The 57,671-nt window shown below is 68.5% G+C and carries 46 protein-coding genes and 3 tRNA genes (1 of these 49 running past the window's edge); 26 read left to right on the forward strand and 23 right to left on the reverse strand.

The window, feature by feature from the left end:
- Positions 1-42 precede the first annotated feature (42 nt).
- The 13 genes from dnaA to ACQP06_RS00065 all read left to right on the forward strand — a co-directional run bounded on the left by dnaA (position 43) and on the right by ACQP06_RS00065 (position 15,929).
- Entirely contained in the window at positions 43-2,130 is a 2,088-nt protein-coding gene (dnaA, locus tag ACQP06_RS00005) for a chromosomal replication initiator protein DnaA (RefSeq protein WP_433673533.1), read from the forward strand.
- Positions 2,131-2,910: 780 nt separating this feature from the next.
- Positions 2,911-4,080 carry a DNA polymerase III subunit beta gene (gene dnaN / locus ACQP06_RS00010; RefSeq protein ID WP_357274908.1) on the forward strand — a complete coding sequence of 390 codons (1,170 nt, stop codon included), beginning with the start codon at positions 2,911-2,913 and terminating at the stop codon, positions 4,078-4,080.
- 94 nt (positions 4,081-4,174) lie between these two features.
- Positions 4,175-5,347 carry a DNA replication/repair protein RecF gene (gene recF, locus ACQP06_RS00015; protein ID WP_433669530.1) on the forward strand — a complete coding sequence of 391 codons (1,173 nt, stop codon included), beginning with the start codon at positions 4,175-4,177 and terminating at the stop codon, positions 5,345-5,347.
- A gap of 114 nt (positions 5,348-5,461) precedes the next feature.
- On the forward strand, positions 5,462-6,058 hold the full coding sequence (locus tag ACQP06_RS00020) for a DUF721 family protein (protein ID WP_433669532.1): 597 nt from the start codon (positions 5,462-5,464) through the stop codon (positions 6,056-6,058).
- 422 nt (positions 6,059-6,480) lie between these two features.
- Positions 6,481-8,523: a DNA topoisomerase (ATP-hydrolyzing) subunit B gene (gene gyrB, locus ACQP06_RS00025; RefSeq protein WP_387304781.1), complete on the forward strand. Its 2,043-nt coding sequence runs from the start codon at positions 6,481-6,483 to the stop codon at positions 8,521-8,523.
- 79 nt (positions 8,524-8,602) lie between these two features.
- Positions 8,603-11,116, forward strand: coding sequence for a DNA gyrase subunit A (gyrA, locus tag ACQP06_RS00030; RefSeq protein WP_433669534.1), 2,514 nt, complete (start codon positions 8,603-8,605; stop codon positions 11,114-11,116).
- A gap of 89 nt (positions 11,117-11,205) precedes the next feature.
- Positions 11,206-12,132 (forward strand): DUF3566 domain-containing protein, encoded by a 927-nt coding sequence (locus tag ACQP06_RS00035; RefSeq protein ID WP_433669535.1) that lies wholly within the window; start codon positions 11,206-11,208, stop codon positions 12,130-12,132.
- 138 nt (positions 12,133-12,270) lie between these two features.
- A tRNA-Ile gene (locus tag ACQP06_RS00040) sits at positions 12,271-12,344 on the forward strand.
- 30 nt (positions 12,345-12,374) lie between these two features.
- A tRNA-Ala gene (locus ACQP06_RS00045) sits at positions 12,375-12,447 on the forward strand.
- 61 nt (positions 12,448-12,508) lie between these two features.
- The gene (locus tag ACQP06_RS00050; RefSeq protein ID WP_357088480.1) at positions 12,509-12,616 is read left to right on the forward strand and encodes a DLW-39 family protein; all 108 of its coding nucleotides are present in this window, start codon (positions 12,509-12,511) and stop codon (positions 12,614-12,616) included.
- A gap of 71 nt (positions 12,617-12,687) precedes the next feature.
- Positions 12,688-13,713, forward strand: coding sequence for an adenylate/guanylate cyclase domain-containing protein (locus ACQP06_RS00055; protein WP_433669537.1), 1,026 nt, complete (start codon positions 12,688-12,690; stop codon positions 13,711-13,713).
- Between the two features lie 387 nt (positions 13,714-14,100).
- Positions 14,101-15,090 carry an ATP-binding cassette domain-containing protein gene (locus tag ACQP06_RS00060; protein ID WP_433669538.1) on the forward strand — a complete coding sequence of 330 codons (990 nt, stop codon included), beginning with the start codon at positions 14,101-14,103 and terminating at the stop codon, positions 15,088-15,090.
- Positions 15,087-15,929 (forward strand): ABC transporter permease, encoded by an 843-nt coding sequence (locus ACQP06_RS00065; protein ID WP_433669540.1) that lies wholly within the window; start codon positions 15,087-15,089, stop codon positions 15,927-15,929. Before ACQP06_RS00060 ends, ACQP06_RS00065 begins: the two co-directional genes overlap by 4 nt.
- Positions 15,930-15,954: 25 nt before the next feature.
- Here ACQP06_RS00065 and ACQP06_RS00070 read toward each other — a convergent pair whose 3' ends face one another.
- Genes ACQP06_RS00070 through ACQP06_RS00080 form a run of 3 tightly spaced genes read right to left on the reverse strand, consistent with a single transcriptional unit; the run spans position 15,955 to position 18,312 of the window.
- Positions 15,955-16,134 (reverse strand): hypothetical protein, encoded by a 180-nt coding sequence (locus ACQP06_RS00070; RefSeq protein ID WP_433669542.1) that lies wholly within the window; start codon positions 16,132-16,134, stop codon positions 15,955-15,957.
- A gap of 54 nt (positions 16,135-16,188) precedes the next feature.
- Positions 16,189-18,027: a glutamine--fructose-6-phosphate transaminase (isomerizing) gene (glmS, locus tag ACQP06_RS00075; RefSeq protein WP_357274930.1), complete on the reverse strand. Its 1,839-nt coding sequence runs from the start codon at positions 18,025-18,027 to the stop codon at positions 16,189-16,191.
- Positions 18,028-18,042: 15 nt separating this feature from the next.
- Positions 18,043-18,312 (reverse strand): hypothetical protein, encoded by a 270-nt coding sequence (locus ACQP06_RS00080; protein ID WP_246598244.1) that lies wholly within the window; start codon positions 18,310-18,312, stop codon positions 18,043-18,045.
- Between the two features lie 141 nt (positions 18,313-18,453).
- Here ACQP06_RS00080 and ACQP06_RS00085 point away from each other — a divergent pair, with 141 nt between their 5' ends.
- Both ACQP06_RS00085 and ACQP06_RS00090 read left to right on the forward strand, forming a co-directional pair.
- Positions 18,454-18,981 carry a peptidylprolyl isomerase gene (locus tag ACQP06_RS00085; RefSeq protein ID WP_433669544.1) on the forward strand — a complete coding sequence of 176 codons (528 nt, stop codon included), beginning with the start codon at positions 18,454-18,456 and terminating at the stop codon, positions 18,979-18,981.
- A 37-nt stretch (positions 18,982-19,018) separates the two neighbouring features.
- Positions 19,019-19,888, forward strand: coding sequence for a rhomboid family intramembrane serine protease (locus ACQP06_RS00090; RefSeq protein WP_433669546.1), 870 nt, complete (start codon positions 19,019-19,021; stop codon positions 19,886-19,888).
- Here the strand turns inward: ACQP06_RS00090 and ACQP06_RS00095 are convergent.
- On the reverse strand, positions 19,885-20,328 hold the full coding sequence (locus tag ACQP06_RS00095; RefSeq protein ID WP_433669547.1) for a PH domain-containing protein: 444 nt from the start codon (positions 20,326-20,328) through the stop codon (positions 19,885-19,887). The genes ACQP06_RS00090 and ACQP06_RS00095 overlap by 4 nt on opposite strands.
- Positions 20,329-20,435: 107 nt before the next feature.
- Positions 20,436-20,702: a cell division protein CrgA gene (gene crgA, locus ACQP06_RS00100; protein ID WP_357088463.1), complete on the reverse strand. Its 267-nt coding sequence runs from the start codon at positions 20,700-20,702 to the stop codon at positions 20,436-20,438.
- 149 nt (positions 20,703-20,851) lie between these two features.
- Between crgA and ACQP06_RS00105 the strand changes: the two genes are divergently transcribed.
- The 3 genes from ACQP06_RS00105 to ACQP06_RS00115 all read left to right on the forward strand — a co-directional run bounded on the left by ACQP06_RS00105 (position 20,852) and on the right by ACQP06_RS00115 (position 22,715).
- A complete protein-coding gene (locus ACQP06_RS00105) occupies positions 20,852-21,490 on the forward strand; it encodes an aminodeoxychorismate/anthranilate synthase component II (RefSeq protein WP_433669549.1) in 639 nt (212 codons plus the stop codon).
- 90 nt (positions 21,491-21,580) lie between these two features.
- Positions 21,581-22,264 carry a RibD family protein gene (locus ACQP06_RS00110; RefSeq protein WP_433669550.1) on the forward strand — a complete coding sequence of 228 codons (684 nt, stop codon included), beginning with the start codon at positions 21,581-21,583 and terminating at the stop codon, positions 22,262-22,264.
- Complete coding sequence (locus ACQP06_RS00115; RefSeq protein WP_433669552.1) at positions 22,254-22,715, forward strand: dCMP deaminase; 462 nt, start codon at positions 22,254-22,256, stop codon at positions 22,713-22,715. Before ACQP06_RS00110 ends, ACQP06_RS00115 begins: the two co-directional genes overlap by 11 nt.
- Positions 22,716-22,800: 85 nt before the next feature.
- Here the strand turns inward: ACQP06_RS00115 and pknB are convergent, their stop codons facing one another.
- The 7 genes from pknB to ACQP06_RS00150 form a co-directional block, all read right to left on the reverse strand.
- Positions 22,801-24,705, reverse strand: a complete 1,905-nt coding sequence (gene pknB, locus ACQP06_RS00120) for a Stk1 family PASTA domain-containing Ser/Thr kinase (RefSeq protein WP_433669554.1) — start codon at positions 24,703-24,705, stop codon at positions 22,801-22,803.
- Positions 24,702-26,309 carry a protein kinase domain-containing protein gene (locus ACQP06_RS00125; protein ID WP_433669555.1) on the reverse strand — a complete coding sequence of 536 codons (1,608 nt, stop codon included), beginning with the start codon at positions 26,307-26,309 and terminating at the stop codon, positions 24,702-24,704. Before ACQP06_RS00125 ends, pknB begins: the two co-directional genes overlap by 4 nt.
- A 34-nt stretch (positions 26,310-26,343) precedes the next feature.
- Positions 26,344-27,837, reverse strand: coding sequence for a peptidoglycan D,D-transpeptidase FtsI family protein (locus ACQP06_RS00130; protein ID WP_357088452.1), 1,494 nt, complete (start codon positions 27,835-27,837; stop codon positions 26,344-26,346).
- Positions 27,834-29,300: an FtsW/RodA/SpoVE family cell cycle protein gene (locus tag ACQP06_RS00135; RefSeq protein WP_433669557.1), complete on the reverse strand. Its 1,467-nt coding sequence runs from the start codon at positions 29,298-29,300 to the stop codon at positions 27,834-27,836. The genes ACQP06_RS00130 and ACQP06_RS00135 overlap by 4 nt, the downstream gene beginning before the upstream one ends.
- Positions 29,300-30,814 carry a PP2C family protein-serine/threonine phosphatase gene (locus tag ACQP06_RS00140; RefSeq protein WP_433669559.1) on the reverse strand — a complete coding sequence of 505 codons (1,515 nt, stop codon included), beginning with the start codon at positions 30,812-30,814 and terminating at the stop codon, positions 29,300-29,302. The genes ACQP06_RS00135 and ACQP06_RS00140 overlap by 1 nt, the downstream gene beginning before the upstream one ends.
- Positions 30,811-31,278, reverse strand: a complete 468-nt coding sequence (locus ACQP06_RS00145; protein ID WP_213558686.1) for an FHA domain-containing protein FhaB/FipA — start codon at positions 31,276-31,278, stop codon at positions 30,811-30,813. Before ACQP06_RS00145 ends, ACQP06_RS00140 begins: the two co-directional genes overlap by 4 nt.
- A gap of 208 nt (positions 31,279-31,486) precedes the next feature.
- Positions 31,487-32,911 carry an FhaA domain-containing protein gene (locus ACQP06_RS00150; protein WP_433669561.1) on the reverse strand — a complete coding sequence of 475 codons (1,425 nt, stop codon included), beginning with the start codon at positions 32,909-32,911 and terminating at the stop codon, positions 31,487-31,489.
- Positions 32,912-33,171: 260 nt separating this feature from the next.
- Here ACQP06_RS00150 and ACQP06_RS00155 point away from each other — a divergent pair.
- Positions 33,172-33,257: transfer RNA gene (locus tag ACQP06_RS00155), tRNA-Leu, on the forward strand.
- Positions 33,258-33,965: 708 nt separating this feature from the next.
- On the opposite strand, the gene ACQP06_RS00160 is transcribed toward ACQP06_RS00155, so the two are convergent.
- Positions 33,966-35,027, reverse strand: coding sequence for a stage II sporulation protein M (locus ACQP06_RS00160; protein ID WP_433669563.1), 1,062 nt, complete (start codon positions 35,025-35,027; stop codon positions 33,966-33,968).
- 42 nt (positions 35,028-35,069) lie between these two features.
- Here ACQP06_RS00160 and ACQP06_RS00165 point away from each other — a divergent pair, with 42 nt between their 5' ends.
- Positions 35,070-35,876, forward strand: a complete 807-nt coding sequence (locus ACQP06_RS00165; RefSeq protein WP_433669565.1) for an RDD family protein — start codon at positions 35,070-35,072, stop codon at positions 35,874-35,876.
- Here the strand turns inward: ACQP06_RS00165 and ACQP06_RS00170 are convergent.
- From ACQP06_RS00170 to ACQP06_RS00190, 5 genes are read right to left on the reverse strand one after another with little or no spacing between them, the layout of a single operon-like run.
- Positions 35,854-37,167 (reverse strand): DUF58 domain-containing protein, encoded by a 1,314-nt coding sequence (locus ACQP06_RS00170; RefSeq protein WP_433669566.1) that lies wholly within the window; start codon positions 37,165-37,167, stop codon positions 35,854-35,856. The genes ACQP06_RS00165 and ACQP06_RS00170 overlap by 23 nt on opposite strands.
- Positions 37,168-37,170: 3 nt before the next feature.
- Positions 37,171-38,217 carry an AAA family ATPase gene (locus ACQP06_RS00175; RefSeq protein ID WP_433669568.1) on the reverse strand — a complete coding sequence of 349 codons (1,047 nt, stop codon included), beginning with the start codon at positions 38,215-38,217 and terminating at the stop codon, positions 37,171-37,173.
- Positions 38,193-39,254 (reverse strand): DUF4129 domain-containing protein, encoded by a 1,062-nt coding sequence (locus ACQP06_RS00180; RefSeq protein ID WP_433669570.1) that lies wholly within the window; start codon positions 39,252-39,254, stop codon positions 38,193-38,195. The genes ACQP06_RS00175 and ACQP06_RS00180 overlap by 25 nt, the downstream gene beginning before the upstream one ends.
- Positions 39,251-40,126, reverse strand: coding sequence for a hypothetical protein (locus tag ACQP06_RS00185; protein ID WP_433669571.1), 876 nt, complete (start codon positions 40,124-40,126; stop codon positions 39,251-39,253). The genes ACQP06_RS00180 and ACQP06_RS00185 overlap by 4 nt, the downstream gene beginning before the upstream one ends.
- A gap of 10 nt (positions 40,127-40,136) precedes the next feature.
- Positions 40,137-40,703: a TetR/AcrR family transcriptional regulator gene (locus tag ACQP06_RS00190; protein WP_433669573.1), complete on the reverse strand. Its 567-nt coding sequence runs from the start codon at positions 40,701-40,703 to the stop codon at positions 40,137-40,139.
- Between the two features lie 78 nt (positions 40,704-40,781).
- Here ACQP06_RS00190 and ACQP06_RS00195 point away from each other — a divergent pair, with 78 nt between their 5' ends.
- On the forward strand, positions 40,782-42,353 hold the full coding sequence (locus tag ACQP06_RS00195; RefSeq protein ID WP_433669575.1) for an MFS transporter: 1,572 nt from the start codon (positions 40,782-40,784) through the stop codon (positions 42,351-42,353).
- A 73-nt stretch (positions 42,354-42,426) separates the two neighbouring features.
- Here the strand turns inward: ACQP06_RS00195 and ACQP06_RS00200 are convergent, their stop codons facing one another.
- Positions 42,427-44,286 (reverse strand): DUF4407 domain-containing protein, encoded by a 1,860-nt coding sequence (locus ACQP06_RS00200; protein ID WP_433669576.1) that lies wholly within the window; start codon positions 44,284-44,286, stop codon positions 42,427-42,429.
- Positions 44,287-45,169: 883 nt separating this feature from the next.
- Here ACQP06_RS00200 and gltB point away from each other — a divergent pair.
- The 5 genes from gltB (at position 45,170) to ACQP06_RS00225 (ending at position 54,624) form a co-directional block, all read left to right on the forward strand.
- On the forward strand, positions 45,170-49,819 hold the full coding sequence (gene gltB / locus ACQP06_RS00205; protein WP_433669577.1) for a glutamate synthase large subunit: 4,650 nt from the start codon (positions 45,170-45,172) through the stop codon (positions 49,817-49,819).
- Positions 49,820-49,947: 128 nt separating this feature from the next.
- Positions 49,948-51,417 carry a glutamate synthase subunit beta gene (locus ACQP06_RS00210; protein ID WP_433669579.1) on the forward strand — a complete coding sequence of 490 codons (1,470 nt, stop codon included), beginning with the start codon at positions 49,948-49,950 and terminating at the stop codon, positions 51,415-51,417.
- Between the two features lie 318 nt (positions 51,418-51,735).
- Complete coding sequence (locus tag ACQP06_RS00215; protein WP_357274979.1) at positions 51,736-52,395, forward strand: hypothetical protein; 660 nt, start codon at positions 51,736-51,738, stop codon at positions 52,393-52,395.
- A 42-nt stretch (positions 52,396-52,437) separates the two neighbouring features.
- Complete coding sequence (locus ACQP06_RS00220; protein ID WP_433669581.1) at positions 52,438-53,457, forward strand: alpha/beta hydrolase; 1,020 nt, start codon at positions 52,438-52,440, stop codon at positions 53,455-53,457.
- A 321-nt stretch (positions 53,458-53,778) separates the two neighbouring features.
- Entirely contained in the window at positions 53,779-54,624 is an 846-nt protein-coding gene (locus tag ACQP06_RS00225) for a cutinase family protein (protein ID WP_433669582.1), read from the forward strand.
- Between the two features lie 93 nt (positions 54,625-54,717).
- Here the strand turns inward: ACQP06_RS00225 and ACQP06_RS00230 are convergent, their stop codons facing one another.
- The 4 genes from ACQP06_RS00230 to lysX all read right to left on the reverse strand — a co-directional run.
- Positions 54,718-55,050, reverse strand: a complete 333-nt coding sequence (locus ACQP06_RS00230) for a hypothetical protein (RefSeq protein WP_433669584.1) — start codon at positions 55,048-55,050, stop codon at positions 54,718-54,720.
- A gap of 126 nt (positions 55,051-55,176) precedes the next feature.
- A complete protein-coding gene (locus ACQP06_RS00235; RefSeq protein ID WP_433669585.1) occupies positions 55,177-55,794 on the reverse strand; it encodes a histidine phosphatase family protein in 618 nt (205 codons plus the stop codon).
- 51 nt (positions 55,795-55,845) lie between these two features.
- Entirely contained in the window at positions 55,846-56,043 is a 198-nt protein-coding gene (locus ACQP06_RS00240; protein WP_357088413.1) for a hypothetical protein, read from the reverse strand.
- A 120-nt stretch (positions 56,044-56,163) separates the two neighbouring features.
- Positions 56,164-57,671, reverse strand: the final stretch of a protein-coding gene (gene lysX, locus ACQP06_RS00245; RefSeq protein ID WP_433669588.1) for a bifunctional lysylphosphatidylglycerol synthetase/lysine--tRNA ligase LysX. The gene runs 1,828 nt beyond the window's last position; only the last 1,508 of its 3,336 coding nucleotides appear in the window; the start codon falls outside the window, past its right edge; it ends in the stop codon at positions 56,164-56,166.

Consider the following 57,671-nt stretch of genomic DNA (forward strand, 5'->3'; position numbering starts at 1 on the left):
GTGGACGACGAGCAGAATGTGCTGACGGCTGTCTGGCCGGAGGTGATCGCCGAATTGGCGAGTGGCTCCGCGGATGGGGAGATCCAACCGGTCAGCAAGGCTCACAAGGCGTGGCTGAACACTATCGAACCGATCACCTTCGCGCAGGGGTTCGCCCTGCTCTCGGTGCCCGGCACGATGGCGCAGGTGACGGTCGAACGCGACTTGCGGGAGCTCATCCTGCGCTCTCTCGCCCGCCGCGGACTTCAGGTCGAGGGCCTCGGCGTGCGCATCCGCGCGCAGCAGAATCCGCCCGCCGGACGGTCCGCGAACGCACCCCGGCACGCCCGCATGACCTCCCGCCCGGAGCGTCCCCGCGAGCCCGAGCCGACGCCCCCGGCGTACGCGCCCGAGCCGCCGATGACCGAGCGTCCACAGCCCTCGTACCAGTCCCAGCCGGAGTACGCGCCGCGCTACCTACCTCCCCAGGACTACCCGGGCGAGTACGACGAGCGCGAGGCTTATCCACCTGTGGAATACGGGCAGCCGCCGATGGCGGAGGAGTTGCCGCCCGTCACCGCCGACCGTCCGGCCGCGCCCGAGCGGCCGTTGCCGGGTGGTGAACCGGCCGCCGCGCCCCTGGGCCAGCGGCCCGACCGGCGGCGGGACAACCATCGCGGCGCGCCCATGCCGCCGGGACAGGAGTCCCTGTTCTCCCCGGACCCCGAGGACGAACCGGTCCGGTCCGCCCCGCAGCGCTACACCGAGGAGCCCGCGCAGCGCTACGCGGATGAACCCGCGCCCCAGCGCTACGCCGACGAACCTTCCCCCCAGCGCTACGCGGACGAGCCCGTGCAGCAACGGTATTCCGACGAGCCCGCGCCGCAGCGCTATGCGGACGAGCCCACGCCCCAGCGCTACGCGGACGAGCCCGCCCCGCAGCGTTATGCCGACGAACCGGCGGCCCGCTACGAGGAGCCCGCGCCGCGCTACTCCGACGAACCGGCGGCGCGCCGTCCGGTGGACGAGCCGCACGACGACGAGCCGGTGGTCAATGTCCGCAATTCGTGGCCGACCTACTTCAACCGGCCGCCCGAGCGGGAGCCGGCGCCCGCGCCGTCCTCGGCCAGCCTGAACGCGAAGTACACCTTCGACACCTTCGTCATCGGCGCGTCCAACCGCTTCGCGCACGCCGCCGCGGTGGCCATCGCGGAGGCGCCGGCGCGCGCCTACAACCCGCTGTTCGTTTGGGGCGCTTCGGGTTTGGGCAAGACGCACCTGCTGCACGCGGCGGGCCACTACGCGCAGCGGCTGTTCCCGGGCATGCGGGTGAAGTACGTGTCCACCGAGGAATTCACGAACGACTTCATCAACTCGCTGCGTGACGACCGGAAGGTGGCGTTCAAGCGCCGCTACCGGGAGACCGACATCCTGCTGGTGGACGACATCCAGTTCATCGAGGGCAAGGAAGGCATCCAGGAGGAGTTCTTCCACACCTTCAACACCCTGCACAACGCGAACAAGCAGATCGTGGTGTCCTCCGACCGGCCGCCGAAGCAGCTGGCCACCCTGGAGGAGCGGCTGCGGACGCGGTTCGAGTGGGGTCTGATCACCGATGTGCAGCCGCCGGAGCTGGAGACCCGCATCGCGATCCTGCGTAAGAAGGCGCGCATGGACCGCCTGGACGTGCCGCACGACGTGCTCGAACTGATCGCCAGCCGGGTGGAGCGCAATATCCGGGAGCTGGAGGGCGCGCTGATCCGCGTCACCGCGTTCGCGTCGCTGAACGGGCAGCCGCTGGATCTGTCGCTGGCCGAGGTGGTGCTGCGGGATCTGATGCCCGACACCGCGACGCTGGAGATCACGGCGGCCACGATCATGGCCGTGACCGCGGAGTACTTCAACACCACGCTCGAGGAGCTCACCGGTCCGGGTAAGGCGCGGCCGCTGGCGCAGGCCCGGCAGATCGCCATGTACCTGTGCCGTGAACTCACCGACCTGTCCCTGCCGAAGATCGGCCAGGCCTTCGGTCGCGACCACACCACGGTCATGTACGCGGAGAAGAAGGTGCGCAAGGAGATGACCGAGCGGCGCCGTGTGTACGACCAGGTTCAAGAACTCACAGCCCGAATTAAACAGCGTTCGCGCTGATCCACAGTCCACAGGACCCCACGTCGTCTGACGTGGGGTTCTTTGCTTTCCGGGGTTGTGGATTCCTCGAGGAGTCCTCGAGGAAAGGGTGTGGAGTCCTCGAGGAATCCCACTGTTGTCCACGGGGTTGCGCACAGGTCGCTACTCACAGTGGTGCACAGGTGTTGATCCACAGATCCCACAGGTGAATTCATCCTCGAGGGCTGAGCTGCGCGGATGGGGTTTTCGGCTTGTGGATTCCTCGAGGAGTCCCTGTCAGGTCCTCGAGGAATCCACGGGGTAGTCCCCGGTTCCATCCTCATGTGGGTATCCCGGCCCGTTTCGGGGGAGCAACTCGAGGATCACTCGAGGATGGCTGGGGAGTTTCCGGGTGACTCCACAAGCACCGGCTGTTCATCCTCGAGCCACCCCAACGACATCCCCACGCCGCCGCCCGGTCGGACCTGCGGAAACAGGCGAAGTCCACAGAACTAACAGGACCTACTACTACTTCAGTTCTTCATCTAGAGAAGGTTCTTCTAAAACAGGGTGTGTGGAAACTCGGGTTGGGAGGGCACGGTGCGATGGGCAGCTCCTCCACACCCGATCGGGAGGCAGGGAGGAGAAGGGAGGGGAGCGGTCCGCAGCGGAAGCCTCGGTGGGGTCGGGGCAAAGGCTCGGTGGGTCGGCGTAGGCGGGTCGGTCTCGCGCAGGTACGGTTTGGTGTCGGCCCCGTGTGCGAGACTGCCGATTACCGTTTCGAGATCCGAACGACCCCCAGTGGAGAGGACAGACCGGGCGATGGAGCTTGCAAGCATGAAGTTTCGGGTCGCTCGCGAGGACTTCGCCGAATCCGTAGCCTGGGTGGCCCGCAGCCTGCCGTCGCGGCCTCCGGTGCCCGTGCTCGGTGGCGTACTCCTCGTGGCTGACGAGGACGGCCTGACGGTCTCCGGTTTCGATTACGAGGTCTCCGCGCAGATGCGGGTGGCCGCCGAGGTCGCCGGTCCGGGCCAGGTGCTGGTGTCGGGCCGCCTGCTGGCCGATATCACCAAGGCGCTGTCGAACAAGCCGGTGGACGTGTCGGTGGACGGCACCCGCGTGCTGATCGCCTGTGGCAGCGCCAAGTTCTCGCTGCCGACCATGCCCGTCGAGGACTATCCCCAGCTTCCCGAGCTCCCGCCGCAGACCGGTGAGCTCGCCGTGGATCTGTTCTCCGAGGCCGTCTCCCAGGTGGCCGTGGCCGCCGGCCGTGACGACACCCTCCCCATGCTCACCGGCATCCGTGTGGAGATCGAGGGCCCGAAGGTGGTCCTGGCCGCCACCGACCGTTTCCGGCTCGCTGTGCGCGAACTGGAGTGGCAGCCGGGCCGTGCGGATGTGGAGACCGCGGTCCTGGTCCCGGCTCGCACCCTGTCCGAGTCCGCGAAGACCCTCGGCGCCTCCGATCAGCCGGTGCAGCTGGCGTTCGGCACCGGCACCGACGGCCTGCTGGGCATCGTGAACGGCGGCCGCCGCACCACCACCCGACTGCTCGACGCGGAATTCCCCAAGTTCCGCCAGTTGCTCCCCAAGGAGCACACCTCGCTCGCGACCATCGCGGTGAGCGCGCTGACCGAGGCCATCAAGCGTGTGGCCCTGGTGGCCGAGCGTGGCGCCCAGGTGCGGCTGGAGTTCTCCGAGGAGGGCCTGCTGCTCTCCGCCGGTGGCGACGACGCCGGTCGCGCCGAGGAATGGCTGGTCGCCGATTTCCGCGGTGAGCCGCTGACCATCGCGTTCAACCCCGGCTACCTGCTCGACGGTCTCTCCGCCGCCCATTCGGACCGGGTGACCTTCGGCTTCACCACGCCCAGCCGCCCGGCGGTGTTCCTGCCCGCGCCGGAGGAGGAGCCCGCGCAGCTGGAGTCGGGTGCCTTCGCGGCGCTGGCCGGAAGCTACATCTACCTGTTGATGCCGGTGCGGCTGCCGGGCTGAGCAGGTTTGGCGACCCATCGCTTCGGAGCGAACGACACACCTGTGCACAGTGTTGACAAACCTGTGAAAAACGCGGGGACGGTGGACTGACCGGATGCACGTGCGTGCGCTGTCACTGCGCGATTTCCGGTCCTGGGAGGCCGCCGAACTCGAACTTTCGCCCGGTGGAACGGTTTTCCTGGGGTCCAACGGGAACGGCAAGACCAACCTGATCGAGGCCGTCGGATATTTGTCCACACTCGGCTCACATCGGGTGTCGGCCGATGCTCCGCTCATCCGGATCGGCGCGCAGAAGGCCCGGATCGGCGCGACGGTGGTGAACACCGGCCGCGAGCTGCGGGTGGACATGGAGCTGAATCAGGGCGCGGCCAATCGTGCCCAGATCAATCGCTCCCCGGTGCGGCGGCCGCGGGAGATCCTGGGGATTCTGCAGACGGTGTTGTTCGCTCCCGAGGATCTGTCGCTGGTGCGCGGGGATCCGGGGGAGCGGCGGCGGTTTCTGGACGAGCTGGCCACGGCCCGGCTGCCGCGCCTGGCCGGGGTGCGCGCGGATTACGAGAAGGTGCTGCGGCAGCGGTCGGCCCTGTTGAAAACGGCTGGGCGCAATGCCCGTTCGGGGGCGCGGGGTGCGGAGATGAGCACCCTCGACGTGTGGGACGGGCATCTGGCGGCGCACGGCGCGGTGCTGCTCGCGCATCGGCTGCGACTTGTCCACGACCTTTATCCACATCTTGCACAGGCTTATTCAGATATCGCGCCCGAGTCCCGGCCCGCGTCGATCGGCTATCGCAGTGCGAGTCTGCCGCCGGAGCTCCTGGATTCCGCGCGTTCTCCACAGGACGATGACGAGGAGGCGCTCGAGGCGATCCTGTTGCGGGAGTTGGCCGCCGCGCGTTCCAAGGAGCTGGAGCGCGGGGTGTGCCTGGTCGGTCCGCACCGTGACGAGCTGGATCTGATGCTGGGGTCCGCGCCGGCCAAGGGTTTCGCCAGTCACGGTGAGTCCTGGTCCTTCGCGCTGGCTCTGCGGCTCGGGGCGTTCGAATTGTTGCGGTCCGCCGGAACCGATCCGGTGCTGATCCTCGATGACGTCTTCGCCGAACTGGATCGTCGCCGTCGCAGCGCGCTGGCGCGGGTGGCCGCGGGCGCGGAGCAGGTGTTGATCACCGCGGCGGTGCCGGAGGACGTTCCGCCCGAACTCGACGCCGCGCCGCAGCGCGTGGAGACGACCGGGGAGGCGGATCGGCGGGTCTCCCGGATCGCGGAGTGAGGTTCGCCGAGTGCGTCGGCGGCGGGAATCGCCGAGTCGTCGGTGCCATGCGGCAGAATCACGTGACGAACCGAGGGTGATCATCCGGATTCCCGGGTGTGGAAGGAGTTGTGGATGGCCGAGTCGCCGGAAACCGACGACCACACCCCACGCGCGGGTGCGACCGGACCGGGCGCCGAGCCGGAGTTGCGCGGAGTCGATCTGGCTCGTCGCGCGCTGGAGGAGGCGCGGGCCGCGGCGCGTGCGGCGGGAAAGTCGGTGGGGCAGGGGCGGGCTTCGCCGGCCGCGCCGCGCAAGGGCGGTATCCGGGCACTGCGCGGGGGTCGCAGAAGCTGGTCGGGTGCGGGCCCCGACGATCGGGATCCGCAGGCGTTCGCCGCGCTGGCGATGCAGTTGGCGAAGGGGCGCGGCTGGTCGGCCAAGGTCGCCGAGGGCACGGTGTTCGGCCGCTGGGCGGCCGTGGTGGGGGAGGACATCGCCTCCCATGCCCAGCCGATCTCGCTGGAGAACGGCGTGTTGAGCATTCAGGCCGAGTCCACGGCCTGGGCCACACAGCTGCGCATGTTCCAGTCCCAGATCCTGGCGAAGATCGCGGCGGCGGTCGGGAACGGCGTGGTCAAGCAGCTCAAGATCAATGGCCCGACCGCGCCGAGCTGGCGCAAGGGCGAGCGGCACATCAAGGGCCGCGGCCCGCGCGACACCTACGGGTAGGCCGCTGTCACCGGGGTCCGAGCCACGAATCCCGGCGTCCGCACGCTGGTTTCACGTGGAACGTTCGGAGATCACGACGAACCCTCGCGCAAACGCCCGCGTGTCCCCTGGCGCATCGACCGCTGAGGCTCCCGGAACCGCCCGGACCCATAACGGGTCATATCGCTGGTCGATTTCATGACCGTACGGCCCACTCAGGGGTGTCATAGGTGGGTTCTCTGTCGGTCGTACCAGTAGGATGAGGGAGTAACTAGCGGCGATACCTCCCGGCGCGTTCCGTAGCGCCCGCGCGTGGGCCCCCGTAACTCTCGAGCAGACAGTGTTCCGGAGCTCGGGCAGACAGTGTCTGTGGGCCTCACGCGTGCGACCGCACTGTGCCGGGAGGATCAGCAAGTAAGGAGAGCTACCGACCAGTGGCTGCCATGGACTCCAACGCAGACGGCTCGACCCAGCCCAAGTCAGGCAAGCCGACGTCGTACGGTGCCGACTCCATCACCGTCCTCGAGGGCCTCGAGGCGGTTCGCAAGCGCCCCGGTATGTACATCGGTTCCACCGGTGAGCGCGGCCTGCACCACCTGATCTGGGAGGTCGTCGACAACTCGGTCGACGAGGCGATGGCCGGATACGCCTCGCGGGTCGATGTCACCCTGCTGGCCGACGGCGGCGTCGAGGTGGTCGACGACGGCCGCGGTATCCCGGTCGCGATGCACGCTCAGGGTGTGCCCACCATCGAGGTGGTCATGACCCAGCTGCACGCGGGCGGCAAGTTCGACGGCGAATCCTATGCGGTGTCGGGCGGTCTGCACGGCGTCGGCATCTCGGTGGTGAACGCGCTGTCCACCCGGCTGCAGGCCGATGTGGACACCGACGGGTACCACTGGACCCAGGAGTACAAGGACTCCAAGCCGGGCAAGCTGGTGCAGGGCAGCGCGACCAAGCGCACCGGTACCACCATCAAGTTCTGGCCGGACCCGGACATCTTCGAGACCACCACCTTCAGCTTCGAGACGGTCGCGCGCCGCCTGCAGGAGATGGCGTTCCTGAACAAGGGCCTGACCATCACGCTGACCGATCAGCGGGTGTCCGAGGGTGACGTCACCGACGAGGTGGTCAGCGAGACCGCCGAGGCGCCCAAGCACATCGACGAGAACACCCCGGCCGCCGAGCCGAAGGTGAAGACCCGCACCTACCACTACCCGGGCGGGCTCGAGGACTACGTCAAGCACATCAACCGGACCAAGACGCCGATCCACAACTCGATCGTGGCGTTCACCGGTAAGGGCACCGGCCACGAGGTCGAGGTCGCGATGCAGTGGAACTCGGGTTACTCCGAGTCCGTCCACACCTTCGCCAACACCATCAACACCCATGAGGGCGGTACCCACGAGGAGGGCTTCCGCGCGGCGCTCACCACGGTGGTGAACAAGTACGCGAAGGACAAGAAGCTCCTCAAGGAGAAGGAAGGCAACCTCACCGGTGACGACATCCGTGAGGGTCTCGCCGCCATCGTGAGCGTGAAGATCGCCGACCCGCAGTTCGAGGGCCAGACCAAGACCAAGCTCGGCAACACCGAGGTGAAGTCCTTCGTCCAGCGCACCTGCAACGAGCACATCTCGCACTGGTTCGAGGCGAACCCGGCCGACGCGAAGACGATTGTGCAGAAGGCGGTTTCGTCGGCGCAGGCCCGCGTCGCCGCCCGTAAGGCGCGAGAGCTGGTGCGGCGCAAGTCCGCCACCGATCTGGGTGGCCTGCCGGGCAAGCTGGCCGACTGCCGTTCCAAGGATCCGAGCAAGTCCGAGATCTACATCGTGGAGGGTGACTCCGCCGGCGGCTCGGCCAAGTCCGGCCGTGACTCGATGTACCAGGCGATCCTGCCGCTGCGCGGCAAGATCATCAATGTCGAGAAGGCGCGCATCGACCGCGTGCTGAAGAACACCGAAGTGCAGTCCATCATCACCGCGTTCGGCACCGGTATCCACGACGAGTTCGATATCGCCAAGCTGCGCTATCACAAGATCGTGCTGATGGCCGACGCCGACGTGGACGGCCAGCACATCTCGACCCTGCTGCTCACCCTGCTGTTCCGCTTCATGCGCCCGCTGGTCGAGCACGGTCACGTGTACCTGGCCATGCCGCCGCTGTACAAGCTGAAGTGGCAGCGCTCGGAGCCGGAGTTCGCCTACTCCGACCGTGAGCGCGACGGGCTGCTGGAGCGCGGCCTGGCGGCCGGCAAGAAGATCAACAAGGACGACGGCATCCAGCGCTACAAGGGTCTCGGTGAGATGAACCCGAAGGAGCTGTGGGAGACCACCATGGATCCGAGCGTGCGGGTCCTGCGCCTGGTCACCCTCGATGACGCCGCCGCGGCCGATGAGCTGTTCTCCATCCTGATGGGTGAGGACGTGGAGGCTCGCCGCAGCTTCATCACTCGGAACGCCAAGGACGTCCGGTTCCTCGACGTGTAATTCGCGACGGCAGCGGCCCTTCCGGGTCGCTGCCTGCGCGCCGCGAGGACCCCCCACAACTTCTGACGGAGACCAATTCATGACTGAGACTTCGCTTCCGCCTTCGGGTGGCGACCGCATCGAGCCGGTCGACATCCAGCAGGAGATGCAGAACTCCTACATCGACTACGCGATGAGCGTGATCGTGGGCCGCGCGCTGCCGGAGGTGCGCGACGGTATGAAGCCGGTGCACCGGCGCATCCTGTACGCGATGTACGACAACGGGTATCGGCCCGACCGCGGCTATGTGAAGTCCGCGCGCCCGGTCGCCGACACCATGGGTAACTATCACCCGCACGGTGACACGGCCATCTACGACACCCTGGTGCGTATGGCGCAGCCGTGGGCGCTGCGGTATCCGCTGGTCGACGGTCAGGGCAACTTCGGTTCGCGCGGTAATGACGGCGCGGCCGCCATGCGTTACACCGAGTGCCGCCTGACGCCGCTGGCGATGGAGATGCTGCGCGAGATCGACCACGAGACAGTCGATTTCGTCCCGAACTACGACGGTAAGACGCAGGAGCCGACCGTCCTGCCGAGCCGGGTGCCCGCCCTGCTCATGAACGGTTCCAACGGCATCGCCGTCGGTATGGCGACGAATATCCCGCCGCACAACCTGAACGAGCTGGCCGACGCCATCTACTGGGCGCTGGACAACCACGACGCCGACGAAGAAGCCACGCTCGCCGCGTGCATCGAGCGGGTGAAGGGTCCGGACTTCCCGACCGCGGGCCTGATCGTGGGTACCCAGGGCATCCACGACGCCTACACCACCGGACGCGGTTCGGTCCGCATGCGCGGCGTCGTGGAGATCGAGGAGGACAGCCGCGGTCGCACCACGATCGTCATCACCGAGCTGCCGTACCAGGTCAATACCGACAACTTCATCAATGCCATCGCGGAGCAGGTGAAGGACGGCAAGATCGCGGGTGTCTCCGACATCCACGACGAGTCCTCCGACCGTGTCGGTATGCGCATCGTGGTGACCGTGAAGCGCGACGCCATCGCCAAGGTGGTGCTGAACAACCTCTACAAGCACACCCAGCTGCAGACCTCCTTCGGCTGCAACATGCTGTCGATCGTCGACAAGGTGCCGCGCACGCTGCGTCTGGATCAGATGATCCGGCTGTACGTGAATCACCAGTTGGAAGTCATCATCCGGCGCACCCGCTACCTGCTGCGCAAGGCGGAGGAGCGGGCTCACATCCTGCGCGGTCTGGTGAAGGCGCTGGATCTGCTGGACCAGGTCATCGCCTTGATCCGCCGTTCGGCCGACACCGAGACCGCCCGCACCGGCCTGATGCAGTTGCTGGAGATCGACGAGATCCAGGCGACCGCCATCCTCGACATGCAGCTGCGTCGCCTGTCGGCCCTGGAGCGGCAGAAGATCCTCGACGAGTTGGCCAAGATCGAGGCCGAGATCGCGGATCTGAACGACATTCTGGCCAAGCCGGAGCGGCAGCGCGCCATCGTCCGGGACGAATTGGCGGAGATCGTCGACAAGTACGGCGACGAGCGGCGCACCAAGATCATCGCGGCCGACGGCGACGTGCAGGACGAGGACCTGATCGCCCGCGAGGACGTGGTCGTGACGATCACCGAGACCGGCTACGCCAAGCGCACCAAGACCGACCTCTACCGTTCGCAGAAGCGCGGCGGCAAGGGCGTGCAGGGCGCGGGTCTCAAGCAGGACGACATCGTCAAGCACTTCTTCGTCACCTCGACCCACGACTGGCTGCTGTTCTTCACCAACAAGGGCCGGGTGTACCGGGCCAAGGCGTACGAGCTGCCCGAGGCCAACCGCACCGCGCGCGGCCAGCACGTGGCGAACCTGCTGGCCTTCCAGCCGGACGAGAAGATCGCCCAGGTCATCCAGCTGAAGTCGTACGAGGACGCGCCGTACCTGGTGCTGGCCACCCGAAAGGGCCTGGTCAAGAAGTCCAAGCTGACCGACTTCGACTCGAACCGGACCGGCGGCATCGTGGCGGTCAATCTGCGCGACGAGGACGAATTGGTCGGCGCGGCACTGTGTTCGGCCGACGACGACCTGCTGCTCGTCTCCGCGCACGGCCAGTCGATCCGCTTCAACGCCAATGACGAGGTGCTGCGCCCGATGGGCCGCGCCACCTCCGGCGTGCAGGGCATGCGCTTCAACGCCGACGACGAACTGTTGTCGCTCAACGTGGTTCGTGACGCGGAGGGCATCTATCTGCTTGTCGCGACGGCGGGCGGGTACTCCAAGCGCACGGCCATCGACGAGTACACCGCGCAGGGTCGTGGCGGCAAGGGTGTGCTGACGATTCAGTACGACGAGAAGCGTGGCAGTCTGGTCGGTGCGCTCATTGTCAATGACGACGACGAGCTGTACGCGATCACCTCCGGCGGCGGTGTCATTCGCACACTGGCGCACCAGGTTCGTAAAGCGGGTCGTCAAACCAAGGGCGTCCGGTTGATGAACCTGGGTGAGGGCGATACTTTGCTCGCGATCGCTAGGAACGCGGATGAGCCCGACCAGGTTGCCGAAGATGACACCAGCGGTTCGGCGAAGCAGTAGTTTCTCCACAGCAGCGGCGGCACAACGGATCGAAGGATTCACCATTGACCACGAATCAGCCGAATGACCAGCGAGGTCACGCCAACGGCGTGACCGAGAGAATCGCTCCGTCCCCGATTCCGCCGCGGCCCATTCCGCGGCCGGGCGCGCAGGACGGTGGAACGCCGCAGAATTCCGAATCGCCGGACAAGTCCGGTGATTCGGCCGCCGAGGCCCCCGCGCCCGCCGCTGCGCCCGCTGCCCCCGAGGCGGCGGACGGGCAGGGCGGTTCGCCCTTCCAGGAGGGCTGGTCGCAGCTGCCGCAGCGGGAGCCGCAGTCGAACCTGTACCGCCCGGGCCAGGCCCCGGCGGCGGGTCGGCCGGGGACCAACCCGAGCCTCGGCGGTGGCGGCCTGCAGGGCGGCGGCCTGAACGCCGGTGTCTCCAATGCCCGCACCACCGCCGACCTGGCGGCCAAGGCGGCGCGCAAGGAGGCGGCCATGGTGAAGTCCGTCGGCATCGACGGACCGACCCGCAGCATCTCCCGCCCGGAACTGGTCAAGGATCTGCCGGATCTGTCCGAGCTGCGGCACCCGCTGCCGCCGCCGGACCCGATCGCGCCGGCCGGTCCGGTCTCGCCGTCCGCCCCCGCGGCGGTGGCGCAGGCCGCGGCGACCGGTGAGCCGCTGCGCGCCACCGTGCAGCTGCGCCACATCGACCCGTGGTCCACGCTGAAGGTCTCGCTGGTGATCAGCGTGGCCATGTTCTTCGTGTGGATGCTGGCGGTCGGCCTGCTGTACCTGGTGCTGGAGGGCATGGGCGTCTGGGAGCGCCTGAACTCCACCTTCACCGACATGGTCTCGGACAACTCCAGCTCGGCGCTCATCGACGCGGGCACGGTCTTCGGCTACGCCGGTGTGATCGGCCTGATCAATGTGGTGCTGCTGACCGCGCTGTCCACGGTCGGGGTGTTCGTCTACAACCAGTGCACCGATCTGGTCGGCGGCGTCCAGGTCACCCTGTCCGATCCGGACTAGGAAACCGCTGTTTCGATCCGCCTGCGACGGCCGGTCAGCCTTGCTTCCGCAAGCCGCTGACCGGCCGTTTTGGTTATCGGTGCCGACGTACGGTAATCTTCTGCCTCGTTCGAGTCACACACTTCGAACACCCACTAAGGGCCTATAGCTCAGGCGGTTAGAGCGCTTCGCTGATAACGAAGAGGTCGGAGGTTCAAGTCCTCCTAGGCCCACCCACAGGTAAAGAACGAACTGCCTTCCCAGGGGCCTTAGCTCAATTGGCAGAGCACTGCCTTTGCAAGGCAGGGGTTAGGGGTTCGATTCCCCTAGGCTCCACTCCCACAAGCCGCAGACCGCTTCGGTCTGCGGCTTCTGTCGTTGCAGTACTGTGGGATTCATGAAAATCGTGCTCACCATTGTGATCGCCGCCGCCGTCGTTTTCGGGATCAGCAAACTGCGTCAGCGCAATGACGCCGACCTGTGGCATGAGGTCACCACGCGCTGACCGCCTCGAATTTGGCTGTGACACGGAACAAGCGGCGGTTTTCCATCCGATTCACGCCGTAAGGTCGAGAGATGGCGTCCACTGAGATCTCCGAGCTGGTGCAGTCCGTGGTCGAGCCATATCTGTTGAGCGGCCCGCGCCGGTACAACCGGCATCAGGTCGCGGATCTGACCGGGTTGCCCAACAATGTCACCCGCCGCCTGTGGGTGGCGTTGGGCTTCCCGGCCGATCCGGACGACGAGGCCGTGGAATACAGCGACTCCGATATCGAGGCCGCCCAGACCTTCGCCAAGTTGCACGTGCTGGCCACCGCCGACACGCACCGCCAGACCACGGCCGCGCGGACGCTGGGGCGGTCCATGGCGCGGCTGGCGGAGTGGCAGGTCGATCTGGTGACCGAGGAGATCCTGGACCGGATCACGACCATCACGCGCGAGCAGCCGGACACCGATCCGAAGGAAGCCGCGCGCATCGCCACCGACGAGGTGGTCACCGAATTCGAGACCTTGCAGCGCTACGCCTTCCGCCGGCACCTGGACGCCGCGCTGGCGCGGTCGCTGGACGGGGGAGCGGCGGCGGGGGACACGGTTCGCGTGCTGGCCGTCGGATTCGCCGACATGGTCGGTTACACCCGCCTGACCCGCCACCTGGAGGCCGATGAGCTGTCGGCGCTGCTGGAGGCCTTCGAGACGGCCACCAGCAACGCCATCGTCGCCAATGGCGGCTGGGTGATCAAGAACGTGGGCGACGAGGTCATGTTCGCGGCGGCGACGGCCACCGACGGGGCGCGGATCGCGCTCGCGGTGCAGGAGGCCGCCATCGCCTCGCACGGCGTCACCCAGGAGCTGCGGGTGGGTCTGGCCTACGGGGAGGTGTTGCAGCGCTTCGGCGATCTCTACGGGTCGACGGTCAACACCGCGGCGCGGCTCACCGGTGTGGCCCGGCCGGGCACGGTGCTGGTGGACGACGGGGCGGCCGCGGCCATCGAGGCGGATCTGGATTTCACGCTGCGGCATCTGGCCACGGTGCGGGTGAAGGGCATCAACCGGCTGTACGGGCATGTGCTGCGCCGCAATGAGATTCGACCGCTGGTCTGAGTGATCCCCGTCGTGGACGTGCTCCGGGAATGGGGGCGGGCCTCGGCGAAGGGGGGGAGTTAGCCGAGGCCCGCGTAAGGTCGGCCCGGGGGGGAGGGGCCGACGGGAACGATCCTACGCGACGAATTCGGATTGTGTGGCTATCGGGGCATCGCGTTCAAAGATTTTTTCGAGGAAAAAGCGCGGTTCTCGGCAGCGGGCTCGGCCGCGTGACCGAAATGCGTCCTTCGCCGAATTACGTTCGAGTAGTTGACGACTCGCGATCCCGGCCGCCGCCCGTGCCGGCACTGGTGAAACTCGGATGACTCACTCCGTCGATCCGGGCATACTGGCCAGACGCCGACGATCGTGTTCGACCGCATCCGTGCAGTTCGGAACAGGAGAATCATGCCCGACGCCATTGTCGCCGAGGGGCTGGTCAAGAGGTACGGCCATCTGGTCGCCCTCGACGGCCTCGACCTCTCGGTCCCCGAAGGCACCGTGACCGCCCTGCTCGGCCCCAACGGCGCCGGCAAGACCACCGCCGTGCGCGTGCTCACCACGCTGCTCATCCCCGACGCCGGCCACGCGGTCGTCGCCGGGGTGGACGTCCTGAAGGACCCGCAGCTGCTGCGCTCCCGCATCGGCACCTCCGGCCAGTACGCCGCGGTCGACGAATACCTCACCGGCTTCGAGAATCTCGAGATGGTGGGCCGGCTGTACCACATGGGGGTGCGGCGCAGTAAGGAGCGAGCGCGCGAACTGCTGGACCGGTTCCGCCTCGCCGATGCCGCCGACCGTCCGGTCAAGGGTTACTCCGGCGGTATGCGCCGCCGCTTGGACCTGGCGGGCGCGCTGGTCGCGAATCCGCCCGTGCTGTTCCTGGACGAACCCACCACCGGCCTGGATCCCCGTGCGCGCCTGGACCTCTGGGATGTCATCGAGGAACTGGTGGCGGGCGGCACCACGCTGCTGCTGACCACCCAGTACCTGGAGGAAGCGGACCGGCTGGCCGACTCCATCGCCGTCATCGACCACGGCCGGGTGATCGCGGAGGGCACCTCCGACGAGCTCAAGGCGATGGTGGGCGGCGACCGGATCGAGCTGGTCGTCGATCACGCCGACAATCTCGCGGTGGCGCGGCAGGCGCTGGAAGGCTTGGCGCACGGCGAGATTCGGCTCGAGCCGGGGCTGCGGCGGATCATCGTGCCGGTCGAGGACGGCTCGCAGGCGCTGGTGGAGGCGATCGGGCAGCTGACCGAGCACGAGGTGCAGATCCACGATGTGGGGCTGCGCCGGCCCTCGCTCGACGATGTGTTCCTGTCCCTGACCGGACACCAGGCCGAGGAACTGATCAACGGCAATCGATCCGCCGAGGAGAAGGAGGGCGCCCGATGAGCGCCGCGCTCGCCGTCGCCGGAAAGCCTTCGCTCGCACAGCGACTGGCCATGGTGGTGACCGACAGCATCACCATCACCAAACGCAATGTGATCAAGATCCGGCGGGTGCCGGACGTGCTGATCTTCTCGACGCTGTCGCCGATCATGTTCGTGCTCTTGTTCGCCTACGTCTTCGGCTCGTCGATCCAGTTGCCCGGCACGTCCTATCGCGAGTTCCTGATCGCCGGCATCTTCGCCCAGACCGTGGTGTTCGGCGCGACGTTCACCGGTCTGAGCCTGGCGGAGGACATGCAGAAGGGCATCATCGACCGCTTCCGGTCGCTGCCCATGGCCCCGTCGGCGGTGCTGATCGGGCGCACGCTCTCCGACGTGGTCATCAATGTGGTGAGCCTGGTGGTGATGTCGCTGACCGGTCTGCTGGTGGGCTGGCGGATCCGCGGCTCGTTCCTCGACGCGGTGCTGGCGTACGTGCTGTTGCTGCTGTTCGCGTACGCGGTGTCGTGGATCATGGCGGTGGTCGGCCTGCTGGTGCGCGCGCCGGAGGTCTACAACAACGCCAGCTTCATGGTGATCTTCCCGCTCACGTTCATCGCCAACACCTTCGTGCCGACCGCGAACCTGCCGACGGTGTTACGCGTTGTGGCGGAATGGAATCCGGTGTCGGCCGTGACCCAGGCGACGCGCGATCTGTTCGGCAACACCTCGCCGATGGGACCGAGCGCGGATGTCTGGCCCATGCGGCATCCGGTCGCGACGACCCTGATGTGGATCGTCGTGATCCTGGCGATCTTCGTGCCGCTCGCCCTGAAGCAGTACAAGCGCTCGGTGAGTCGCTGAGTGGTTCGGCGACTCACCGCGGGCTTCAGTGGTTGACGAGGTCCGGCGAGGGCGCCGAACCGTTGCGCGAGTAGCCCAGGCGCGGTGGTTCGGCGGCCGGAGCCTCCGGTTGCGGACGCTTGTTCACGAAGAACGCGATGACACCGCCCGCGATCGCGACGAGGGCGGCCACGATGACCTTGTTACGAACGCTCCCCAGCTCCATCCGACCATGCTGGCACAGCAAGACAATTCGTGCACGGACGGGGCCGCCGATCGGTTACTCGACGGTAACGCTCTTGGCCAGGTTGCGCGGCTTGTCCACGTCCCGGCCCAGCGCCATGGCCGTGTGATAGGCCAGCAACTGCAACGGAATCGTGAGGATGATCGGGTCCAGTTCCGGGCACACCGCCGGAACCCGGATCACCGAATCCGCTAGCCCGTCCGGCAGATCGGTGTTGGTGACCGCGATGACCGGGCCGCCACGCGCCTTGATCTGCTCGATGGTGGTGATGTTCTTGGCCAGCAACTCGTCGCCGGGCACCAGCACGATGGAGGGCATCTCCGGGTCGATCAGCGCCAGCGGCCCGTGCTTGAGTTCGGAACCCTGGTACGCCTCGGCGTGGATGTAGGAGATCTCCTTCAACTTCTGCGCGCCCTCGCGCGCCACCGGCCACGCACGCACCCGGCCGATGAAGAACATGCTGCGCGCCTTGGCGAATCGGGACGCGATATCGGCGACCGTCTCCTCCTCGGCCAGCACGGCGTCGATGGCGTCGGGCAGCGCGCGCAGCCCGGACACGATGCGTTCGCCGGCCGCGGCCGACAGGTCCCGCACCCGGCCCAGCAACAGGCCCAGCATGGCGAAGGACACGGTCATATTGGTGAGCGCCTTGGTCGAGGCCACCGAGACCTCCGGGCCCGCGTGCAGGAACACGCCCGCACCGCACTCCCGCGCGATGGCGCTGCCGACCACGTTCACCGCGCCGATGACGCGGCCGCCCTTGCGCTGCAATTCCTGAACGGCGGCAAGGGTATCCAGGGTCTCGCCGGACTGGCTGATCGCCACGTACAGCGCGTCCGGGTCCACCACCGGATTGCGGTAGCGGAACTCCGAGGCGGGCTCGGCGACGGCCGGGATCCGGGCCAGCTCCTCGACCAGCTGCGCGCCCAGCTGGCCCGCGTAATAGGCGGAGCCGCAGCCCAGGAACACCACCTTGCTGATGCCGCGCAGCTCGCGCGCGTCCATATTGAGGCCGCCCAGGTGGGCGGTGGCGAAACGCTCGTCGAGGCGGCCGCGCAGCGCCCGGCGGACGGCGTCGGGCTGTTCGGCCATCTCCTTGCGCATGAAGTCGGGGTACCCGCCCAGCGCGTAGTCCTCGGCCGCCATATCGATGGTGGTGGGGATCTTGTCGGTGCGCCGGGCCTCGAGACCCAGTGTGCTGGTGCGGAATTCGTCGGCGCGCACGGTGGCCAGCTCGCCGTCGTCGAGGAACACCACGCGCTGGGTGTGATGCACCAGCGCGGCCACGTCGGAGGCCACGAACATCTCGCCGTCGCCGACACCGAGCACGATGGGGGAGCCGTTGCGGGCCACCACCAGTTCGTCGGGGCGGCGGGCGTCGAGCACCAGCAGGCCGTAGGTGCCCTCGACTCGGCGCATGGCGGTGCGGACCGCGTCCTCCAGGGTCTCGGACCCCTCCAGGGCGGCGGCGACCAGATGCGCGATGGCCTCGGTGTCGGTGTCGGAGACGAATTCCACGCCCTCGGCGGTCAGCGCGGCGCGCAGCACCTCGGCGTTCTCGACGATCCCGTTGTGCACGACCGCGATCCGGCCGGAGACGTCGGTGTGCGGGTGCGCGTTGGCGTCGGAGGGTTCGCCGTGGGTCGCCCAGCGGGTGTGGGCGATGCCCACATTGCCGCGCAGCCGGGCGGCTTCGGCGTCGGCCTTGTTGCGTAGGTCCTGGACCCGGCCCTGGGTCTTGGTGACCCGTAGGCGGCCGCGGTGCGGCACGGCCAGGCCCGCGGAGTCGTAGCCGCGGTATTCGAGCCGGTGCAGGCCTTCCAACAGGACCGGGACGGCCTCACGATGCCCGATATAACCGACGATTCCACACATTGAGGGACGGACTCCTCACCCGTAGACGATGCGACGCAGTTGCCGTTCGGTGAAGTCGGGGGCGGCGACCCGGCGCTGCGCGAGCTCGGCCGCCAGGCGCTGCCAGATCTCGGCATTGCGGACCTGACGGCTCTGCAATTCGGCATGTCTGCGGCGCACGAACTGCTCGGCGGTCTCGTCGAAGTATCCGACGACATCGGCGACCACACGGGCCGCGACGGCGGGCGGCAGGCCGGTGGAGGCCGCCACATGGCGGACCAGATCGACCGGATCCCCGTCATTCACTCGACCGAACATGCCATGCCGGGACCGTTTCCGCCACTTCTGTGCCCGAATCCGGGCAGGGAATCACATATCGCGGCGGTTTCGAGGGCTTCGCGTGTGCCGCTTCGGCCCGGCCGCGCGCCCTGCACCTATCCTGGCGGCGTGACCTCACCGAATCAGACCGCAGTGGCGACGTTGCACACGAACCACGGCGACATCAAGATCTCGCTCTTCGGTAACCACGCCCCCGCCACCGTCCGCAATTTCGTCGGCCTGGCCGACGGCTCCAAGGCGTACAGCACCAAGAACGCCGCGGGCACCGACTCCGGGCCGTTCTACGACGGCTCGATCTTCCACCGGGTGATCGACGGCTTCATGATCCAGGGCGGGGACCCCACCGGCACCGGCCGCGGCGGCCCCGGCTACGAGTTCAAGGACGAATTCCATCCGGACCTCCGCTTCGATCGCGGCTACCTGCTCGCCATGGCCAATGCCGGGCCCGGCACCAACGGCTCCCAGTTCTTCATCACGGTGGGCGCGCAGCCGCACCTGAACCGCCGCCACACCATCTTCGGCGAGGTCGTGGACCCCGATTCCCGCAAGGTCGTCGACGCCATCGCCACCATCTCGACCGACCGCGGCGACCGCCCCAAGGACGACGTGGTGATCAACAGCATCACCATCGCCTGAGAAACGGCCCTCGAACGGCCTTCGAAGAGGACTTCCCATGCAGCCCCAGCCGCCCGCCCCGGCCTGCTACCGCCACCCCGACCGGCCCACCGGTCTGGCCTGCACCCGGTGCGGGCGTCCGGCCTGCCCCGAATGCCTGACCGCGGCCGCGGTCGGGCAGCACTGCGTGGAATGCGTCCAGCAGGGCCGTGACGACGTCCGACCGGTCCGCAACGCGGCCGGGACGACGCTGTCACGGATCTCGCAGCCGTACGTCACCTACACGCTGATCGCCGTCAACGTGATCGTCTTCGCGGTCACCGCGCTGCAGGCGCACAGCCTGATGGACAACCAGCGTTCCCGGCTGTTCTACGACTGGGTGCTGGTGCCGGGCTTCGTCGGCTACGACGGCGGCTGGGCGCGGGTGCTCGGCTCGGGCTTCCTGCACTACGGGCCGGTCCACCTGCTGGCCAATATGTTCGCGCTCTACGTGCTGGGCCCGTACTGCGAGGTGGCGCTGGGCCGGACCCGCTTCGTGGCGGTCTACTTCACGTCCCTGCTGGGCGGTTCGGCCGCGGTCACGGCGATGTCAGGTCCCCTGACCCCCACCGCGGGCGCCTCGGGCGCGATCTTCGGGATCTTCGGCACGGTCGCGGTGATCATGCTGCGCATCCGCCAGAACCTCACCCAGATCGCGGTGCTGCTGGGGATCAACCTGGTGATCACCTTCTCGGTGCCCGGCATCTCGGTGTGGGGGCACCTGGGCGGGCTGCTCGCGGGCACGCTCGCCACCACGGGAATCCTGTATCTGCCGCGCTGGATCGGGATCCGGGACGCCCGGAAGGCGCTCACCGTCGGCTGGGCGGCGGTCGCGGCGGTGGCGGTGGCCGCGGTGCTGGTCACCGTGCTGGCCGCGCCCACCCTCTAACGCGACAGATGCGCGCGCAGCACCTCGAGGACATCCTCGGGGCGCGTGCCCAGATCCCAGCGGCCGAAGATCAGCAGCCGTTCCTCACCGGAGTTGTCCACATCCATCTCCAGCATGGGCATCCGCCGGCCCAGTCGCCGGTAGTGCACAACCCGGACCCGCAGGATCTGCTCGGGTGTGTAGCGCTGCGGCCCGGTGAGGCCGCGCACCACGATATGTACAGGGTCACCGGGTTCGACCGCGAGCCGCGGCCGTTGCCGCACGCCCAGGGCGGTCAGGCCGAGCAGTCCCACCGCGGCCACACCGATGAGCAGGCGGCCGGGGCCGTCCGTCGACACGATCGCGGCCACGGCCAGCACCAGGCCGCCGATGCCGCAGGCCACGAGCGCGGCCGGGGGTGTGGACCAGGACAGTCGGGAGTCGGGGCCGGTGGCGCTCACTGTCCCCACTCTTTCCTCGAGTTGTCCACAGGCTCATCCACAGGTGTGCATGAATGACAATGGTGTAAGCCACATTCCCGGCGGAACGGGCCACCCGTGCGGGGCATTCAGCGCCAGCGCATGGTCATGATCAGACCGACCACCATCAGGCCGAATCCGATCAGGAAGTTCCACGCGCCCAGATCGCTCATCCAGTGGATCTGCTCGTTGGCCAGGTAGTAGACGAGCAGCCACACCAGACCGGCGAGCATGAAGCCCAGCATGATGGAGACGTACCAGACCGGCGACGGACCAGCCGTCTTCACCCGCACCGGGGTGCGGCTGGCCGGGTTGATCGTGTAATCGGTCTTCTTCCGGACCTTCGACTTCGGCATGACGTCCTCGTTTTCGGCGTTCTGTCTGCGTAGACATTATCCCGGGAACCCTGGGGAAAGTGTCGTTGGGGAGGGCGCGGGCGATTGTGGCGACACGGTTCGGCGGTATTGCGTGCGACGGCGGCGGCCGCGCCAACTACTCTCGAATCATGCGTGTACTGGTCGTCGACAACTACGACAGCTTCGTGTTCAACCTGGTTCAGTATCTCGGACAGCTGGGTGTGGACGCCGAGGTCTGGCGCAATGACGACCCGCAGCTCGCGGATGTGGACAAGGTCGTGCAGGACTTCGACGGCGTGCTGATCAGCCCCGGGCCCGGCACCCCCGACCGCGCCGGCGCCTCCATCTCGCTGGTGCACGCCGCCGCGAAGCACGCCACCCCGCTGCTCGGCGTGTGCCTGGGACACCAGGCCATCGGAGAAGCCTTCGGCGCCACCGTGACCCGCGCTCCCGAACTGCTGCACGGCAAGACCAGCAGCGTCTTCCACATCGGCGCGGGCGTGCTGGCCGGGCTACCGGATCCCTTCACCGCCACCCGCTACCACTCCCTGACCGTCCTCGAGGAGACCATGCCGCCGGAGCTGGAGGTGCTGGGCCGCACCGAATCCGGCATCGTCATGGCTCTGCGGCATCGCGATCTGCCCATCCACGGTGTGCAGTTCCACCCCGAATCCGTGCTCACCCAGGGCGGGCACCGCATGCTCGCCAACTGGCTGGGCGTGTGCGGCGAGCGGCCGGCGGAGGGGCTGGTGCAGACCTTGGAGGCGGAGGTCGCGGCCCTGGCATGAGCGGTCAGGGGCCGGAGGAGGCAGCCTGCGTAACCACGCAGGCCCCCCGCTCATGCCACATGGAGACAGCGTCATGAACGGGGACGCGGCGTGAGGCCGCGGGTCATGCTGTCGGTGGCCGTCAGCGTCGACGGCTACATCGACGACGCGAGCCCGGATCGCCTGTTGCTGTCCAACGCCGCCGATTTCGATCGGGTCGACGCCCTGCGCGCCGAATCCGACGCCATCCTGATCGGCGCGGAAACCCTGCGCCGCGACAATCCCCGGCTGCTCGTGAACAGTTCGGACCGCCGCCTGCAGCGGGTCGCCGCGGGCAAGCCCGACTATCCGGTGCGGGTGATCGTCACCGCGCGCGGCGAGCTCGACCCGGAGCTGCGCTTCTGGCAGAGCGGCGGCGAAAGACTGGTCTACACCACCGATTCCGGGGCCGCCCGCCTCGGCGACCGGCTCGCCGGTCTGGCCGAGGTGATCTCCCTGGGCGCGGCGATCGACTTCGCGGCCCTGCTCGACGACCTGGGCAAACATGGTGTCGAGAGCCTGATGGTCGAGGGCGGCGGATCCATCCACACCGCCTTCCTGTCCGCCGGATTGGTCGACGAGATCTGGATGGCCGTGGCGCCCTTGGTGGTCGGCGACCCGGCCGCCCCGCGCTTCCTCGGACCCGCCGCCTTCCCGGGCGGGACCGGTCACCGCATGCAGCTGGCCGATGTGGCCCGGATCGGGGATATCGCCCTGCTGCACTACCTGCCGAAGGAGGATTCCGATGTCGGATGAGGCACGGCTGGATCGCGGTTGGATGCGGCACGCCATCGGTCTGGCGCGGTTGTGCCCGCACAGCGACACCGCGTTCGCGGTGGGCGCGGTGATCGTGGGCGCGGACGGGGTGGAGATCGAGCACGGGTGGTCGCGGGAGACCGACGACAAGGTGCACGCCGAGGAGTCGGCGCTGAACAAGCTGGCCGCGGACGATCCGCGGCTGCGGCACGCCACCCTGTACAGCACCCTCGAGCCGTGTTCGCAGCGCGCGAGCCAGGATCGGCTGCCCTGCACGGATCGGATTCTGCGGGCCGGGATCCGGCGCGTGGTGATCGCCTGGCGGGAACCGGGCACCTTCGTGGACAACTGCGTCGGGGTGGAGCGGCTGCGCGAACACGGCGTCGAGGTGGTCGAACTGCCCGATCTGGCCGAGGAGGCCATGTCGATGAACCGGCATCTGCGGCTGTAGGTTTCGTCCGCGCGAGGTTTCACATGAAACAAGACAGGGGTTCGCGGATCGTCCGCGAACCCCTGTTCTCACAATGGAATCCGAATCACGGCGGGCCGAGCGACAGCACCCCGGTCGTGATGGTCACCGTCTGGGACTTGCCCAGCGACGAGCCCGCGGTCGGCTGCTGGGCCAGGATCCGCCCGACCTCGCCCGCGTTCAGCGTGCTCATGGTGTTCTGGCTGACCTGCCCGTTCCAGCCGCTCTTGCGCAGCATGTCCACGGCCTGCGCCGGGGTGAGGCCGCGCAGGTCGGGCATGGTGATCTGATCGCCGCTCGACACCTGCACGGTCACCGTGGAGCCCTTGTCGGCCTGGGTGCCCGCGGACGGGTTGGTGGCGATGACCGTGCCCTTGGGCTGGTTGTTCGGCACCTCCTGGACCACGACCTTGAACAGCGCGGTGTCGCCCAGCGTGGACTGCGCGACCTCGATCGACTGCCCGACCACATTGGGGACGACCACCTTGTCCGGACCCGAACCGAGGGTGATGGTGACCTGTCCGTCGGTGTCGACCTTCTGGCCCGCGTCCGGGGTCGACGAGACGACCTTGTCCTTGTCGTCGGCGCTGGAGGCCTCCCGCCTCACGTCGGGATTCATCCGCAGCCCTTGCGAATTCAGGGTCTGCTCGGCCTGCTGCCGGGTGAGCCCGGCCAGCTTCGGCACCGTCACCTGCTGCGGTCCCGCGGACACCTGCAGGGTGATGGTGCTGCCCTTGCCGACCCGCGATCCGCCCAGCGGCTGGGTGGCGATGACATTGTTCAATGCCACCTTCGGGTCGTTCTTCTGCTGGATGGCGACCGTGAAACCGGCCTTCTCCAGATCGCGTTGCGCCAGTTGGTAGTTCTGGTTGGCGACGTCGGGCACGGTGACCTGATCGGCCCGTGACCCGGGGCCGACCAGCATCCACAGCAGGATGCCGACCACCGCGACCGCGGCCACCCCGAGGATGCCGATGAGCGCGGTGCGCCGGCGCGGGTTGGCCTCGACGATCTCCTGTTCGGTGGTGTCGTCGCGGCGTTCGACGGTGCGATAGCTGCGCGGCGGCGGCAGGTCGTCGTCGAGGAAGCCGGTGCGGTCCTCGTCGGTCATGACCATGGGGGCGGTGGGCTTCTGCCCGCCCAGCACCCGGATCAGGTCGGCGCGCATCTCGGCCGCGGTCTGATACCGGTTGGCCGGGTTCTTGCTCATCGCCTTGAGGATCACCGAGTCGAGCTCGCGCGGCACCCCGGGATGCACCTGCGACGGCAGCCGCGGATCCTCCCGGACGTGCTGGTAGGCGACCGCGACCGGGGAATCGCCGGTGAAAGGCGGTTCGCCGGTGAGGATCTCGTAGAGCACGCAGCCCACCGAGTACACGTCCGAACGCGCGTCCACCTGCTCGCCGCGGGCCTGCTCGGGGGAGAGGTACTGGGCGGTGCCGATGACGGCGGCCGTCTGGGTCATGGGGTTGGAGCTGTCGGCGATGGCGCGGGCGATGCCGAAGTCCATCACCTTCACCGCGCCGGCCCGGTTGATCATGATGTTGGCGGGCTTCATGTCCCGGTGCACGATGCCGTTGCGGTGCGAGAAGTCCAGCGCCGCGCACACGTCGGCGACGACCTCCATGGCGCGCCGCGGCGGCAGCGGTCCCTTGCCGCGCACGAGGTCGCGCAGGGTGTCGCCGTCGACGTACTCCATCACGATGTAGGGCAGCGGCCCGCCGTCGATCTCGGCCTCGCCGGTGTCGTACACCGCGACGATGGCCGGATGGTTGAGGGCGGCCGCGTTCTGCGCCTCACGCTTGAAGCGCAGGTAGAACGTGGGGTCGCGGGCCAGGTCGGCGCGCAGCACCTTGATCGCCACATCCCGGCCCAGCCGCAGATCCCGGGCCTTGTGGACCTCGGACATGCCACCGAACCCGATGATCTCGCCCAGCTCGTAGCGGGAGGAGAGGTTCTTCGGGGTCGTCATGGCAATCCTTGCTGCGCGACTGAGGATGAATAGGGGTCCTGTGCGTACACCGGACTGCGGTTACTGCCGGGACTCACCGCTCCGCCGGAATTCGCGCCGCCGGAATTCGCGCCGGGAGTCACTGGCAATGATGGTAGGTCGCCCCCGCCCTGGCCCGGCCACGGCCACCGGTCGGGCTTGGTGGTCGTGGGCTTCGCCGGGGTGGTGGTGACCGGCGGGGTGGTCTTGGGCGGCGTCGTCGTGGTGACCGGCGGCGGGGTGGTGGTCGGCTCGACCGTGGTGGTCGGCGGCGGCTCGACGGTGGTCACCACCGGCGGCGGCACCGGCCGTTCCCGGGTGGTGGTGGTCGGCGGGGCCGTGGTGGTGGTCGGGGTGATCACCGGCGGCGCGACCACCGCGCTGGTGCGGGCGGGCGGCGTGGTCTCGTGCGAGGAGCTGCTCATCAGGACGATGGCGACGGCCGCGCCGAGGATCAGCGCACCCACTCCCAGTCCGGCGACGGCCTTCTGGCCGTTGGTGAATCGACCCGAGCCGGCGCCCTCGACGCCGGGGACCGTCATCGGACCGACCGGGGTGCGGGGTCCGGACATGACGGTGGTCTGGGCGGCGGGCGGTTCCATCGGCCCGCGCATCGGCTGCTGCGTCGGCGGGGCGTAGCGGGCGGTGGCCTGGTCGGCCCGCGCGCCCGGGATGATCATGGTCGGTCCGGGCGGCAGCACCCGGGTGGCGCCGGTCATGGCCGCGGACGGCAGCCCGCCGGGCGGCGTGGGCCGGCGACCCGAACGCACCGCGGACACCGCGTCGGCGAACTCGCCGCCATTGGCGTAGCGCTGGCCCGGCTCCTTGGCCATGGTGATCTCGATGAGCTCCCGCACGTTCGGCGGCAGGTCGGCGGGCAGCGGCGGCGGGGCCTCCCGCACATGCTTCATGGCGACGGTCAGCGCGCCGTCGCCGGTGAACGGCCGTGCGCCCGCGAGCGACTCGTAGCCGACCACGCCCAGCGAGTACACGTCCGAGGCGGCGGTGGCGTCCTCACCGGTGGCCTGCTCCGGCGCGATGTACTGGGCGGTGCCCATCACCATGCCGGTCTTGGTGACCGGGGAGGCGTCGACGGCCTTGGCGATGCCGAAGTCGGTGATCTTCACCTGACCGGTCGGCGTCACGAGGATGTTGCCGGGCTTCACGTCCCGGTGCACGACACCCGCGAGGTGCGCCACCTGCAGCGCCCGCCCGGTCTGCTCGAGCATGTCGAGGCCCTGGGCCACCGAGAGCCGGTTCAGCCGGGACAGCACCGCGTTGAGCGGCTCGCCCTGCACGAATTCCATGACCAGATAGGCGATCTCGCCGCCGGACGGATCCTGCGTCTCGCCGTAGTCGTAAATGCTCGCGATGCCCGGGTGATTCAGCTGCGCGGTGGTCCGCGCCTCGGTACGGAAGCGCTGCCGGAAGGTGGGGTCGGTGGAGAACTCCGCCTTGAGCACCTTCACTGCGACCCGGCGGTCCAGCCGGGTGTCCAGAGCTTCCCAGACCTGGCCCATGCCGCCGGTGGCGATCAGCCGCTGCAGCCGGTACCGATCCGCGATCAACGCACCGTTGTTCAGCATTCGTGACCCTGTCTACCTTGCACTCTCATGTCTCTCAGCCCCCAAGCCCAGCGTCCAGCACGGCCCGCGCGATCGGTGCGGCCACCGAGCCGCCGGTCGCGGCCAGGGCCCGGTCGCCGCCGTTCTCGACGATCACCGCGATGGCGATCTTCGGGTTCTGCGCCGGTGCGAACGCCATGTACCAGGCGTGCGGCGGGGTGTTGCGCGGATCCGAGCCGTGCTCGGCCGTTCCGGTCTTCGACGCGATCTGATACGGGCGCGGCTGCGTCCCTCCCTGCGTGTTCTTCTCCGACTCGAGCATCAGATTGGTGATCTGGGTGGCCACCTGGGGGGTGACCGCCTGGCCCACCGAGGTCGGTTTGGTGGTGCTCAGCGTGCTGAGGTCCGGCGCCTGCAACTGGTCGACCAGATAGGGCTTCATCCGCACGCCGCCGTTGGCGATGGTGGCCGCGATGACCGCGTTGTCCAAGGGGGTCAGGGCCACATCGCGCTGTCCGATGCTGCTCTGACCCAGCGCCGCGTTGTCGGGAATGTCGCCCACGGTGCTGTCGGTCCACGGGATCGGGATGCTGTTGTGCAGATCCTTGCCGATCCCGAACGCGCTCGCCTCGTCCTTGAGTTTCGCGGTCCCCACCTTGATACCGAGTTCCACGAAAGCCGTGTTACACGAGTACTTGAAAGCCTCTGTCAGCGAAGCGGTTTGGCTGTCGCCGGGACCGCAGTGGCTGCCGTTGTAGTTCTCCAGCGTGGTCTGGGTGCCGGGCAGGGTGATCCGCGGCGCGGCGGTGAACTGGTCCTCCGGTTTCGCGATGCCGTTGGACAGCGCGGCCGCGGTGACCACCACCTTGAACGTCGAACCCGGCGGGTAGGTGGTGGATACGGCGCGATTGATCAGCGGCTTGCCGGTGTCCTTGTCCAGCTGCTTGTAGGTGTCCTCGACCCGGCCGGCGTCGTGCCCGGCGAGGGTGTTCGGGTCGTAGGACGGCGTGGACACCATGGTCAGGATGCGCCCGGTGCTCGGCTCGATCGCCACCACCGAACCGGTCAGCTTCTTCGCGGTCAGCTGCTCGTAGGCGACCTTCTGCATCAGCGGGTTGATCGTGGTCACCACATTGCCGCCGCGCGGATCCCGGCCCGAGATGAGGTCGATGAGCCGCCGCCCGAACAGCTGGTTGTCCGAACCGTTGAGCACCGAGTCCTCGGTGTGCTCGAGTCCGTTGTTGCCGTTCTGCAGCGAGTAGAAACCGGTCACCGGCGCGTAGGCCATCGGATCGGTCGGGTAGGTGCGCAGGTACTTGTAGCGGTCGTCGGTCGCGACCGAACTCGCGAGCACCGTTCCGGCCGCGGAGATCTGGCCGCGCTGGCGGGCGTACTCGTCGAGCAGCACCCGATCGTTGCGCGGATCGTTGCGCAGGCTGTCGGCCTTGCCGATCGGGCCGATCTGGACCTGCACGTAGGTGGCGTTGATCAGCAGCGCGACGATCATCGCCATCACCGCCAGCGCCACCCGGCGCAGAGGCGTGTTCACCCGGCACCCCCCTCGACCTTGCGCAGCATCTGTGTCGACGCGTCCGCGATCGGCTCGGCCCGCTTGCGGGCGGGCGCCGGGCGGCGGGCCGCGTCGGAAATCTTGATCAGCACTCCCAGCAGGACGTAGTTCGCCAGCAGCGACGAACCGCCGTACGACATGAACGGGGTGGTCAACCCGGTCAGCGGAATCAGCTTGGTGACTCCGCCGACCACGACGAACACCTGAATGGCAATGGTGAAGGCCAGCCCCGACGCGAGCAACTTGCCGAAGCTGTCGCGGATGGCCAGCGCGGTGCGGATGCCGCGCACCGACAGGATGCAGAACAGCACGAGGATCACCGCCAGGCCGATCAGGCCCAGCTCCTCACCGATGGCGGCGATGATGAAGTCGGTCTTCGCGAACGGCACCTTCGACGGATTCCCGCTGCCCAGACCGGTTCCCGCGAGACCGCCGGTGGCCAGGCCGAACATCGACTGCGAGATCTGGTAGCCGGTGCTGGAGTAGTCGTCGAACGGGTGCAGCCAGGTCGAGACCCGGACCCGCACATGCCCGAACGTGTTGTAGGCGAACACGAATCCGATGGTCAGCAGCACCAGCCCGACCGCCACCCAGCCCACTCGCTCGGTCGCGATGTAGAGCATGCACAGCACGGTCGCGAAGATCAGCAGCGAGGTGCCCAGATCCTTCTCGACCACCAGCACGCCCACCGAGACCACCCACACCAGCAGGATCGGTCCCATATCGCGCATGCGCGGCAATTCCATGCCGAACACGTGCTTGCCCGCGCCGGTGAACAGGTCGCGCTTGGACACCAGCACCCCGGCGAAGAACACGATCAGCGCGATCTTGGCGAACTCGCCGGGCTGAACGCTGAAGCCGGGCAGCCGGATCCAGATCTTCGCGCCGTTCACCATGGAGTACCGGTCCGGCAGCAGCGCCGGCAGCGCGAGCGCGACCAACCCGAGCAGGCCGACCGTGTAGGAGTAGCGGGCCAGGCTGCGGTAATCGCGCAGCGCGATCAACAACCCCATGAAGACCACCATCCCCAACCCCGTCCACAGCACCTGCTGGTTGGCGTCGGGGGAGGGGATGGGCAGGTTGGCGAAGGCGGCGTCCTGGGCCTGCGCTAGGTCCACGCGGTGAATCACGACCAGGCCCAACCCGTTCAGCAGCGCCGCGATCGGTAGTAGGAGCGGATCCGCGAACGCCGCGAACCGCCGCACCGCCAGATGCGCGACGCCGAACAGGGCCAGGTACGCGGCACCGAGCTTGGCGATCTCCCAGGTGATCGCCTGCTCCTGACTGGCCTCCACCAACACCAGGGACACGGTGGTGATGAGGGCCGCCAGCCCCAACAGCAGCAACTCGACATTGCGCCGGGTGGCGGGCGGCGGCGCAGGAGCGAATCCGCCGGGTGGACTGGGGAAGGCCCCAGTGAACGGCGGTGCCGGTGCGGACATCAGTCCGCCGTCCTGCAGTTCTGCCCCGGGTTCTGCGGTGCCGTGGTGGTGGGAACGGTGGTGGCCGGCGGGTTCGGCTGCTCGGACTTGTGCTCCAGCGGGTGGTTCTCGCCGGTCCGTTCACCGCCGCTGAGGCCGCCGGGGACGGCGGTCGGCGCGGCGGGGGTGGGGGTGACCGAGGCGCCCGGCTGGTTCGGGTCGGCGGGCGGGGCCGGAGTCGTGGTCGGGGTGCTGGGAGCCTGCGCCTTGGTGTCGCAGGGCGGCAGCAGCTCGGTCGACACCAGCATGCGGATCTGCTTGATGGCGTCGTCCCGCGAGCCCGGCGGCAGACCCTTGTCGACCGAATCCCGGCCGCTGGGGCGCAGCGCCTCACGGGTCAGCGAGACACAACCGGCGGCGAACTTGTCACCGGGCGCGGCCAGCGTCAATTCACCGGAGCGCGTGACACATCCGACCTGATCCACATCGCGGATCGAGTAGCCCAGCACCGAACCGGGCAGGCCGCGCAGCACGACCACCTTCTCGCCGTCCACGCCGACGTAGTAGTTGCTGCGAATCATGTTGTAGCCCACGGTGAGACCCGCGCCGACGGCCACCAGCAGGGCCAGCGACAGCGCCAGCCAGCGCAGCTTGTGGCTCTTCTTGGGCGGTTCGGGTTCGGGCTGCGCCACCGTGCGGCGCGGGGTGGCCCGCGGCGGGCGCATGGCGGCGGCCCGGCCGGCGGCGGTGTTCGGCGGGGGAGTGTCCTCGTCCTCGCCGGACGCCGCGCCCGCCACGATGGGGTGGCTCTGGCCGTAGTCCAGGTCGATGACGTCGGCGACCACCACGGTCACGTTGTCGGGACCGCCACTGCGCAAGGCCAATTCGATGAGCCGGTCGGCCGCCTCGTCGGTGGTGCCCTCGCGCAGGGTGTTGGCGATGGTCTCGTCGCTGACCACGTCGGACAGGCCGTCCGAGCACAGCAGGTAGCGGTCTCCGGCCCGGGCCTCGCGCACCACCAGGGTGGGGTCGATCTCGTTGCCGGTGAGCGCCCGCATGATCAGCGAGCGCTGGGGATGAGTGTGGGCCTGTTCCGGGGTGATTCGTCCCTCGTCCACCAGCGACTGCACGAAGGTGTCGTCACGGGTGATCTGGGCCAGTTCACCGCCTCGGAGCAGATAGGCGCGGGAGTCGCCGATGTGGGCGAGGCCGAGTTTGCGGCCGGCGAACAGGATGGCGGTGAGCGTGGTGCCCATGCCGTCGAGTTCCGGCTCCTCCTCGACCTGGTCGGCGATGGACGCATTGCCTTCGTGCACGGCACGATTCAGCTTGCCGAGCAGGTCGTCGCCGGGCTCGTCGTCGTCCAGATGCGCCAGTGCGGCGATCATCAGCTGCGAGGCGACCTCACCGGCGGCGTGGCCGCCCATGCCGTCCGCCAGCGCGAGCAGTCGCGCACCGGCGTAGACGGAGTCCTCGTTATTGGCTCGGACGAGACCACGGTCGCTGCGCGCTGCGTAGCGGAGAACAAGTGTCACGATCGCAGCTCGATCACTGTCTTGCCGACACGGACAGGGGTACCGAGTGGAACTCGGACCGGAGTGGTGACCTTCGACCGGTCGAGGTAGGTCCCGTTGGTGGAACCGAGATCCTCGACGTACCAATCCTCACCGCGCGGAGACAGTCGCGCGTGGCGGGTGGAGGCGTAGTCGTCGGTGAGGACCAGTGTGGAGTCGTCCGCGCGCCCGATCAGCACCGGCTGCTGGCCGAGTGAGATTCGAGTGCCGGCGAGAGAACCCTGAGTCACCACGAGATATTTGGCGCCCTTCTGGCCCCGGCGAAAAGATGGGAGCACCGCGGAACCGCCTGCGGCCCGAGGCGCGACCCGAAGGCCGGAAGCCGCGTAGATATCGCTGCGCAGGGTCCGGAGCACCGCCCACACGAACAGCCACAACAGCAGCAGGAACCCCGCACGGGTCAATTGCAGGATCAGTCCCTGCACGGTGCTCCACCTCCTGTTCGACCGTGTCGTAGGTACGGGGCAGTTACGGAGGTATGGCTCCGTGACCCCCAACCGGTGTGTTGCGTGTCAGCGCGGCCAGAGTCCGCCGCGCGTAATGGCAGCATCATAGGGCCGTCGACCGGTTGCGATCACGATACGACCGAGGAATTCCTAGTCATATCGTGACCTGCACCGCGAGCTTACGGGATCAGACGATCCGGATCAGGATCTCGGAATGCCCGGCGCGGATGACATCCCCGTCGGCCAGCTGCCAATCCTGGACGGGAGACCCGTTGACCAGCGTGCCATTGGTCGAACCGAGGTCCGAGAGCATCGCGGTCTGACCGTCCCAGCGAACCTCGATGTGCCGCCGGGAAACTCCGGTATCCGGCAGCCGGAAGTGCGCGTCCTGCCCACGACCGATGATGTTGCTGCCCTCGCGCAGCTGGTAGGTGCGGCCGGAGCCGTCGTCCAACTGTAGCGTCGCCGAGTAGCCCGAGGCGCCCCGCGCGGGAGCCGCGCCGTAACCCGCCTGCTGCTGGTCATAGCCCTGCTGACCGTAGCCCTGCTGGTCGCTGTAACCCTGCTCGTAGCCCTGCTGCTGCCCGCCGTAGCCCTGGTCGGCATAACCCTGCTGCTGGCCGCCGTAGCCCTGGTCGGCGTACCCGCCCTGCTGCTGGCCGCCGTAGCCGCCGCCCTGCTCGTACCCCTGCTGGCCGTAGCCCTGCGGCTGGCCGTAGCCCGGGTCGGCGTAGCCCTGCTGCTGGCCGTAGCCCTGCTGGTCGCCGTAGCCCTGCTGGTCGCCGTAGCCCTGCTGCTGGCCGTAGCCCTGCTGGTCGCCGTAGCCCTGCTGGTCGGCATAGCCCTGCTGCTGGCCGTAGGCCTGATCGGGCGCGCCGTAGCCCGCCTGCTGCTGGCCGTAGCCCTGCTCGGCGTACCCGCCCTGCTGCTGGGCGCCGTAGCCGCCGCCCTGCTGCTGGTAGTCGTAGCCGTTCTGGTACTCGCCGTAGCCCTGCTCGGACTGGCCGTAGCCGTACTCGCCGTACCCCTGCTGACCGGGCCGGCCCGCAGGCGGGGGTGCGTACCCGCGGTTCCGCGGATCGGACTCCGCGGGCTCACGGCTGGGGTCGTAGCCTGAGTTCTGCGTCATGGGGCCAGCTCCTGGTTGCGGGTTGGGTCGTTGTGGGCGTTCAGGTCCCGGTGACGGGCTGGCCCGCCTGCCCGCGTCCGGATCCACCCGGCCGCGCGTCCTGAACTGTCCGGTGTGCAGCGTAGGGGATGCCTCGAACTCCACGTGCACTTCGCCGTAGGTCTGCCACCCTTGCTCACGGATGTGGTCCTGCAGATGTTTGGCGAACGCACGCACGGTGAGCTGGTAATCCTCCGTGGCGACCTGCTGATCCGGCTGGCCTTCACCGTGCACGAGTTGCCGGAGATCGGACTCGTTGACAGTGATGACGTAGCTGTTGGGAGCCAGCAGATGTCCCCCGCCCAGATCCTGGACATGGTCGCCGGCCTCACGCTGCAGTGCGGCCTCGACCTCCTGGGGAACCACACTGCCGCCGAACGCACGGGCGAAGACATCACCGACAGCACCCTGGAGGCGGCGCTCGAAGCGGGAAACGAACCCCATCGCCCCTCCTTCCCGGGTCGTGTCGTTTCTGACCTGCCAATAGTCGTGCGTGGAGCGTCCCGGAACGCAACACGCAGGCATGGCGTGTCGCCGGAAGGACACGGTCTTTGCATGATATCCACGATCGTCCACACCTGTAACTCTTGGCGGCGAGCCCAGGTTCCCGGGGCGTACCCACTGCGCAGCGAAGCATGCGCACCCCCGATAACCAGGCGATTTCGTTTTGGCGCAAACCCCGTGATACGTTCTTCTCGTCGCTCGGGCGAGTGGCGGAATGGCAGACGCGCTGGCTTCAGGTGCCAGTGTCCGTAAGGACGTGGGGGTTCAAGTCCCCCTTCGCCCACCACGAGGAAGGCCCCCGATCCCACCGGATCGGGGGCCTTCTTCTTTGTCCGGACCCGGTCTCGTTCTGTGTCCGGACCCGGTCTCGGTCCGGTCTGTCCGGCTGATCCGGGAATCCATGGATGTGACGAACGTCGCACACCCTGTCGGGGGTGGGTTTCGAGAGGCGTTGCCAGAGGCCGTTTCTGGGCCTCGCGAGGGGTGAAAATCGTTTGCCGGAGGATGTCGCCTCGGGTATGCGCCCGATTACTGTCCAGCGTTGCCTGATGATCATTTAGCTAAAACCATTCGAAACAAACTTGAGGTTTGTTTGACCCCAAGCGACTGCTTGGCAATCAGGCTGAGCTGGGACGAAACGCCAGCTTAACGGGGGTTGAACCGGTGGTGAGCGGAGAATTTGCGAGTTTTCTGCAAACCGGATGACGGCGTTCGAAACGCATCGCGCGCAATCGGTTGAAACGGGTCCTGAAACGCAACCGCTGGGATAGTTTCGGGGCCCTCCGCAGACCGCCCGCAAAGGGTATGCGGAGAATTAGCGATGGTGCCGGGTTCCCTACGGGGAGGGTGCATTTCGCCTGGTCGCGTTATACGCCCGGTGGGCAAGTCGGAGGTTGCGTAGCCATAACGATTGTGTAGAGTCAACGGCAACGCTGGCCGCAGCTGAGCCGGACTCGCTGCGGCCAGTGGAACTCAATCCGAACGGTGCTCGCGACTACGAAGTCGCCACTCTCACAGCCGGTTCCGGATGGTTCCCGATCGAATTGCCCGTGATGTGCTCCGGGCCCGACTCCCGCGCCGCGTCGTTCATCGCTCGCGCTGTGTCGTCCATCTCTCTCGCCGCCTGGCGACCGAGCCCGAATACGTAGGCCAGGAAACCGAGTTCGGCCACCGCCCCGATCCCGACCCGCACCGCGGTGGGCCATCCGCTGGGCGTCACGAAGCCCTCCAGGAATCCCGACACCAGCAGCACCCCGGCCAGGCCCAGCGCGATCACCGCCGTGGCGCGCCCCTGCCGGGCCAGCGCCTGCGGACGGCTCTCCCGGCCCGGGTCGATCAGCGTCCAGCCCAGCTTCAGGCCCGCCCCGCCGGCCACGAAAATGGCTGTGAGCTCGAGCATTCCGTGCGGCAGGATCCAGCCGAAGAACGGTTCCAGCCGGCCTGCTTCCGCCATCAGCCCGGCACTGACGCCGAGGTTCAGCGCGTTCATGAACAACAGGTAGAGCGCGGGCAGCACCAGCACCCCCATGAACAGCGCCATGGCCGACACCCACGCGTTGTTGGTCCACACCTTCGCCGCGAACGCGTCGTGTGAGTGCTCGTAGTAGTAGGTCTCGAATTCGCCGCCCGGCCTCGTCAAGGCATCTGTATCCATGTTCAGCCCGAGACGCTTCCGCGTCGTCTCGGAATTGGCCACCGCCGCGCCGAGCGCCGCCGCGCCGAGCAGGAACACGGTCGCCACCGACAGCCACCACGGCCAGGCCCGGTACACGGCGGCCGGGAAGCGGTGCGTGAAGAAGTACCCGATCTCGTGGGGAGTGTCGATGCGCGCGCTCAGGATTCGTCCGCGCGCCCGGGTCAGTACCGCGGACAGCCCGGCGATCAGCTCCGGATCGGCCTCCCGGGTCTGCAACCGCGCCAGCTGCTGTGAGGCCACCCGGTACAGCCGCACCAGTTCGTCGGCCTCCGCGCCGGTGAGCCGCTTGCCGCGCGCCGCCAGCCGATCCAGGCGATCCCAGGAAGGCCTGTGGACAAAGGTGTAAGCGTCCAGATCCATGAGTTCCCCTCCTGCGCTACGGCTGACAAAATGCTAACCACCATGGCACTTTTCACCACCGGCGAGGCCGTAGCCGTCGAACTGCCCATCGCGCGGATCCCGACGCGCGCCACGGCGTTCCTGCTCGACCTGATCGTGCAGTTCATGCTGGGTGTGACGCTGATCCTGCTGTTCCGGCTGGTGCTGGTGCGGATCGGCGCGGACGCCGCCTGGCGGGACGCGGCGATGCTGGTGGGCCTGGTGTGCGCGGCCATCGGATATCCGGTGGTGTTCGAGACCCTCACCCGCGGGCGTTCGCTCGGGAAGATGGCGGTGGGGCTGCGGGTGGTGCGCGCCGACGGCGGGCCCATCGATTTCAAGCACGCGGTGACCCGGGGCCTGGCCGGGATCGTCGACTTCTGGGCGCTGGGCACCGGTCTGATCGCCGTCGTGGTGTCGCTGTGCTCGCCGCAGGGCCGCCGGGTCGGGGACGCGCTGGCGGGCACCGTGGTGGTGCACGACCGCAGCCGGCTGCCGTTCGCCGCGCTGGCCGCGCCGCCGCCGTGGCTGGCGGGCTGGGCGCGGCAGCTGGACCTGTCCGGGCTGTCCGATGACCAGGCGTTCGCGGTGCGGCAGTATCTGCTGCGGTTCCGCACGCTGACCCCCGAGGTGCAGGACGGGCTGGGCCGGGCGCTGGTGGTCTCGGTGTGCGCGAGCCTGCGCACCGCGCCCCTGAACGGCTATCCGCCCCTGCAGATCCTGGGCGCGGTGCTGGCCGAGCGGCAGCGGCGGCAGTTGCCGCCGCCGTTCTTCCCGCCGCGGCAGCCGGTCGCCCAACCCGCGCCGGTCACAGCGCTCCGGTCCGTTTGAGTTCGAGGTATTCGTCGGCCAGCGCGCCGGGCAGCAGGTCCGGCGGCGCGGTGATGACGCGGACGCCCGCGCGGCGCAGGGTCTCCCGGGCCACGGCCTCCTCCGCGATCACGTTCTCGGCGGCCGCGGCCGTGTAGAGATCGGTCAGGCCGGTGCGGTGGACGGCGGCGGCCGCCACCTCCGGGTCGGTCACCGAAACCACCAGCACCCGGTGCCGTTCGGCCAGGACCGGCAGCACCGGCCGCAGGCCCTCCTGCACGGTGGCGGCGTCGAGGTGGGTGAACCAGACCACCAGGCTGCGGCGGCGGGCCCGTTGCAGGGTGGCGCGCAGCATGCCGCGATAGTCGGTGTCGGCCAGCTCGGGGGTGAGTCCGGCGAGCGCGTGCATCAGCTTGAGCTGCAGGCGTTTTCCGCCGACGCCGCGGACCTCGGTGCGCAGCCGCCGGTCGTAGGCCAGCAGGTCCACCGAGTCGCCCCCGGCGGCGGCCAGTCCGCCGAGCAGCAGGGCGGCCTCGATGGCGGCGTCGAGGCGGGTGCCGCCGCCTGCGCTATCGGTGCCGCCGATGCGGCCCGCGCTCACCCGTCCGGTGTCGAGCAGCATCACCACGTGCCGGTTGCGTTCCGGCCGCCAGGTGCGGACCAGCACGTCATTGGCGCGGGCGGTGGCCCGCCAGTCGATGGTGCGCACGTCGTCGCCCGCGACATATTCACGGAACGAATCGAATTCGGTGCCCTGGCCGCGAATCGTGGTGGTGTTGCGGCCTTCCAGCTGCTGCAACTGCTTGACCTTGGAAGCCAGCAGCGGCTCGCTGCGGAACGGCGGCAGCGCGCGCAAACGGGCGGGCACCTCGCGGCGCACCTGACGTCCGGCGAGCCCGAGCGGACCGAGCAGGCGCAGCGTCACCGGACCGGCCACCCGGTCGCCGTGATAGGCGGGGGTGAGTTCGGTGCGCAGCCGAATCCTGGTGTTGGGCGGCAGGTGCAACGGGTGCGTGCGATGCCGGGCGTGGGCGCTGGGCGGCCAGTCGTCCCACAGCGTCCCGCGCACCGGACGGGCGCCGCCGTTGAGCACCGCCAGTTCCACGTCGATGCTGCGGCCCGCGCGCACGCTGGTGAGCGGCTCGCGCGAGAGTTCCAGCGCGCCCGGCGATCCCAGCAGCAGCAGGTCGAGCCCGATGAGCGCGGCCAGCGCCAGCGTGGCGACCAGCACGCCGAGCCACGACGGCAGCACCAGGGTGACGAACAGCGCCGCGAGCACCGCGGCGGCGGCCAGCCGGCCGGTGACGACCACCGGCTACACCGGAACCGGGACGGACATCAGCAGCGAGGCCAGCACGCCCTCGGCGGTGACGCCCTCCACCTCGTGTTCGGGCCGCAGGTGCAGCCGATGCCGCAGCACCGGCGTCGCAACGGCTTTCACGTCGTCGGGGGTGACGTAGCCGCGGCCGTGCAACCAGGCGAAGGCCCGCGCGGCCGCCATCAGCGCGGTCGCGCCGCGGGTGGACGCGCCGTGCGCCACGGCGGGGGAGGTGCGGGTGGCCCGGCACAGGTCCACGGTGTAGGCGAGCACCTCGGGGCTGATGGCGACCTGGGCGACCGCGGCGCGGGCGGCGGCGATGTGCGCGGGACCGGCCACCGGCCGCAGTCCGGCCGCGGCCAGGTCCCGGGGGTCGAAGCCGGCGGCATGCCGTTGCAGGATGCGGAATTCGTCGTCGCGCCCGGGCAATTGGACGTCGACCTTGAACAGGAACCGGTCCAGCTGCGCCTCCGGCAGCGGATAGGTGCCCTCCTGCTCGATCGGGTTCTGGGTGGCGACTACCACGAACGGGTCCGGCAGCGGCTGTGGCACGCCGTCCACCGAAACCTGGCGCTCCTCCATCGATTCCAGCAGCGAGGACTGGGTCTTGGGCGGGGTGCGGTTGATCTCGTCGGCCAGCAGCAGATTGGTGAACACCGGGCCGCGGCGGAAGGTGAACTCGGCCGAGTGCGGATCGTAGATCTGGGAGCCGGTGACGTCGCCGGGCATCAGGTCGGGGGTGAACTGGATGCGGGCGTGCTCCAGGTCGAGCGCGGTGGCCAACGCCCGCACCAGCAGTGTCTTGGCCACGCCCGGAACGCCTTCCAGCAGCACGTGGCCGCGGCACAGCAGCGCCAGCACCAGGAACATGACGGCATGATCGTTGCCGACCACGGCCTTGCCGATCTCGGCGCGCAGGGCCAGCAGCGCCTGCTGCGCGTCCTGCTCGGTCGGCGCCTGACCGTCGGTCGCCGGGGTGCCGGCGTGGTGGGCGTCCACCACGTCCTTGGACAGGTTGGTCACAAGACCTCCGCTTCGATCCATTCGAGTTGTGCCGCCACGAGTTCGAGGGTCTCCCGGTCGGTGACCGGGTCGTAGAGGGCGGCGCGGAGGACGGCCGGGTCCGCGCCGGTGCGGACGGCGAGCGCCCCGACCACCAGTTCCGCCGGGGTGTCGGCGGTGACGCCGAGCACGGGGCGTAATCGGCGCAGCGCCGCCGCCCGCAGTTTGGCGGCCACATGGTCGTGATCGCGGGATTTCCGGTACAGCCCGGCCTGTCCGGCCAGCAGTTCCTGAGCCGGGGCCTCGACCGGCAGCGGTTCGCGCACGATCGCGCCGCGCCGACGGCCGCGCCACCACAGCACCGCGACCCACGCGATGAGGAACTGCAGACCGCCGAAGGCCAGCCAGCCCGGCAGCCGCTCGAAGATGGAGTCGTCGCCGCTACCGAAGTTCGGCGGCCGGTCCGGTTCCCGGCTCGGGTTCGGCTGATGCGTCGGCGGCGTGTCCGGATGGTGCGTCGGCGCGGGCGCGTGCCCGAGGTGGGAGAGCGCGTACACCAGCGCGACGACCGCCAGCAGTGCGGCGAGCGCGGCCCACAGTCGCCAATCCCGCAGCAGCTCCGGCAGTTCCGGGCGCTCGCGGGCGGGTTTGTCCTTGGCGGCCTTGGTCTTGCGGACCTTGCGCTTCTCGGTGAGCTCGACCGGCCCGGCCTTGGGCGGCGGCGCGCTCGAGAACCGGTCGGCCTGTTCGAGCTGCCGGTACTCCGATTCGGTGGCGTACCGGCCGCCGTAGACGACCTCGTCGAAACTGTGTGCCGCCGAGGGCAGTTCACCCGCGTCGTGGACCGCCGCGGTGGCGGCCCGCGCCGTCTCCCGCGCGGTGCGGGCCCGCTCCTCGTCGAGGATGCCGCGCTGTTCCAGGCCGCGGGTGACGGCGCGATACCGTTCGCGCAGCGCCACCCCGAAGTCCCCGCGCCGGGCGGCCTCCTCGGCCGCGGCCAGGTGCGCGGCGGCCGGGCCCAGCGCGGGCTCGGGCGGCGCGGCATACCCGGGAGATGCGGCGTGCGGAAGCTCGGTCATCGGGCGCCTCCCGTGGGTACCCGGATGTCCCAGGCTTCGCGGCGGCAGCGCCGGTCCACGTAGGTGACGACCTGGGTGGCGGATTCCACCAGCTCGCCGATCGCCACCACGAGCAGCGCGATCGAGAGGACCAGCACCGTCACCGTCCAGCGGTGGGTGCCGGAGAAGTCGGTGATGAACTGCGGCAACGCCAGCAGCGGCACGATCAGCACCAGCAGCAGGACGCGCAGGTACAGCCACAGCCCGACCAACTGCCATTCCGTCCCGCCCGCAAGCAGTTTCGCCCGCCGGGCGGCCTCGCGGTAGCCGATCGAACCGTCGAAGACGCTGGGCACCAGCGTGAATCGCCGTCCACGCAGCCACGCCAGCCAGATGACCGCGAACGGCGCGGTGAACATCAGGGGAGTGCCCACGGCCAGCACGCCGACTCCGATCAGCGTGTACATCACCTGGTAGGCGAGCAGCGGTCCGGCTCCGGAGCGCAGTCGGCGCAGTACGCCACGCCAGCTCGACGGCCTGCGGTACACGACATCCAGTCCGGCGGGCACGGTCACCCCGCGTACGAAAAACCGTAGCGCCCAAGCACACAGCAGGCTGGTGAGCAGCGCGCCCCAGAAGGTTCCGAGGTCGGAATCACCGGTGATCGCGGCGGCGGCCGCGGTGCCCGCGACGGACACCAGCACGGCGGCCACCCAGGCCACCCCGAGCAGGGCCGCCAGGATCGTGATCCGGGCCTGGATCAGCGCGAACGGGAGGTCCAGCAGTTCCCGGAACTGCATCGGGCGAATCGGAACAACAGCCGGGTCGGTCGAAGTCGGTTCCCCCACCGAGCCGGTCGGCGAACCGACGGAGTCGGCGGCGGTCGGCAACACGGGCCCGAGTCTATCCGGACTCGGGCCCCAGGAGCCGGGCGACGACCTGGCGGTACAGGTCCGGTTCGATCGGCGGCATTCCCATCAGTGCGCGCAGGTAGACGCCGTCGCCGACCAGCCGCACGATCTCGGCCCGCACCGGGTCGTCGATCTCGTTGTCCAGGGCCGTCTTCCAGGAGGTCATCACCTCGGTGATGGCCCGGTCGGTCTCGGCCTGGACGCCGTCGGCCGGGGCGTCGACGGTCCGCATGGCGGCGAGCATGGATCGGTACAGCGCGAGCTCGACGGCGTCGGATTCGTTGTCGGGGTGTGGCGCTTGCAGATACCACTCGGCCACCGATCGGCCCTGTTCGATCGCGGTGCGCACCTGCTGGTCGGCCCGTTCGGTGACGCGGCGCAGCAGTCCGGCGAGCAGCGCGTCCTTGCTCTTGAAGTGATAGAGGAGTCCGCCCTTGGAGACGCCGGCGGTGGCGGCGACGTTCTCCAGGGTCACCTGGGACAGGCCCCTGTCGAGCAGCAGGTTCTCGAGCGCGTCGAGGATCCGGTCGCGGGTGCCGGCGGGGTCGCGGGTGGTCACGGGGTTGACTGTACCGGCTGGACGGTTCAGGCTGGTACTGTACCGTCTGGACGGTTCAGAACCGAGAGAGAAAAGCTGATGACCACCCACTCGACCGCGCGTTCCGGAACTCCTTCGACCCTCGACCGGCCCGTGACCCCGCACGCCGCGCCCAAGGCGCGCCCCCGGGACTGGGCCGGGCTCGCCGTGCTGGCCCTGGCGCTGCTGCTGATCGCCGTCGACGCCACCGTGCTCGACCTGGCGGTCCCCTCGATCACCGCGCACCTCGCGCCCACCACCCCGCAGCTGCTCTGGATCATCGACGTCTACTCGTTCGTGCTGGCCGGCCTGCTGGTCACCATGGGCACCCTCGGCGACCGCATCGGCCGCCGGCGCCTGCTGCTCATCGGCGCGGCCGGATTCGCGGCCGCGTCGGCGCTCGCGGCCTGGGCGATCAGCCCCGAAATGCTCATCGCCGCCCGCGTCCTGCAGGGTGTCGCCGGTGCGACCCTGATGCCCGCCACCCTGGGCCTGATCCGGTCGATGTTCGCCGACGCCCGTCAGCGCACCCTGGCCATCTCGGTCTGGGGTGCGATGGCCGCCTCCGGTGCGGCGTTCGGCCCGCTGCTCGGCGGCTGGATGCTCGAGCACTTCTGGTGGGGCTCGGTGTTCCTGGTGAACCTGCCCGTCATGGCGCTGCTGCTGGTCCTGGCACCGGTCCTGGTACCAGAATCGCGGGACCCCAACCCGGGCCGATTCGACCTGGTGAGCGCTGGGTTGTCGATGCTGGCCCTGATCCCGGTGGTGTACGCGGTCAAGGAGTTCGCGGCCCACGGTCCGAGCCTGAACCTGCTGATCAGCGCCGGTGTGGGTGTGACGGCGGGCGTGTTGTTCGTACGTCGTCAGCGCGGGCTGTCGGCTCCGCTCATCGACCTGGACCTGTTCCGGCTGCCCGCCTTCCGGGCCGCGGTGTTCACCAACCTGCTGTCGGTGTTCGCGCTGGCCGGTGTGCTGTTCTTCGGCTCGCAGTATCTGCAGCTGGTGCTGGGTAAGTCGCCGCTGGAGGCCGGACTGTTGCTGATCCCGGGCACGGTCGGTTCCATGCTGGGCGCACTCTCCGCGGCCTGGCTGGTCCGGTACTGGCGTCCGGCGACCGTGCTCGCGGGCTCCCTGGCGACGGTCGCGCTCGGCGCGGGCCTGTACTGGCTGCTGCCCACCGATCCCTCGGGTTCGGTGACCCCGTTCATCGTCGGCTTCCTGCTGATCGGACTGGGTGAGGGTGTGGCCCTGACGGTGTCGGCCGACATGATCGTGAGCACTGCTCCGGAGGCGCGCGCGGGCAATGCCGCCGCCATCTCGGAGACCGCGATGGAGATGGGTATCGCCCTGGGCGTGGCGGTGCTGGGCAGCGCCGTGATGGCGGCGTTCCGCGGCGGTCTGGATCTGACGCACGTGCCGTCGGGTCAGGCGGACGCGGCGCGCGAGTCCCTGGGCGGGGCCATCGAGACCGCCCGGGCGCTACCGGAACCCGCGGCCGGAGAGCTGTTGAACTCGGCGCACACGGCGTTCGTCAGCGGCATCCATCTGGCTGCCACCTCGACGGCGGTCATCCTGCTGCTGACCGCGTTCGTCGCCTACCGCGCGGCGACCCGCAAGACCGCGGCGGAGTAGTCGAAAAAGGCTGTGGCCCGGATGTTTCCGTGTTCAACGTGAAACATTCCGGGCCACAGCGCGTTTCCGCGGGCTACTCCTGGCCCCTGCCCGGGGGCAGTTCGCGCGGGGCGCGGTAGTCGAGTTCGGGGTTGCGGCGACCCGCCAGCGCGTCCTGCTGCGGGGCCGCGGGCAGCGGGTAGCCCGGGTCCACCACATGACCCTGGGGGAGCGGGGCGTATCCCGGGTAGGCGGCGTAGGGCTGATCCACCACGGTGGAGGCCACCCGCTGCGCGTAGACCTGCTGGGGCGCGCCCTGCGGCAGGTATCCGTACTGCTGGGGCTGCGCGTACATCTGCTGCTGGTGCTGCTGCGGCTGCGCGGAATCCTCCGAGTCCACCGTGACCTTGCGCGTGCGGCGCAGGGTGAAGGTGATCTCCTCGGCCTCCTCGAAGGCCTGCCGCACCGTGCGCAGCGGATGCGTGGCGGTGTCGATGGCATTGGCCACGAAGGACGGGACCAGCGGCCGGATCCAGCGGGCGGCGGTGTCGGTGAACGGCACCGTGCCGATGATCGGCAGTTCCAGCCCGCCCCCCTTGGCGGGCTGGGGCGCCGGCGCGGCGGGCGCGAGCGCGCCGCCGGACGGCACGGGGGCGAGCGCACCCGAGGTGAGCTGGGCGGGCAGGTTCGGCGACTGTGTCACGATCCCCTCCTGGGACACGGTGCTGTCCTTTCGATCTCCGGCCGCGGTCCCGGCCGGAAGTTCCAGTCTGGTGGCGGAGTCGAATTCGGCCACGGCGCGCTGCGCGGGCTCGGTGATGCCGATCTCGAAATTGCCGATGGCGGCGATGATGCGGGTGCGCTGCCGTTCCCGGTCGATGGCGGTGTCGGCGTGCGCGGCCAGCCGCGCGGCGGTGAGTTGTTGTTCCGCGCGCAGGTTTTCGGTCTCCACCCGCACCTCGGCCTGTTTGACGGCGATGGCGGTGGCGGCGGCCTGGTCGATCCGGTCGGTCTCGGTGCTGACCGCGACGCTGCGGTCGAACGCCGTCTCACCACGCCACCAGCGCAGCAGCAGCGGCAGCAGGGCGAGCGTGATCAGGAGCAGGGCGACGGCGAAGCGCAGGACGAACGCCCCGAAATGCCCTGTGGTGTAGTCGTTCACGGCCACCCAGCGCGCCCCGAGTCCGCGGTCGCCGTCGGTATAGGCGGCCTTGCGGGCGTCGGCGAGGGCCTTGTCCTGCGCGGTGACCTTGTCGTCGAGCCCGGCCACCTTGTTCCGCTCGGCGGTGAGCTGGTTCCGCGCGTCGTCGAGCATCTGATTGGCGGTGCGCTCCTCGGGACCGCGTCCGGGGACGCCGGTCCGGGGGATCCCGTCGCAGTCCTGCGCCGGGTTGATCTCGCAGCGCGCGATCTTCAGCGCGGTCACGACGTCGTTCTGCGCCTTGACGATCTGCTGTTCGAGCGCGCCGCGCGCGGCTTTCGCCTGGTCCAGGTCGGTGCGTGCGGTGACCACGGCGGGCGCGGATTCCACCGCGTGCTGTGCGTTCTCGTCGAGCCGCCGGTGCACGGTGCCGGAGAACAGGAGGGTGCAGGCCAGTTCGGCCACCACCACCCCGGCCAGCACCGCGACGGCGATGCGCCCGGCGAATTCGGCGACGGCCCGCCGGTCCTCGCGCCGATCGGGCGTGGCCGCGGTGGCGAGGGCCCGGGACAGCGCCCCGACGAGGAGGGTGGCGATCAGCGCGATGGCGACGACGCCGAGGGCGGGCCAGCCCGCGGCCCCGGTCGCGGCGGCGGTGATGCCTCCCGCGGTGACCGCGAACAGGGCCACCACCGCACCGGTGACGGTGTAGCCCGCACGCTCGGGACCGGCGGTGAGCTGCGGTTGCGCCCCACCCAGCCAGACCAGCAGGTCGCCGGGTCCGGCCGGGGAATGGACGTGGGGATCTGTCATGGGAGGCTCACATCCTCTACGTCCCAGGTGGTTCGGCAGGGCGAAACTGTCGCTGATTCGTTGTCTCAGCGTGACAGGCGTCCGGCGGTTACACCGACCGCGGCGGGTGTGATGTGGTCAGGCTCACATCGCCCTTTTCGGGCCCTCGAGGTGGTGTTGATCACCCGCGTCCGGTCTCGGATATCGCCGAAAACCGAGTCGGGAGACAGATTTACGGTTTGCTGAACGTGTGCTGAATCCCACATTCAGGAAAAATTCCGTACGGTCCGCACGTTGCGAGCCCATGTCTCCCGGGCGGTTGCCGGAGCAACGGAACTTGTCCGGAAAGTTAGCGGCCTAACGCCCGGTTTGCCGGATCCGCTTGTGGGGAAACCTGATTCATTGCAGGTGGGAGGCAGTCTGGAGCTGCGCTGGACCGTCCGGCCGTCGACCTCGCGCGGGTGCGTCACAGTGGTGAACTCAACTGAAACGCACGGGCACCCCTGCTTTACACTGGAGAACGCGCGTGTGTTGGAGGACCGGATGTAGAAGCCCAGCTAGAAGCTGGAATTAGCCTTACCTGAGTTGGTTGGGCTCCAGTCCTGACTTATCGTTTGCTCTTACGCCGAACCACACAATTCGGTGTATCTCCCCATACGGACAGAGGCCCGATCGGTGCTCAGCCTAGCGGGCGAGAACGGCACGGCATGTAGCGAACGCGTAAGAGTTCCGTTACCACCGAGCACCCGACTAGGTAATCGAAGCGGGTGGACAACTGCAAAGTTGACTGCACGGAGTGACCATCAGCGCCGCTGGTCTCCGAAACGTCCGGACGCAGTCCAGACCGGAGGCGTTCGACGAAGGCCGCATTCTTCGAAGGCCTGTTTTTTGTGAAGGCAGAGGCATGACGCAACTTCCTGGCCACAGGTCCCCTGGACCCATCGGGCTCTATGACCCGGCGAATGAACACGACGCCTGTGGTGTCGCATTCGTCGTCGACATGCACGGCCGCCGCAGCCGCGACATCGTCGACAAGGCTATTACGGCATTGCTGAACCTGGAGCACCGTGGTGCGGCCGGCGCCGAACCCAACTCGGGTGACGGCGCGGGCATCCTGATCCAGCTCCCGGACAAGTTCTTCCGTGCCGTGGTCGACTTCGAGCTCCCCGCCGAAGGTTCCTACGCGACCGGCATCGGCTTCCTGCCGCAGGCACGCCGCGAGGCCGCTCGCGCCGGGTACGGCGTCGAGAAGATCGTGCGCGAAGAGGGCCTCGAGGTCCTCGGCTGGCGCGAGGTCCCGATCGACGAGTCGTCGCTGGGCGCGCTGTCGCGCGACGCCATGCCGACCTTCCGGCAGATCTTCATCGCCTCCCCCAAGGGCGGCGCCGAGCAGCTCTCCGGCATGGACCTGGAGCGCCGCGCCTACGTCATCCGCAAGCGCATCGAGCACGAGCTCGGCAAGTCGGGTGCCGGCGAGGGCGCGACCGGCAAGGAGTCGGTGTACTTCCCGAGCCTGTCCGGCGAGACCTTCGTCTACAAGGGCATGTTCACCACCCCGCAGCTGCGGGCGTTCTACCTGGACCTGCAGGACGACCGGGTCGAGTCGGCGCTGGGCATCGTGCACTCGCGCTTCTCCACCAACACCTTCCCGTCGTGGCCGCTGGCGCACCCGTTCCGGCGCGTCGCCCACAACGGTGAGATCAACACCGTCTCCGGTAACGAGAACTGGATGCGGGCCCGTGAGGCGCTGCTGAACTCCGACGCGTTCGGCACCGACTCCGAGGGCAACAACCGCCTGGAGAAGATCTTCCCGGTCTGCACCCCGGGCGCTTCGGACACCGCGCGTTTCGACGAGGTGCTCGAGCTGCTGCACCTGGGTGGCCGCAGCCTGCCGCACGCCGTGCTCATGATGATTCCGGAGGCGTGGGAGCGCCACGAGTCCATGACCCCGGAGCAGCGCGCGTTCTACCGCTACCACTCCTTCCTCATGGAGCCCTGGGACGGCCCGGCCTCGGTGTGCTTCACCGACGGTTCGGTCGTCGGCGCGGTGCTGGACCGTAACGGTCTGCGCCCCGGCCGCATCTGGGTCACCGAGGACGGCCTGGTCGTGCTGGCCTCCGAGGTCGGCGTGCTCGACATCGACCCGGCCAAGATCGTCTACAAGAAGCGCCTGCAGCCCGGCCACATGTTCCTGGTCGACACCAAGCAGGGCCGCATCATCAGCGACGACGAGGTCAAGTCGACGCTGGCCGCCGAGTTCCCGTACCAGCAGTGGCTGGACGAGGGCCCGACCAAGCTGAGCGACCTGCCCGACCGCCCGCACGTGCACATGTCGCACGACCGCGTGCTGATCCGCCAGCAGATCTTCGGATACTCCACCGAGGAACTGAACATTCTGATCTCGCCGATGGCGCAGACCGGTGGCGAGGCGCTCGGCTCGATGGGCACCGACACCCCGATCGCGGTGCTGTCCTCGCGGCCGCGCCTGCTGTTCGACTACTTCTCGCAGCTCTTCGCGCAGGTCACCAACCCGCCGCTGGACGCCATCCGCGAAGAGGTCGTGACCTCGCTGCGCAGCATGGTGGGCCCGGAGGCCGACCTGCTGAACCCGGGTGCGGAGTCCTGTCGTCAGATCACCCTGACCCAGCCGATCCTGGACAACGACGAGCTGTCCAAGCTCGTCCACATCAATGACGACGGCTCCCGTCCCGACCTGCGTTCGGTCGTCGTGCACGGCCTGTACCCGGTCAAGAAGGGCGGCAAGGGGCTGCGCAAGGCCATCGAGGCCGTGCAGCGTCAGGTCTCGGCGGCCATCGACGGCGGCGCGCGCATCATCGTGCTGTCCGACCGCGAGTCGAACGAGAAGCTGGCCCCGATCCCGTCGCTGCTGCTGACCGCCGCGGTGCACCACCACCTGGTCCGGGAACGCACCCGCACCAAGGTCGGCCTGGTCATCGAGGCCGGTGACGCCCGCGAGGTGCACCACATGGCCATGCTCGTCGGCTTCGGCGCGGCGGCCATCAACCCCTACATGGCCTTCGAGTCCATCGAGGACATGCTGGAGCGTGGCGCGCTGCAGATGCCGGGCAGCACCGGCGATCACGCGGCCGACTTCAAGAAGGCCGTCTACAACTACAACAAGGCGGCCGGCAAGGGCGTGCTGAAGGTGATGTCCAAGATGGGCATCTCCACCATCGCCTCCTACCGTGGCGCGCAGCTGTTCCAGGTCGTGGGCCTGGCGCAGGAGCTCGTCGACGAGTACTTCACCGGTCTGCGTTCGCCGCTGGACGGCATCGGCCTCGACGACATCGCCGACGAGGTCGCGCAGCGGCACCGGATCGCGTTCCTGGAGAACCGCAACGAGCGCGCGCACCGCGAGCTCGAGATCGGCGGCGAGTACCAGTGGCGTCGTGAGGGCGAGTACCACCTGTTCAACCCGGACACGGTGTTCAAGCTGCAGCACGCCACCCGCTCGGGCCAGTACAAGGTCTTCAAGGAGTACACGAAGCTGGTCGACGACCAGTCGGAGCGTCTCGCCTCGCTGCGCGGTCTGTTCAAGTTCAAGAACGAGCACCGCAACCCGATCTCGATCGACGAGGTCGAGCCGGCGTCGGAGATCGTGAAGCGCTTCTCGACCGGCGCGATGAGCTACGGCTCCATCTCGGCCGAGGCCCACGAGACCCTGGCCATCGCCATGAACCGCCTGGGCGGTCGCTCGAACTCCGGTGAGGGCGGCGAGCACCCGGCGCGCTTCGAGCCGGAGGAGAACGGCGACTGGCGTCGTTCCGCGATCAAGCAGGTGGCCTCGGGCCGCTTCGGCGTGACCGCGCACTACCTGACCAACTGCACCGACATCCAGATCAAGATGGCGCAGGGCGCGAAGCCCGGTGAGGGCGGCCAGCTTCCGGCGCACAAGGTGTACCCGTGGGTCGCCGAGGTCCGGCACTCCACCCCGGGCGTCGGCCTGATCTCGCCGCCGCCGCACCACGACATCTACTCGATCGAGGATCTGGCGCAGCTGATCCACGACCTGAAGAACGCGAACCCGCAGGCGCGGATTCACGTGAAGCTGGTCGCGGAGCCGGGCGTCGGCACCGTCGCCGCGGGTGTCTCGAAGGCGCACGCCGACGTGGTGCTCATCTCCGGCCACGACGGTGGTACCGGTGCGTCGCCGCTGACCTCGCTGAAGCACGCGGGTGGCCCCTGGGAGCTCGGCCTGGCCGAGACCCAGCAGACCCTGCTGCTCAACGGTCTGCGCGACCGCATCGTGGTCCAGGTCGACGGTCAGATGAAGACCGGTCGCGACGTCATGATCGCCGCGCTGCTGGGCGCCGAGGAGTACGGTTTCGCGACCGCTCCGCTGGTCGTCTCGGGCTGCATCATGATGCGCGTCTGCCACCTCGACACCTGCCCGGTCGGCGTCGCGACCCAGAACCCCGTTCTGCGTGAGCGTTTCACCGGCAAGCCGGAGTTCGTCGAGAACTTCATGCTCTATGTCGCCGAGGAAGTCCGCGAGCTGCTGGCGTCGCTGGGTCTGCGGACCCTGGACGAGGCCGTCGGCCGGGTCGACCTGCTCGACACCACCGCCGCCAAGGCGCACTGGAAGGCCGCCAAGCTCGACCTGTCGCCGATCCTGGACGACGTCGAGACCGCGTTCATGTTCCAGGACCGCCGCCGCACCAAGGACCAGGACCACGGCCTGGACAAGGCGCTGGACAACGAGCTGATCGTGCGTTCGGCCGACGCCCTGGAGCGCGGCAAGCCGGTCAAGTTCGACTCCAAGATCACCAACGTGAACCGGACCGTCGGCACCATGCTCGGCCACGAGGTGACCAAGCTGTACGGCGGAGTCGGCCTGCCGGACAACACCATCGACATCACGTTCACCGGTTCCGCCGGTAACTCGTTCGGTGCGTTCGTCCCGGCCGGTATCACCCTGCGGGTGGTCGGCGACGCCAACGACTATGTCGGCAAGGGTCTTTCGGGTGGCCGCATCACGGTGCGCCCGTCCGACGACGCGCCGGAGTCCTACGTCGCGGAGCAGAACATCATCGCGGGCAACGTGATCCTGTTCGGCGCCACCAGCGGCCAGGCCTTCCTGCGCGGTGTGGCCGGCGAGCGCTTCGCCGTCCGCAACTCGGGCGCCACCGCGGTCGTCGAGGGTGTGGGCGACCATGCCTGTGAGTACATGACCGGTGGCCGCGTGGTCATCCTCGGTGAGACGGGCCGCAACTTCGGCGCGGGCATGTCGGGCGGTATCGCCTACGTGTACAACCCGAACGGCACCTTCGAGGCCAACCTCAACACCGAGCTGGTCGATCTGGAGCAGCTCTCGTCCGACGACGCGCAGATCGTGCACGACATCGTCGCGCAGCACCGCGACGAGACCGGTTCGGCTGTCGCCGAAGGCATCCTGAGCGACTGGTCGCAGCAGGTGACCAAGTTCGTGAAGGTCATGCCGCGCGACTACAAGAAGGTCCTGCTCGCCATCTCCGAGGCCGAGAAGGCCGGCCGGAACGTGGACGAGGCCATCATGGAGGCGGCTCGTGGGTAACACATCACCTTTGGCGTGGACGAGGCGCTGTGACCATTCAAGGCAGCTCGTGGCTGACCTCACCTTTGCGGTGCAACGCAGCACCATCGTTGTTCCGTGCGCGCAGCGCATTAGTCAGGAGTTCGTAAATGGGTGACGCACAAGGCTTCCTGAAGCACACTTCCCGGGAACTGCCCAAGCGCCGTCCGGTTCCGCTGCGACTGCTGGACTGGAAAGAGGTCTACGAGGAGAAGTTCTCCCACGAGACCCTGCAGAAGCAGGCCAGCCGCTGCATGGACTGCGGTATCCCGTTCTGCCACAACGGCTGTCCGCTCGGGAACCTGATTCCCGAGTGGAACGACCTGGTGTACAAGGGCGCGTGGAAGGAGTCGTTCGATCGGCTGCACGCGACCAACAACTTCCCGGAGTTCACCGGCCGCCTGTGCCCGGCTCCGTGTGAGGCGTCCTGCGTCCTGGGCATCAACCAGGATCCGGTGACCATCAAGCAGGTCGAGGTCGAGATCATCGAGAACGGTTTCGACGAGGGCTGGGTCACCCCGGTCTACCCGACCCGTCTCACCGGCAAGCGCATCGCGGTCGTCGGCTCCGGCCCCGCGGGCCTGGCCGCCGCCCAGCAGCTGACCCGGGCCGGTCACACCGTGACCGTGTTCGAGCGCGACGACCGCATCGGCGGCCTGCTGCGCTACGGCATCCCGGAATTCAAGATGGAGAAGCGCTTCATCGACCGCCGTGTCGCGCAGATGGAGGCCGAGGGCACCATCTTCAAGGCCGGCGTGAACGTGGGCGTGGACATCACCGCCGCGCAGCTGCGCAAGCAGTTCGACGCGGTCGTCCTGGCCGGTGGCGCCACCATCGCGCGTGACCTGCCGATCCCGGGTCGCGACCTGGACGGCATCCACCAGGCCATGGAGTTCCTGCCGCTCGCCAACCGCGTGCAGCTGGGCGACCAGATCACCGACGAGGACGGCCTGCCGCGCATCAACGCGCGTGGCAAGAAGGTCGTCATCATCGGTGGCGGTGACACCGGCGCGGACTGCCTGGGCACCTCGCACCGTCAGGGCGCGGAGTCGATCCACCAGTTCGAGATCATGCCGCGTCCGCCGGAGGAGCGGGCCGCCTCGACCCCGTGGCCGACCTACCCGCTGATGTACCGCGTCTCCTCGGCTCACGAGGAGGGCGGCGAGCGCGTGTTCTCCGTCAACACCGAGCGTTTCGTCGGTGCGGACGGCAAGGTCACCGGTCTGCAGGCGCACGAGGTGAAGATGGTCAACGGCCGCTTCGAGAAGGTCGACGGCACCGACTTCACTCTGGAGGCGGACCTGGTGCTGCTGGCCATGGGCTTCGTCGGCCCGCAGAAGAACGGCCTGCTCGAGGGTCTGGGCGTCGGTTACGACCAGCGCGGCAATGTCATGCGCGACAAGGACTGGGCCACCACGGTGCCCGGCGTCTTCGTCGCCGGCGACATGGGCCGCGGTCAGTCGCTGATCGTGTGGGCCATCGCCGAGGGCCGCGCGGCGGCCGCCGCGGTGGACAAGTACCTGGAGGGTGAGACGGCGCTGCCGTCCCCGATCACCCCGACCATGGTCGCCCAGCGCTGATCCGCAGCCACTGAGCGAACGCTCGAAGGTGCCCCCGAACTTCGGTTCTGGGGCACCTTTTGTCATGCCGGGACACTTTTGGTCATGCGATAAACGTATGTGAAATGTTTACTAGTCAGTAGCTTCGAGTAGTTTTCGCAAACCCTGGACAGGGGACCAGTTACACCTGTTTACTTACCCCTCGTGTGGAGTCCACCTCTCCGAGTCGTCCGCAGCGCTCGGTAAGTATGGATCGGTCCCGGAGGATCTCGGGACATCTTTGGAGGAAAAGTAATGTTCCGTAATCGCCGCGCGGCCGCAATCGCGACTTCTGGCGCAATGGTTTTCGCCGGTATGGGCATGGCCGTCATGGAAACCGGCGTCGCGTCCGCCGAAGGCACCTGCGCCATCAGCTCGCACGCCGAGAAGAAGGATGCCAGCACCGTCGGCATCACCATGACCTACGACAAGTCGGTCAACGGTGACTCGATCGGCGTCGGCACCACGGCGACCTACAAGATCGTCGTCGGCACCACCGGCATCGGCAACCCGTACGTCAACACCATCACCGACTACCCGCCGTCCGGCTTCGGCGCGCCGCTCGAGGCCAGCGTCACCGCCTACCACCTGGCCGGTGGCCAGCGCACCGAGGCGGTCACCCCCGAGCCCAACGGCGGCGGCTGGAAGGTCACCAACCCGGGCTGGTTCGTGAACTCCGGTAACCCGGTCACCTACACCATCACCTACCGCGTGCCCACCAACCTCTCCGGTGGTCAGCAGGTCACCAGTGGTGGCATCGGCGTCGCCGGCACCGTCGGCGTCAGCAACAGCCTGCCGAACCTGACCGCGTGCTTCACCGCCCGCCCGAACACCGTCGGCGAGTCCGCACTCGGCAGCCTGAACAACAACGGCCTGGGTTCCTCGGACGGTCAGACCAGCTCGACCGGTTCGTTCTCCGACATCATCTCGGACGCGATCCGCAAGTACATCGGCAGCTGATCCCCGACCGGGCCGATTCGATCGATAGGAACACCCGTACCGATGCGCACCCGTAAGTCACCGGCACTCACCGCGATTGCGGGCCTGGCGTTCTCGCTGGCCCTCACGTTGTCGCCGGAGGCCATCGGTACGGCCACGGCCGATCCCGCGAATTCCGCGGAATCCCACCTCGTTTCGATCGATCGGCCCGGACAGCGGCAGGAAGAGTTCAAGGTCTATTCGGCCGCCATGGGCCGGGAGATCACGCTCCAGGTCCTCACCGCATTCGACAACAGCGTGCCGCGACCGACGCTGTATCTGTTGAATGGCGCGGGCGGCGGCGAGGACGCTGCGACCTGGTATCGGCAAACCGATATTGTCAGTTTCTTCTCCGACAAGAACGTGAATGTGGTATCGCCGGTCGGCGGTAAATTCTCGTATTACACCGACTGGCAACAGGATGACCCGGCGATCGGCCGCCAGAAGTGGGAAACCTTCCTGACCGCCGAACTGCCGCCCATTATCGACAAGGCGCTGAACACCTCCGGCGCGAACGCCATCGCGGGCGTCTCCATGTCCGCGACCTCCGCGTTGAACATGGCCATCCTCGCGCCCGATCGCTACCGCGCGGTCGCCGCCTACAGCGGCTGCGCCTCCACCGCCGATGACAACAGCCGCAAGTACATTCAGATGGTGCTCGACCGCGGCGACGCCGACTCCCGCAACATGTGGGGTCCGCCCGGCGACCCGGACTGGGCCCGGCACGACGCGGTGCTCAATGCCGAGAAGCTGCGCGGCAAGGCGCTGTTCATCTCCAACTCCACCGGACTGCCCGGTCCGATGGACACCCTGGACTCGCCGTCGATCGGCGGTCGCCCGGCGACGCTGGCCAACCAGATCATCCTGGGCGGGCTGATCGAGGCCGCGACCAATGGATGCACGCATCAGCTCGCCGACCGGCTGGGCGCGCTCGGCATCCCGGCGCAGGTCGAATTCCGGCCCTCCGGAACGCATTCCTGGCGGTACTGGGAAGACGCGCTGCACCGCTCCTGGCCGATGCTCGAGGCCGCGCTTCAGGGCTGATCCGCCGGGTTTGCCGGATATTGCTGCGCCGGTGAATGTTCGGCCGGAATCGGACGTCTTCGCCTGCTCGTCTGGCACTGCTGACTAGGCCCCTTTATGCTTGTCGGCGGTGTGTCGCTGATCTCGTCGACCAGTTTGTTCCGGCGAACTCATACGGGGCGGTTACCTGGGTTAACCCGGAGTGCACCGGAGTGTCATCCGGCGACCGCACCATGATCGGGAATACGGGACGCGTGAGATGTCCCGGCACAAGCGTGAACTGGAGCAAGGGTGCGGTTGAAGAATATTGTCGCGGCTGCGGGTGCAGCGGCGAGCGTGCTCATGTCGGGAATCGTCCTGGGCAGCGGTCCCGTTTCGGCGGACCCGAGTTGCCCGCGTCTCTACACGGTTGCCGTCCCCGGCACCTGGGAGACCGGCCACGACAAGGACCCCAAGCCCGGCATGCTGGCCACGGTGACCAATGGTCTACCCGGTGATGTCGACTACGTGACCTACGCGGCGACCGCCTTCCCGTGGGAGGGCGACATCTACGCCGCCTCCAAGAAGGAAGCCGTCGACAACGCCCGCGGTCTGGTCCAGGCCGTGGCCGCGCGGTGCTCGGGCACCAAGATCGCCATCACCGGCTACAGCCAGGGCGCCGACGCCGCAGGCGATCTCGCCGCCGAGATCGGCAGCGGCCACGGCGTGGTGCCGCCGGATCGCGTCGCGGCCGTCGCGCTGATCTCCGACCCGCGGCGTTCGCCCACCGACGCCCAGATCGGTCCGTTCGCCCCGGGCGCGGGCGCGGGCGGGCCGCGCGCCGGCGGCTTCGGCTGGGTCAGCGACAAGGTGCGCACCGTGTGCGCCCTCGGCGACCTGTACTGCTCCACCGAGGAGACCGACTTCGTCACCCGCTTCGCCGGCTTCCTGGCGCAGGCGACGAACCCGAACAACTTCAACCCGTGGCAGACCCAGCTCGAGTTCGGGTCGATCCTCAATGACCTGATGGCCCAGGGTGGTTTCGGCACCCTGCAGGCGCAGCTGGCCGAGGGCGCCGACAGCGAGTACGCGCACCAGCTCGAGCAGTTCTACCGCAGCGGCAAGCACACCAGCTACGGCAGCTACGGCGTCGGCGGCGGCCAGACCGCGCTGACCTGGATGCACAACTGGATCGCGACCAACGCCTGATCCTCGGGTGAGAGGTTCTGCGCCCCAGGATCGCACCGCATCGAAAAGGCCGCTCCCATTCCGGGAGCGGCCTTTTCGACTGTCTGCGGGGATCTAGCCGAAGGAGCCGGTGGGCGGCAGCGCGGGCGCGGGGGCGGGGTTGTTGTTCCAGCCGTTGTTGTCGCCGTTGTTGTTGTTCCAGTCGCCGTCGCGGTTCCGGTCACCGTCGTGATCGCGGTCGTGGTGATCGCGGTCGCGGTCCCGGTCGTGATCGTGGTCCCACGGCCCGTTGTCGTCGATCTGCTGGGCGACGACCGGGGTGGCGGTGTCTGCGGGGGTCGCCGCGTTCGCCGGGAGGGCGACGACGGCGAGCGGGATGGCGGCCAGGAACCCGGCCGCGGCCAGACGCATGGCGAGACGACGGCGGGGCTTGTCGAGGGCGGACATCGTGGTGCCTTTCTGTCGGGATCGTGCGCCGCGGGGGGAGCGGCGCACGAGTCCCATCGAAAGGCCCGGGCCTCCGGGGTATGTGCGACCGGGCTGGGAGTCGGCTGAGCGTTGGTCGGGCGCCGGTCAGGGCAGGGCGCGTTGCGCGCGCGGCAGCAGGTCCCAGACGTGCCCGTTCTCGTTGACGGTGGCGGCGGTGCGGCCCCCGGTGCGCGAGTACAGGATTCGGGTGATCGAGCAGTAGTCGATCGGGAAGGTGAGCGGGCGCGCCAGTCCCAGCACGTCCTGCAGCAACACGTTGATCACTCCGCCGTGCGCGAAGACGACCACGGTGTCGGCGGCCGCGGCGGCCGCCACGATGGCGGTGACGCTGTCGCGCACCCGGGCGATGAAGGCATCCCCGTCGATCTGCTCGGGCAGATGCCCGGCCTTGATCCGCTCGTAGGTTTCCTGGAAGTCCCGCTGCGCGTCCTCGATGGGGATGTACATCGGCAGCTCGCGGTCGTATTCGGCGAGCCCGTCCACGATGTCGATGTCGAGCCCGAGCTTCTCGGCGGTGGGCCGCGCGGTCTCGCGGGCCCGCAGCTGCGGGCTGCTGACCACCCGCGCGATCCGGTGCTGGGCGAGTGCGGCCGGAACCCGGCCCGCCTGTTCGATCCCGAGCGCGGTGAGATCCGGGTCGGCGTGGCCGGATTCGGCCTGGACGCGCTGCGGCTGGGCGTGGCGGACGAGGATCAACTGCACACCCCCACTCTGCCGCACCCGGCCCGCAGCGCACCCCGGGGGTGCCGGGGGTCAGCCCTTCTTGCGGCGCATCAGGTAGACGATGCCCAGGATCAGGATCACGATGCCGATGCAGCAGACGCCCAGGAAGCCCCAGAAGCTCATGCCGCGCTTGCTGCTGGAGCGGCGGGCGGCGGTGTTCTCGAGGGCGGCGTTCCAGGTGTCGGGGTGGGTCCACACATGGTGGTCCAGCAGTGTCGCCTGGGTCATGAGATCTAGGTAATGCATGGAGTCCCCAATCGGTGTGGCCGGTGGCCCTCCCGGGCCGAACTCCCAGATTAACCGGGGAGACGGCCGCGGGAATCAGGGTTTACCCCGGTCCTGCCGGGTTCAGCTGCCCGCGCCGCGCGGTTTCACCAGCGGGAAGGGCAGGGTTTCGCGGATGCTGCGGCCGATCAGCAGCATGACCACCCGGTCCACGCCGACGCCGAGGCCACCGGTGGGCGGCATGGCGTGTTCGAGGGCCTGCAGGAAGTCCTCGTCGAGTTCCATGGCCTCCGGGTCGCCGCCGGCGGCCAGCATGGACTGTTCGGTGAGGCGGCGGCGCTGTTCCACCGGATCGGTCAATTCGCTGTAGGCGGTGGCCAATTCGACGCCCCAGGCGACCAGGTCCCAGCGTTCGGTGACACCGGCGATGTGCCGGTGCGCGCGGGTGAGCGGGGACACGGAGGTGGGGAAGTCGATGTAGAAGGTGGGGTTCTGGGTGGTGGCCTCCACCAGGTGCTCGTACATCTCGAGCACGAGTTGCCCGGCGTCCCAGCCCAATTGGAACGGGACGCCCGCCTTCTCACAGAGCAGCCGCAGGCGTTCGGCGTCGGTGTCGGGGGTGATGGTCTCGCCGAGCGCTTCGGACACGGCACCGTGCACGGTCTTGACGGTCCAGTCGCCGGAGATGTCGACCTCGGTGAGCACGCCGTCGGGTCCGGGGCGCAGCGCCACCATCCTGCCGTTGGCGGCGACCGCGGCGGCCTGGATGAGCTGGCGGCAGGCGTGCATCATGCGTTCGTAATCGCTGTGCGCCTCATAGGCTTCCAGGATCGTGAACTCGGGGTTGTGGCTGTAGTCGACGCCCTCGTTGCGGAAGACGCGGCCCAGTTCGAACACCTTCTCCATGCCGCCCACGCACAGCCGCTTGAGGTACAGCTCGGGCGCGATGCGCAGGTACAGGTCCAGGTCGTAGGCATTGATGTGGGTGGTGAAGGGCAGCGCGTTGGCGCCGCCGTGCACCTGCTGCAGCACCGGGGTCTCGACCTCGAGGAAGCCCCAGCCGTGCAGGCTGTCCCGCAGCGACCGCACCACCGCGCTGCGCTTGGCCATCACCTCGCGGATGTCGGTATTGATGGCCATGTCGACGTAGCGCTGCCGCACCCGGGCTTCCGGATCGGAGAGACCCTTCCACTTGTCGGGCAGCGGGTGCAGGCATTTGCCGATCATCCGCCAGTCCTGCGCGAGCAGGGACAGCTCGCCGCGGCGGCTGCGGCCCAGCTGGCCGCTCACCTCGATCAGGTCGCCCAGATCGAAGAACTCGGTGAACGATTCGCTGCGGTCCGCGCCCACCCGGCCGCTGTCGATGAGCAGCTGGATGTCGCCGGACCAGTCGCGCAGCACGGCGAAGATGACGCCGCCGTAGTCGCGAATCCGCAAGAGCCGCCCGCAGACTCGCACCGTGGTGCCCTGCGGGCAGCCGCGGGCCGCGGCCACGGTGTGGGTGGGCGGATAGGCGACCGGGTAGGCCTCGACGCCGGAGTCCTGGAGTTTGGCCAGCTTGTCCATCCGCACCCGCACCTGTTCGGGGCGGCGCCGGCCGTTCTCCTCGAGTTCCTCGGGCGGCAGGTCGG

The organism is Nocardia sp. CA-136227 (assembly GCF_050955695.1).
Classification (GTDB): domain Bacteria; phylum Actinomycetota; class Actinomycetes; order Mycobacteriales; family Mycobacteriaceae; genus Nocardia.

Excerpts from the sequence above, each read along its gene's own strand:
- ACQP06_RS00225 (WP_433669582.1), top strand. The coding sequence starts at position 53,779 with ATGTCGGGAATCGTCCTGGGCAGCGGTCCCGTTTCGGCGGACCCGAGT.
- ACQP06_RS00055 (WP_433669537.1), top strand. The coding sequence starts at position 12,688 with ATGGCGTCCACTGAGATCTCCGAGCTGGTGCAGTCCGTGGTCGAGCCA.
- ACQP06_RS00180 (WP_433669570.1), bottom strand. The coding sequence starts at position 39,254 with ATGACCGAGCTTCCGCACGCCGCATCTCCCGGGTATGCCGCGCCGCCC.
- dnaN (WP_357274908.1), top strand. The coding sequence starts at position 2,911 with ATGGAGCTTGCAAGCATGAAGTTTCGGGTCGCTCGCGAGGACTTCGCC.
- ACQP06_RS00060 (WP_433669538.1), top strand. The coding sequence starts at position 14,101 with ATGCCCGACGCCATTGTCGCCGAGGGGCTGGTCAAGAGGTACGGCCAT.
- gyrB (WP_387304781.1), top strand. The coding sequence starts at position 6,481 with ATGGACTCCAACGCAGACGGCTCGACCCAGCCCAAGTCAGGCAAGCCG.
- ACQP06_RS00240 (WP_357088413.1), bottom strand. The coding sequence starts at position 56,043 with ATGACCCAGGCGACACTGCTGGACCACCATGTGTGGACCCACCCCGAC.
- ACQP06_RS00115 (WP_433669552.1), top strand. The coding sequence starts at position 22,254 with ATGTCGGATGAGGCACGGCTGGATCGCGGTTGGATGCGGCACGCCATC.
- glmS (WP_357274930.1), bottom strand. The coding sequence starts at position 18,027 with ATGTGTGGAATCGTCGGTTATATCGGGCATCGTGAGGCCGTCCCGGTC.
- ACQP06_RS00230 (WP_433669584.1), bottom strand. The coding sequence starts at position 55,050 with ATGTCCGCCCTCGACAAGCCCCGCCGTCGTCTCGCCATGCGTCTGGCC.
- crgA (WP_357088463.1), bottom strand. The coding sequence starts at position 20,702 with ATGCCGAAGTCGAAGGTCCGGAAGAAGACCGATTACACGATCAACCCG.
- ACQP06_RS00070 (WP_433669542.1), bottom strand. The coding sequence starts at position 16,134 with ATGGAGCTGGGGAGCGTTCGTAACAAGGTCATCGTGGCCGCCCTCGTC.
- ACQP06_RS00195 (WP_433669575.1), top strand. The coding sequence starts at position 40,782 with ATGACCACCCACTCGACCGCGCGTTCCGGAACTCCTTCGACCCTCGAC.
- ACQP06_RS00175 (WP_433669568.1), bottom strand. The coding sequence starts at position 38,217 with ATGGATCGAAGCGGAGGTCTTGTGACCAACCTGTCCAAGGACGTGGTG.
- ACQP06_RS00150 (WP_433669561.1), bottom strand. The coding sequence starts at position 32,911 with ATGGGGTTCGTTTCCCGCTTCGAGCGCCGCCTCCAGGGTGCTGTCGGT.
- pknB (WP_433669554.1), bottom strand. The coding sequence starts at position 24,705 with ATGACGACCCCGAAGAACCTCTCCTCCCGCTACGAGCTGGGCGAGATC.
- gyrA (WP_433669534.1), top strand. The coding sequence starts at position 8,603 with ATGACTGAGACTTCGCTTCCGCCTTCGGGTGGCGACCGCATCGAGCCG.
- ACQP06_RS00105 (WP_433669549.1), top strand. The coding sequence starts at position 20,852 with ATGCGTGTACTGGTCGTCGACAACTACGACAGCTTCGTGTTCAACCTG.
- gltB (WP_433669577.1), top strand. The coding sequence starts at position 45,170 with ATGACGCAACTTCCTGGCCACAGGTCCCCTGGACCCATCGGGCTCTAT.
- ACQP06_RS00165 (WP_433669565.1), top strand. The coding sequence starts at position 35,070 with ATGGCACTTTTCACCACCGGCGAGGCCGTAGCCGTCGAACTGCCCATC.
- ACQP06_RS00065 (WP_433669540.1), top strand. The coding sequence starts at position 15,087 with ATGAGCGCCGCGCTCGCCGTCGCCGGAAAGCCTTCGCTCGCACAGCGA.
- ACQP06_RS00020 (WP_433669532.1), top strand. The coding sequence starts at position 5,462 with ATGGCCGAGTCGCCGGAAACCGACGACCACACCCCACGCGCGGGTGCG.
- ACQP06_RS00210 (WP_433669579.1), top strand. The coding sequence starts at position 49,948 with ATGGGTGACGCACAAGGCTTCCTGAAGCACACTTCCCGGGAACTGCCC.
- ACQP06_RS00220 (WP_433669581.1), top strand. The coding sequence starts at position 52,438 with ATGCGCACCCGTAAGTCACCGGCACTCACCGCGATTGCGGGCCTGGCG.
- ACQP06_RS00135 (WP_433669557.1), bottom strand. The coding sequence starts at position 29,300 with ATGTCCGCACCGGCACCGCCGTTCACTGGGGCCTTCCCCAGTCCACCC.
- ACQP06_RS00090 (WP_433669546.1), top strand. The coding sequence starts at position 19,019 with ATGCAGCCCCAGCCGCCCGCCCCGGCCTGCTACCGCCACCCCGACCGG.
- ACQP06_RS00050 (WP_357088480.1), top strand. The coding sequence starts at position 12,509 with ATGAAAATCGTGCTCACCATTGTGATCGCCGCCGCCGTCGTTTTCGGG.
- ACQP06_RS00125 (WP_433669555.1), bottom strand. The coding sequence starts at position 26,309 with ATGCTGAACAACGGTGCGTTGATCGCGGATCGGTACCGGCTGCAGCGG.
- ACQP06_RS00160 (WP_433669563.1), bottom strand. The coding sequence starts at position 35,027 with ATGGATCTGGACGCTTACACCTTTGTCCACAGGCCTTCCTGGGATCGC.
- ACQP06_RS00200 (WP_433669576.1), bottom strand. The coding sequence starts at position 44,286 with ATGACAGATCCCCACGTCCATTCCCCGGCCGGACCCGGCGACCTGCTG.
- ACQP06_RS00215 (WP_357274979.1), top strand. The coding sequence starts at position 51,736 with ATGGTTTTCGCCGGTATGGGCATGGCCGTCATGGAAACCGGCGTCGCG.
- recF (WP_433669530.1), top strand. The coding sequence starts at position 4,175 with ATGCACGTGCGTGCGCTGTCACTGCGCGATTTCCGGTCCTGGGAGGCC.